At 33.6% G+C, this 57,671-nt stretch carries 55 protein-coding genes and 2 rRNA genes (2 of these 57 cut by a window edge); 32 read left to right on the plus strand and 25 right to left on the minus strand.

Annotation, left to right across the window (positions count from 1 at the left end; translation table 11 throughout):
- From K7G76_RS05715 to K7G76_RS05725, 3 genes are all read left to right on the plus strand, one after another.
- Positions 1–499, plus strand: a 23S ribosomal RNA gene (locus tag K7G76_RS05715) (it extends 2,322 nt beyond the left edge of the window).
- Between the two features lie 86 nt (positions 500–585).
- Positions 586–693 (plus strand): 5S ribosomal RNA (gene rrf / locus K7G76_RS05720).
- A 133-nt stretch (positions 694–826) separates the two neighbouring features.
- Positions 827–1,327: a hypothetical protein gene (locus tag K7G76_RS05725; RefSeq protein ID WP_223033208.1), complete on the plus strand. Its 501-nt coding sequence runs from the start codon at positions 827–829 to the stop codon at positions 1,325–1,327.
- Here the strand turns inward: K7G76_RS05725 and K7G76_RS05730 are convergent.
- The 11 genes from K7G76_RS05730 to K7G76_RS05780 form a co-directional block, all read right to left on the minus strand.
- The gene (locus tag K7G76_RS05730) at positions 1,314–1,547 is read right to left on the minus strand and encodes a DUF6095 family protein (protein ID WP_223033209.1); all 234 of its coding nucleotides are present in this window, start codon (positions 1,545–1,547) and stop codon (positions 1,314–1,316) included. The two genes, K7G76_RS05725 and K7G76_RS05730, sit on opposite strands and share 14 nt — an antisense overlap.
- Positions 1,537–2,355, minus strand: coding sequence for an N-acetylmuramic acid 6-phosphate etherase (gene murQ / locus K7G76_RS05735; RefSeq protein WP_223033210.1), 819 nt, complete (start codon positions 2,353–2,355; stop codon positions 1,537–1,539). Before murQ ends, K7G76_RS05730 begins: the two co-directional genes overlap by 11 nt.
- 28 nt (positions 2,356–2,383) lie before the next feature.
- Positions 2,384–3,202: a DUF4249 domain-containing protein gene (locus tag K7G76_RS05740; protein WP_223033211.1), complete on the minus strand. Its 819-nt coding sequence runs from the start codon at positions 3,200–3,202 to the stop codon at positions 2,384–2,386.
- 5 nt (positions 3,203–3,207) lie between these two features.
- Complete coding sequence (locus tag K7G76_RS05745; protein ID WP_223033212.1) at positions 3,208–5,583, minus strand: TonB-dependent receptor; 2,376 nt, start codon at positions 5,581–5,583, stop codon at positions 3,208–3,210.
- A 70-nt stretch (positions 5,584–5,653) separates the two neighbouring features.
- The gene (locus tag K7G76_RS05750) at positions 5,654–7,882 is read right to left on the minus strand and encodes an NADP-dependent isocitrate dehydrogenase (protein ID WP_223033213.1); all 2,229 of its coding nucleotides are present in this window, start codon (positions 7,880–7,882) and stop codon (positions 5,654–5,656) included.
- A 147-nt stretch (positions 7,883–8,029) separates the two neighbouring features.
- Positions 8,030–8,602, minus strand: a complete 573-nt coding sequence (locus tag K7G76_RS05755) for a pentapeptide repeat-containing protein (RefSeq protein WP_223033214.1) — start codon at positions 8,600–8,602, stop codon at positions 8,030–8,032.
- A 702-nt stretch (positions 8,603–9,304) separates the two neighbouring features.
- A complete protein-coding gene (gene rplS, locus K7G76_RS05760) occupies positions 9,305–9,658 on the minus strand; it encodes a 50S ribosomal protein L19 (protein WP_223033215.1) in 354 nt (117 codons plus the stop codon).
- A 183-nt stretch (positions 9,659–9,841) separates the two neighbouring features.
- A complete protein-coding gene (gene trmD / locus K7G76_RS05765) occupies positions 9,842–10,519 on the minus strand; it encodes a tRNA (guanosine(37)-N1)-methyltransferase TrmD (RefSeq protein ID WP_223033216.1) in 678 nt (225 codons plus the stop codon).
- A 204-nt stretch (positions 10,520–10,723) separates the two neighbouring features.
- A complete protein-coding gene (locus tag K7G76_RS05770) occupies positions 10,724–11,299 on the minus strand; it encodes a helix-turn-helix domain-containing protein (RefSeq protein WP_223033217.1) in 576 nt (191 codons plus the stop codon).
- Positions 11,292–11,762 (minus strand): hypothetical protein, encoded by a 471-nt coding sequence (locus K7G76_RS05775; protein WP_223033218.1) that lies wholly within the window; start codon positions 11,760–11,762, stop codon positions 11,292–11,294. Before K7G76_RS05775 ends, K7G76_RS05770 begins: the two co-directional genes overlap by 8 nt.
- Before the next feature lies 1 nt (position 11,763).
- Entirely contained in the window at positions 11,764–13,149 is a 1,386-nt protein-coding gene (locus tag K7G76_RS05780) for a serine hydrolase (protein ID WP_223033219.1), read from the minus strand.
- Positions 13,150–13,563: 414 nt separating this feature from the next.
- Between K7G76_RS05780 and K7G76_RS05785 the strand changes: the two genes are divergently transcribed.
- A complete protein-coding gene (locus K7G76_RS05785) occupies positions 13,564–13,935 on the plus strand; it encodes a hypothetical protein (protein ID WP_223033220.1) in 372 nt (123 codons plus the stop codon).
- Positions 13,932–14,870: a DUF6624 domain-containing protein gene (locus K7G76_RS05790; RefSeq protein WP_223033221.1), complete on the plus strand. Its 939-nt coding sequence runs from the start codon at positions 13,932–13,934 to the stop codon at positions 14,868–14,870. Before K7G76_RS05785 ends, K7G76_RS05790 begins: the two co-directional genes overlap by 4 nt.
- 39 nt (positions 14,871–14,909) lie before the next feature.
- Here the strand turns inward: K7G76_RS05790 and K7G76_RS05795 are convergent, their stop codons facing one another.
- The 3 genes from K7G76_RS05795 to K7G76_RS05805 all read right to left on the minus strand — a co-directional run bounded on the left by K7G76_RS05795 (position 14,910) and on the right by K7G76_RS05805 (position 18,675).
- On the minus strand, positions 14,910–15,539 hold the full coding sequence (locus tag K7G76_RS05795; RefSeq protein WP_223033222.1) for a tRNA (guanine-N1)-methyltransferase: 630 nt from the start codon (positions 15,537–15,539) through the stop codon (positions 14,910–14,912).
- Between the two features lie 133 nt (positions 15,540–15,672).
- Entirely contained in the window at positions 15,673–17,121 is a 1,449-nt protein-coding gene (locus K7G76_RS05800) for a glyceraldehyde-3-phosphate dehydrogenase (protein ID WP_223033223.1), read from the minus strand.
- Between the two features lie 138 nt (positions 17,122–17,259).
- A complete protein-coding gene (locus tag K7G76_RS05805) occupies positions 17,260–18,675 on the minus strand; it encodes a trypsin-like peptidase domain-containing protein (protein WP_223033224.1) in 1,416 nt (471 codons plus the stop codon).
- Positions 18,676–18,821: 146 nt separating this feature from the next.
- On the opposite strand from K7G76_RS05805, the gene dapF reads away from it, so the two are divergent.
- The 5 genes from dapF (at position 18,822) to K7G76_RS05830 (ending at position 22,846) form a co-directional block, all read left to right on the plus strand.
- Positions 18,822–19,598 carry a diaminopimelate epimerase gene (gene dapF, locus K7G76_RS05810; protein WP_223033225.1) on the plus strand — a complete coding sequence of 259 codons (777 nt, stop codon included), beginning with the start codon at positions 18,822–18,824 and terminating at the stop codon, positions 19,596–19,598.
- Positions 19,595–20,119 (plus strand): GNAT family N-acetyltransferase, encoded by a 525-nt coding sequence (locus tag K7G76_RS05815; protein WP_223033226.1) that lies wholly within the window; start codon positions 19,595–19,597, stop codon positions 20,117–20,119. Before dapF ends, K7G76_RS05815 begins: the two co-directional genes overlap by 4 nt.
- Positions 20,119–21,162, plus strand: a complete 1,044-nt coding sequence (gene mltG / locus K7G76_RS05820; protein ID WP_223033227.1) for an endolytic transglycosylase MltG — start codon at positions 20,119–20,121, stop codon at positions 21,160–21,162. The genes K7G76_RS05815 and mltG overlap by 1 nt, the downstream gene beginning before the upstream one ends.
- A gap of 2 nt (positions 21,163–21,164) precedes the next feature.
- Positions 21,165–22,073 carry a DUF2279 domain-containing protein gene (locus K7G76_RS05825; protein ID WP_369412183.1) on the plus strand — a complete coding sequence of 303 codons (909 nt, stop codon included), beginning with the start codon at positions 21,165–21,167 and terminating at the stop codon, positions 22,071–22,073.
- 107 nt (positions 22,074–22,180) lie between these two features.
- Entirely contained in the window at positions 22,181–22,846 is a 666-nt protein-coding gene (locus K7G76_RS05830) for a peptidoglycan-binding protein LysM (protein WP_223033228.1), read from the plus strand.
- A 5-nt stretch (positions 22,847–22,851) separates the two neighbouring features.
- Here the strand turns inward: K7G76_RS05830 and K7G76_RS05835 are convergent, their stop codons facing one another.
- From K7G76_RS05835 to dnaA, 4 genes are all read right to left on the minus strand, one after another.
- Positions 22,852–23,568 (minus strand): SAM-dependent methyltransferase, encoded by a 717-nt coding sequence (locus K7G76_RS05835; protein ID WP_223033229.1) that lies wholly within the window; start codon positions 23,566–23,568, stop codon positions 22,852–22,854.
- Positions 23,568–24,968 (minus strand): PQQ-dependent sugar dehydrogenase, encoded by a 1,401-nt coding sequence (locus tag K7G76_RS05840; RefSeq protein WP_223033230.1) that lies wholly within the window; start codon positions 24,966–24,968, stop codon positions 23,568–23,570. The genes K7G76_RS05835 and K7G76_RS05840 overlap by 1 nt, the downstream gene beginning before the upstream one ends.
- Before the next feature lie 64 nt (positions 24,969–25,032).
- A complete protein-coding gene (locus K7G76_RS05845) occupies positions 25,033–25,494 on the minus strand; it encodes a low molecular weight protein-tyrosine-phosphatase (RefSeq protein ID WP_223033231.1) in 462 nt (153 codons plus the stop codon).
- A gap of 13 nt (positions 25,495–25,507) precedes the next feature.
- Positions 25,508–26,935: a chromosomal replication initiator protein DnaA gene (gene dnaA / locus K7G76_RS05850; protein ID WP_223033232.1), complete on the minus strand. Its 1,428-nt coding sequence runs from the start codon at positions 26,933–26,935 to the stop codon at positions 25,508–25,510.
- A 183-nt stretch (positions 26,936–27,118) separates the two neighbouring features.
- Here dnaA and K7G76_RS05855 point away from each other — a divergent pair, with 183 nt between their 5' ends.
- Positions 27,119–27,517 carry an acyl-CoA thioesterase gene (locus K7G76_RS05855; protein WP_223033233.1) on the plus strand — a complete coding sequence of 133 codons (399 nt, stop codon included), beginning with the start codon at positions 27,119–27,121 and terminating at the stop codon, positions 27,515–27,517.
- On the opposite strand, the gene K7G76_RS05860 is transcribed toward K7G76_RS05855, so the two are convergent.
- Genes K7G76_RS05860 through ribD form a run of 4 tightly spaced genes read right to left on the minus strand, consistent with a single transcriptional unit; the run spans position 27,506 to position 30,627 of the window.
- Positions 27,506–28,126 (minus strand): IMPACT family protein, encoded by a 621-nt coding sequence (locus K7G76_RS05860; protein ID WP_223033234.1) that lies wholly within the window; start codon positions 28,124–28,126, stop codon positions 27,506–27,508. The two genes, K7G76_RS05855 and K7G76_RS05860, sit on opposite strands and share 12 nt — an antisense overlap.
- Before the next feature lies 1 nt (position 28,127).
- Positions 28,128–28,991: a DMT family transporter gene (locus tag K7G76_RS05865; protein ID WP_223033235.1), complete on the minus strand. Its 864-nt coding sequence runs from the start codon at positions 28,989–28,991 to the stop codon at positions 28,128–28,130.
- Positions 28,988–29,605 carry an HAD family hydrolase gene (locus tag K7G76_RS05870; protein ID WP_223033236.1) on the minus strand — a complete coding sequence of 206 codons (618 nt, stop codon included), beginning with the start codon at positions 29,603–29,605 and terminating at the stop codon, positions 28,988–28,990. The genes K7G76_RS05865 and K7G76_RS05870 overlap by 4 nt, the downstream gene beginning before the upstream one ends.
- 11 nt (positions 29,606–29,616) lie before the next feature.
- Positions 29,617–30,627, minus strand: a complete 1,011-nt coding sequence (gene ribD / locus K7G76_RS05875) for a bifunctional diaminohydroxyphosphoribosylaminopyrimidine deaminase/5-amino-6-(5-phosphoribosylamino)uracil reductase RibD (RefSeq protein WP_223033613.1) — start codon at positions 30,625–30,627, stop codon at positions 29,617–29,619.
- 35 nt (positions 30,628–30,662) lie between these two features.
- Here ribD and K7G76_RS05880 point away from each other — a divergent pair, with 35 nt between their 5' ends.
- The 4 genes from K7G76_RS05880 to K7G76_RS05895 all read left to right on the plus strand — a co-directional run bounded on the left by K7G76_RS05880 (position 30,663) and on the right by K7G76_RS05895 (position 34,869).
- On the plus strand, positions 30,663–31,157 hold the full coding sequence (locus K7G76_RS05880) for a GNAT family N-acetyltransferase (protein ID WP_223033237.1): 495 nt from the start codon (positions 30,663–30,665) through the stop codon (positions 31,155–31,157).
- 9 nt (positions 31,158–31,166) lie between these two features.
- Entirely contained in the window at positions 31,167–32,036 is an 870-nt protein-coding gene (prmC, locus tag K7G76_RS05885; protein WP_223033238.1) for a peptide chain release factor N(5)-glutamine methyltransferase, read from the plus strand.
- Between the two features lies 1 nt (position 32,037).
- Positions 32,038–34,032, plus strand: coding sequence for an NAD-dependent DNA ligase LigA (gene ligA / locus K7G76_RS05890; RefSeq protein ID WP_223033239.1), 1,995 nt, complete (start codon positions 32,038–32,040; stop codon positions 34,030–34,032).
- A gap of 99 nt (positions 34,033–34,131) precedes the next feature.
- A complete protein-coding gene (locus K7G76_RS05895; protein WP_223033240.1) occupies positions 34,132–34,869 on the plus strand; it encodes a hypothetical protein in 738 nt (245 codons plus the stop codon).
- Position 34,870: 1 nt separating this feature from the next.
- On the opposite strand, the gene K7G76_RS05900 is transcribed toward K7G76_RS05895, so the two are convergent.
- The gene (locus K7G76_RS05900; protein WP_255572929.1) at positions 34,871–35,269 is read right to left on the minus strand and encodes a DoxX family protein; all 399 of its coding nucleotides are present in this window, start codon (positions 35,267–35,269) and stop codon (positions 34,871–34,873) included.
- A gap of 155 nt (positions 35,270–35,424) precedes the next feature.
- On the opposite strand from K7G76_RS05900, the gene K7G76_RS05905 reads away from it, so the two are divergent.
- Complete coding sequence (locus K7G76_RS05905) at positions 35,425–36,174, plus strand: hypothetical protein (RefSeq protein WP_223033241.1); 750 nt, start codon at positions 35,425–35,427, stop codon at positions 36,172–36,174.
- On the opposite strand, the gene K7G76_RS05910 is transcribed toward K7G76_RS05905, so the two are convergent.
- Entirely contained in the window at positions 36,171–37,085 is a 915-nt protein-coding gene (locus tag K7G76_RS05910) for a bifunctional metallophosphatase/5'-nucleotidase (protein WP_223033242.1), read from the minus strand. The two genes, K7G76_RS05905 and K7G76_RS05910, sit on opposite strands and share 4 nt — an antisense overlap.
- Positions 37,082–37,849, minus strand: coding sequence for a 5'-nucleotidase C-terminal domain-containing protein (locus K7G76_RS05915; protein WP_223033243.1), 768 nt, complete (start codon positions 37,847–37,849; stop codon positions 37,082–37,084). The genes K7G76_RS05910 and K7G76_RS05915 overlap by 4 nt, the downstream gene beginning before the upstream one ends.
- A gap of 70 nt (positions 37,850–37,919) precedes the next feature.
- On the opposite strand from K7G76_RS05915, the gene K7G76_RS05920 reads away from it, so the two are divergent.
- The 16 genes from K7G76_RS05920 to K7G76_RS05995 form a co-directional block, all read left to right on the plus strand.
- Positions 37,920–38,438 (plus strand): DUF6913 domain-containing protein, encoded by a 519-nt coding sequence (locus tag K7G76_RS05920; RefSeq protein ID WP_223033244.1) that lies wholly within the window; start codon positions 37,920–37,922, stop codon positions 38,436–38,438.
- 2 nt (positions 38,439–38,440) lie between these two features.
- Positions 38,441–39,322, plus strand: coding sequence for a 4-hydroxy-tetrahydrodipicolinate synthase (gene dapA / locus K7G76_RS05925; protein WP_223033245.1), 882 nt, complete (start codon positions 38,441–38,443; stop codon positions 39,320–39,322).
- Between the two features lie 114 nt (positions 39,323–39,436).
- Positions 39,437–40,249 carry an outer membrane protein assembly factor BamD gene (locus K7G76_RS05930; RefSeq protein WP_223033246.1) on the plus strand — a complete coding sequence of 271 codons (813 nt, stop codon included), beginning with the start codon at positions 39,437–39,439 and terminating at the stop codon, positions 40,247–40,249.
- Positions 40,250–40,261: 12 nt separating this feature from the next.
- Entirely contained in the window at positions 40,262–40,591 is a 330-nt protein-coding gene (locus K7G76_RS05935) for a DNA-directed RNA polymerase subunit omega (RefSeq protein WP_223033247.1), read from the plus strand.
- A 9-nt stretch (positions 40,592–40,600) separates the two neighbouring features.
- Positions 40,601–41,812 (plus strand): bifunctional phosphopantothenoylcysteine decarboxylase/phosphopantothenate--cysteine ligase CoaBC, encoded by a 1,212-nt coding sequence (gene coaBC / locus K7G76_RS05940; protein ID WP_223033248.1) that lies wholly within the window; start codon positions 40,601–40,603, stop codon positions 41,810–41,812.
- Positions 41,805–42,692 carry a type IX secretion system protein PorD gene (porD, locus tag K7G76_RS05945; protein ID WP_223033249.1) on the plus strand — a complete coding sequence of 296 codons (888 nt, stop codon included), beginning with the start codon at positions 41,805–41,807 and terminating at the stop codon, positions 42,690–42,692. Before coaBC ends, porD begins: the two co-directional genes overlap by 8 nt.
- A gap of 58 nt (positions 42,693–42,750) precedes the next feature.
- Positions 42,751–44,403: a DNA repair protein RecN gene (recN, locus tag K7G76_RS05950; RefSeq protein WP_223033250.1), complete on the plus strand. Its 1,653-nt coding sequence runs from the start codon at positions 42,751–42,753 to the stop codon at positions 44,401–44,403.
- A 39-nt stretch (positions 44,404–44,442) separates the two neighbouring features.
- The gene (locus K7G76_RS05955) at positions 44,443–45,258 is read left to right on the plus strand and encodes an enoyl-ACP reductase FabI (protein WP_223033251.1); all 816 of its coding nucleotides are present in this window, start codon (positions 44,443–44,445) and stop codon (positions 45,256–45,258) included.
- A 109-nt stretch (positions 45,259–45,367) separates the two neighbouring features.
- Positions 45,368–47,101 (plus strand): FG-GAP-like repeat-containing protein, encoded by a 1,734-nt coding sequence (locus K7G76_RS05960; RefSeq protein WP_223033252.1) that lies wholly within the window; start codon positions 45,368–45,370, stop codon positions 47,099–47,101.
- A gap of 122 nt (positions 47,102–47,223) precedes the next feature.
- On the plus strand, positions 47,224–48,963 hold the full coding sequence (locus K7G76_RS05965; RefSeq protein WP_223033253.1) for a T9SS type A sorting domain-containing protein: 1,740 nt from the start codon (positions 47,224–47,226) through the stop codon (positions 48,961–48,963).
- Positions 48,964–49,244: 281 nt separating this feature from the next.
- Positions 49,245–50,969 (plus strand): T9SS type A sorting domain-containing protein, encoded by a 1,725-nt coding sequence (locus K7G76_RS05970; protein WP_223033254.1) that lies wholly within the window; start codon positions 49,245–49,247, stop codon positions 50,967–50,969.
- A gap of 179 nt (positions 50,970–51,148) precedes the next feature.
- Complete coding sequence (locus K7G76_RS05975) at positions 51,149–53,446, plus strand: T9SS type A sorting domain-containing protein (protein ID WP_223033255.1); 2,298 nt, start codon at positions 51,149–51,151, stop codon at positions 53,444–53,446.
- A gap of 73 nt (positions 53,447–53,519) precedes the next feature.
- Positions 53,520–54,527, plus strand: coding sequence for a glycosyltransferase (locus K7G76_RS05980; RefSeq protein ID WP_223033256.1), 1,008 nt, complete (start codon positions 53,520–53,522; stop codon positions 54,525–54,527).
- A complete protein-coding gene (locus tag K7G76_RS05985) occupies positions 54,524–55,489 on the plus strand; it encodes a CdaR family protein (protein WP_223033257.1) in 966 nt (321 codons plus the stop codon). Before K7G76_RS05980 ends, K7G76_RS05985 begins: the two co-directional genes overlap by 4 nt.
- The gene (coaE, locus tag K7G76_RS05990) at positions 55,486–56,073 is read left to right on the plus strand and encodes a dephospho-CoA kinase (RefSeq protein WP_223033258.1); all 588 of its coding nucleotides are present in this window, start codon (positions 55,486–55,488) and stop codon (positions 56,071–56,073) included. Before K7G76_RS05985 ends, coaE begins: the two co-directional genes overlap by 4 nt.
- Before the next feature lie 79 nt (positions 56,074–56,152).
- Positions 56,153–57,671 carry the 5' portion of a sensor histidine kinase gene (locus K7G76_RS05995; protein WP_223033259.1) on the plus strand. The gene runs 56 nt beyond the window's last position, so only the first 1,519 of its 1,575 coding nucleotides appear in the window; its start codon is at positions 56,153–56,155; the stop codon falls past the right edge of the window.

Below are 57,671 nucleotides of genomic sequence, written 5' to 3' on the forward strand. Positions count from 1 at the left end.
TAGTGATCCGGTGGTTCCGCATGGAAGGGCCATCGCTCAAAGGATAAAAGGTACTCCGGGGATAACAGGCTGATCTCCCCCAAGAGCTCACATCGACGGGGGGGTTTGGCACCTCGATGTCGGCTCGTCACATCCTGGGGCTGGAGAAGGTCCCAAGGGTTGGGCTGTTCGCCCATTAAAGTGGCACGCGAGCTGGGTTCAGAACGTCGTGAGACAGTTCGGTCTCTATCTACTGTGGGCGTTAGAAATTTGAGTGGATCTGACTCTAGTACGAGAGGACCGAGTTGGACGAACCTCTGGTGTACCAGTTGTTCCGCCAGGAGCATTGCTGGGTAGCTACGTTCGGAAGGGATAAGCGCTGAAAGCATATAAGCGCGAAACCCACCACAAGATGAGATTTCTTTAAAGGGTCGTGGGAGATGACCACGTTGATAGGCTACAGGTGTAAAGGCAGTAATGTCATAGCCGAGTAGTACTAATAACCCATAGGCTTATTGTACGGCCGTTCTTTTTATAGGTACAACAAACTAATCATGTAGACTTTTCAATATGTCAACAATATACGGACCGAGCGTCCGAAAGACTTAAGGTGGTTATAGCGACGGGGCTCACCTCTTACCATTCCGAACAGAGTAGTTAAGCCCGTTAGCGCCGATGGTACTGCACTCGTGGGAGAGTAGGTCGCCGCCTTTTTTGAAAACCCTTTCATTGCATAGATGAAAGGGTTTTTTGTTTTGGGGGTGTAAGGTTTATTGCTTTTAAAGACTAATTGAGGAAATTTAATTATATTACATACTTATAAATTTCTGTTTCATAAAATCTTTGCATGAATACACTAATTAAAGCTAATTTAAAAACTCTTCAGAAGGCTTCATTTTTATTGTCCAATTTATCCAATACCATATTAACCGATAAATCTATTTCCCCATATTATTCAAGTGTTGGCTCACATATTAGGCATGTACTTGATTTTTACGATTGTATTTTGAAGCCTATACAGGTTTTTGATTTGACTGCTAGATGTCGAAATATTGATGTGGAATCCAACTGTGAAGCAGCATTAACTTATTTAGAAGTCTTAAAAAATAAGCTTAAAAACCTTGAGAATGTTGATTTAAAAAAAGAGGTTGTAGTATTAGATGATTTGGGAATTGGTAAAGTAGAGATAGTTTATACGTATTCGGCTTTATTAGCTCAAGCAAATAGCCATGCAATTCATCACTACGCTATAATTAATTATATATTGGATGGGATGAAAATTACTATAAACGATGCAGATTTTGGATATAATCCCACAACACCTAAACAGTCAGTTAATTTGAATTAAACATACTGTCAAGTATTGTTTTAAGCCCTTTAAAAGCTATAATAATAGCCGATAAGCAAATTAATATACCTATAATTAATATTGGAATAAATAAAGGCTTTTCTTGATTGCTAAATGCTATATAAATTAATGTGGGACCAAAAAACATACATAATAGGGAAATAGCCATTTTTTTAAGGCCTTTAATCAAAACTTCTTTGTCTGTATGTTTAGTTTCCATTTTGATAATTTTCGATAGCTAAACGAACACTTCCAAATTTGTTTAATAATAAATTTGCATCTTTGTACGAGACATTCAGTTCTTTCATCAGCATTTTTGTGCCTCTATCTACCAATTTATTATTACTTAATTGCATATCAACCATTTTATTTCCTTTAACTTTTCCGAGTTGAATCATTACAGAGGTCGATATCATATTAAGAACCAATTTTTGAGCTGTTCCTGCTTTCATACGGGAACTTCCGGTTACGAACTCAGGACCTACAATGACTTCAATTGGAAATTTAGCCGTTTTAGATAAGGGACTGTTATGATTGCAAGTAATACAACCCGTAATAATATTATTGTTATTACACATTTTAAGCCCACCTATTACATAGGGTGTAGTACCGGAGGCAGCAATACCAATTACAACATCATTGGAATTTATATTATATTCTTTTAAGTCTTGCCAAGCTTGAGATTCGGAATCTTCGGCAAACTCTACAGCTTTTCTAATGGCATTGTCGCCACCAGCTATTAATCCAATAACAAGATTATAATCTACACCAAAAGTTGGAGGGCATTCTGAAGCATCAACTATACCCAAACGTCCACTAGTACCAGCACCAATGTAAAACAAGCGACCCCCATCTTGCATTTTTGCTACAACCTGAAAAACTAATTGCTCTATTTGTGGAATAGCTTTTTCAACAGCAAGTGGCACAGTTTTATCTTCATTATTGATGTTTATCAATAACTCGGAAACCGTCATGTTTTCCAGAAAGTCGTAATTAGAATCTTGTTCTGTGGTTTTTGTAAAATCCATATGTCCAAAAATACAGATTTTATAGTATTTACTCTTGAACTGTATAAATAATTTCTGATACTTCGGATAGTCTAAAATAACCAAGAGGATAATTGTCTGGATTTGTTGTATTTATGCAATTTCCTCTAACAGTAGCTGGCTGGGTTTCGAATGGCCCACCACCTCCACCAGTTTGTTGAAGCAAAAGAAACATAAACTCATAGAACCGTTCTGATACTCCATGATTCCTTATTATAACTTCATCATTTGGATTTAAATCTTCTTCAACATAGAAACCAAAAATTAAATTTCCATTGACAAATTCATCTTTAAATGTATCAAGTGTTGGCGTTACAGGAATACTTGGTATAAATTCAAAGAAATAGTAATTTTCTTCATTTACTGGATCGGTGAAAAAAGCTTTTATTTCTGTTTCCTCACCTGTAAACCCACCTTCTAAATTTTGCTCTACGTATTCCAATTCAGAAACTCCCAAAAGAGTTTCAGTGCCTGTATATGTTTCATTGTTGTATATTATGGTGAGCTCATACTCTTGATTAATTATAGGTACAAAATTTGAATTTTCATAAATACCGCTACTTCCATTTTCAATAAAATTGTAAACAGTATTACTCTCATCAGTAATATAAACTTGAGCATCATTGGCAGGAGGAACCGATTCGTTAAAAAAAGGAGCTGTTAAAGTTAATTTTATTGATTGATCGTTTCCAGAAGTACCTTTAAACCAATTTATCGAAGCGTCAATTACTAATCTTGGTTCAGATGTAGGTACATCAACATCAATCACATCTTCGCATGTAAATAAAGTTAAACTGAATACTAATAGGACAATATGTTTAATTTTCATAATAATTAGAATTTGAAATTATATGAAATAGAAGGCACTATGCCAAAAATAGATAATCTTACAGCTTCGTTTACACCAGTATCCCTATTTTCCTGAAATTGAATTGATGCTGCATTACGTCTGTTATAGACATTGTAAATTCCAAATACCCATTCGCCTTGCCAACCTTTGATTTTTTCAGGTTTAGGGACATAGGTAGCCGAAATATCCAATCGGTTATATGCTGGTAATCGGTTTTCATTTCTTAATCCATAATTGGGTATTGATATGCCATTATATTCATATTGGGCATTTGGATATGTTACAGGTTGACCCGTTTGGAAAATAAAATTGGCATTAAAGCGCCATTTTTTATTAAAATCATAACTGCCAGTAAAAGACAAATCATGGGTTTTATCATAAGGTGTACTATACCACTCACCATTGTTAATACCTGGTTCAACAGAAGTTCTTCCTGGTGTTCGCTGTTCAGATTTTGAAAGCGTATAAGCAATCCAACCTTTAAAGCGGCCTTCATTTTTTCTGAATAAGATTTCTAAACCATAAGCTCTAGCTTCACCATTTAATATAACTTGCTCTATGGCGTCATTGGCAATTAAATCAGCTCCATCTATATAATCAATTCTGTTTTCAACTTTTTTATAGAACGTTTCAAGTTCCAATGAATACATATTGTCTTTAAAATTCCTGAAATATCCTAAAGCAACTTGATCTAAAATTTGTGGCTCAATGTATTTACCACTGGGAGCCCAAACATCTAAAGGCGTTGGAGAGTTTGTATTAGATATAAGGCTTAAATATTGGCTTAAACGGTTGTAACTTGCTTTTATAGATGAATTATTGTTTAACTCATACGCTAAAGCGGCACGTGGCTCAAGGTTTCCAAATGATTTAATGATATCACTTCTACTGTAAGTTTCAGTTCCAATAGGTTCAGCTTTTTCATAAACTTGTAATTCCTGATTGAAATTTACGGCTTGATTGTTTTCATATATATTTAATTCATCTTGACCTAAACGCAAGAAAGAACTGTATCGTAAACCATAAGAAGCCATTAATCTATTGGTTAACTTATGTTCCACATCTAGATATATAGCGTTTTCAAAAGCATATTTGTCGATTAGTTTGTCCGCATTTATTCCAGAATCTGATGATGAAGGTGTAATTTCTCCAGGATTAAACTTATGGTATATACTATTTAAGCCGTACTGTAGTTTTATTTTATCACTTACATAGTGTTTAAAATCATATTTTACATTGAAATTACGAATTCCGGAATCCCAATTAAACCCTACAAAGTCAAGTCTTAAGCCATAATAGTAATCAGAGTATATAAGTGAAAGGTTTGAAAACAATTTATCAGAAAAAAGATGGTTCCATCTAAAATTTAACACAGTATTTCCATACGTATTTTTAAAACTTTCGTTCAGGCTGAATACATCACGCCCAAAATATCCAGACAGGTAAACATTATTATTCTGATTAAGCTTGTAACTTATTTTGGTGTTTAAATCGTAGAAGTAGGCTTTGTTTTCAACTTCAAAAAGTGGTAAAAATAAATGAGCGTATGTGGCTCTTCCTGCCAATAAAAAAGAGCCTTGTCCTTTATTTATTGGGCCTTCAGCCAAAAGTCTACTAGATATTAAGCCAATTCCGCCATTCATATGAAACTTATTGCTGTTTCCTTCTTTTTGGTAAATATCCAAAACCGAAGAAACACGACCGCCATATCGTGCAGGAATACCCCCTTTATAGAGTTTTAAATCTTTTATGGCATCGGGATTGAAAACCGAAAAGAAACCGAATAAATGTGATGAATTATAAATAGTTGCTTCATCCAGCAATATTAGATTTTGATCTGCAGCTCCACCACGAACATTAAATCCAGAAGCACCTTCACCAGCTGTAGTAACTCCAGGTAGAAGGGTAATGGCTTTAATAACATCAGCTTCTCCAAAAACTACAGGTATTTGCTTTATGGTATTAGCCGTTAGTGAATTGATGCTCATTTGTGGTTTTCTAATGTTGAGTTTTTCAACATTTTCTTTAATTATGACTTCATCAAGACTTTCAACAGATTCTGATAAGCTGAAATTTTTGGTAAGACTTTCATTTAGGTCTACAGTTTCTGAAAAATCTTGATAGCCTAAATAGCTAACAATTAATTTATACGAACCTTTTGGTAAGGTTATGGAGTAAAAGCCATATTCGTTTGTCGTAGCTCCAGTAGATAGTTCTGGGAATAAGATGTTGACTCCAATTAATGTTTCATTATTGTTAGAATCTGAAACTACACCACTTAATGTTACTTTTTCTTGAGCTAATACGAAATGGTTTGAAAACCAAAATAGGCAAAGTAGACCTAAAATACGTAGATTCATTCAGAACAATTTTGTACTAAAATTATAAAAAAAAGCTCCTGATTAGGAGCTTTTTTGATAAACTTTATATTTATTTTAAGGAATCTAGTATTTTGTTTAAAGTTTGGCTTGGACGCATGACATTATTTGCCAACTCGCCATTCGGTTCGTAATAACCACCAATATTGGCAGCATTGCCTTGAACACCATTCAATTCTGATATTATGGTTGATTCGTTAACTTTAAACAAATTAGAAATAGGCGCAAAACGTTTTTGTAAACCTTCATCTTTTGTCTGACTAGCTAAAGCTTCAGCCCAATGCATAGCTAAATAGAAATGACTTCCTCTGTTATCTAACTCTCCAACTTTTCGTTTAGGAGATTGGTTGTTTTGCAATAATTTTTCAGTAGCCTCATCTAGCGCTTCTCCTAAAACTTGAGCTTTAGGGTTATTGGTTACTTCACTTAAATGCTCAAATGAAACAGCTAGAGCTAAAAACTCTCCCAAAGAATCCCAACGCAAGTGATTTTCTTCAACTAATTGTTGAACGTGTTTTGGGGCAGAACCGCCAGCGCCAGTTTCAAATAATCCACCACCATTCATTAATGGTACAATAGAAAGCATTTTAGCACTAGTTCCCAATTCCAATATTGGGAATAAATCGGTTAAATAATCACGTAGTACATTTCCTGTAACCGATATGGTGTCTTGTCCTGCTTTTACACGCTCTAAAGTAAATTTAGTTGCTTCAATAGGTGAAAGAATACGAATATCCAACCCAGTTGTATCATGGTCTTTTAAGTAGGTATTCACTTTTTTGATTAACTCGGCGTCATGAGCTCTATTTTTATCAAGCCAGAATACAGCTGGTGTTTGTGAAGCTCTTGAACGATTTACGGCTAGTTTTACCCAATCTTGAATAGGTGCATCTTTTACTTGGCACATTCTCCAAATATCACCAGGTTCAACATGATGTTCCATTAAAGTATTGCCAGAAGCATCAATTACTGAGACTTTTCCTTTACTTGCTATTTCAAATGTTTTATCATGAGAACCGTATTCTTCTGCTTTTTGAGCCATTAAACCTACATTGGGTACAGTACCCATAGTTGTTGGATCAAAAGCACCATGCTCTTTACAAAAATTTATTGTAGCTGAATAGATTCCTGCATAACTACTATCTGGAATAACCGCTTTAGTATCTTGTTGTTTACCTTCTTTGTTCCACATTTGCCCAGACGTACGAATCATGGCAGGCATAGAAGCATCAATAATAACATCGCTAGGTACGTGTAAGTTTGTAATACCTTTGTCACTATTAACCATAGCCAAATCAGGTTGGTTATTAAAAGTGGCCTCAATATCGGCTTTAATAGCATTACGTTTGTCTTCTGGTAATTCTGCAAGTTTGCTAACTAAATTTCCGAAACCATTGTTGACATCAACCCCTAATTCTTCAAAATCGTGTCCATATTTTTCAAATAAATCTTTGAAGTATACGCGAACTGCATGACCAAAGATAATTGGGTCACTAACTTTCATCATGGTTGCTTTCATGTGCAATGAAAATAACACGCCTTGTTCCTTTGCATCAGCAACTTCACGCTCTAAAAAGCTTAATAAAGCTTTTTTGCTCATTACTGTGGCATCAATAATTTCGCCAGTAAGTAAAGGGAATGCTGATTTTAAAACTGTTTCATTTCCAGCTTCATCAGTATGCACTATTTTTATTGAAGTAGCTTCAGATATTGTTGTCGATTTTTCATTATGAGCAAAATCACCAGCACTCATGGTTGCTACATGTGTTTTGGAATCTTTACTCCAAGCTCCCATAGAATGTGGATTCTTTTTAGCGTAATTTTTAACAGCTTTTGGTGCACGACGATCAGAATTTCCTTCTCGTAATACAGGGTTTACTGCACTTCCTTTAATTTTGTCGTAACGATTTTTAATGTCTTTTTCTTTATCGTTTTCTGGACTTTCAGGATAATCAGGAAGAGGGTAACCTTTATCTTGTAATTCTTTTATAGCTGCTTTTAATTGTGGAATTGAAGCACTAATATTTGGCAATTTAATAATATTGGCTTCAGGTTTTTTAACCAATTCACCTAAAATCCCTAGGGCATCTTCTACTTGTTGTTCTGCATTTAAGAAATCTGGAAAAACAGCTAAAATTCTAGCAGCTAAAGAGATGTCTTTCGTTTCAACATTAATTCCAGATGAATTAGCAAATGCTTTTACTATAGGAAGAAACGAATAGGTTGCTAATGCTGGAGCTTCATCTGTTTTAGTGTAAATTATTGTAGAAGATTTTGTCATAATTATTAAAGTTTTATTGGCGTGAATGCTTTGTTTTTAAGAATTGCAAATATAGCAAATAATTGAGGATTTTTGTAAATGAGATATTGATTTGAGGTCTTATATTATTTTTTTAAATGGAAATTTTTTGAGAAAAATGTGATATAATTACTCAATGACAATTTTGAATGTGTTCAACAGCGACAAAGCACCTTCCTTTGAGAATTTTGCGCATTTCACATTGTTGGTTTCTGGATTTATGTCAAAATTGGAAGCTTTTGTCAAATCGGCTTTTTCTAGATTAGTATTGTCAAATGTAGCCTGCTTTAAATCGGTATGATCAAAACATGATTTTGATAAGTTGGCATTGGTAAAATCCACTTTTTCTAAAATACAATGGCTAAAGCGTGTTTGATTTAGGTTTTTATTATAAAATGAAGAAAAACTAAATATAGAATGATGGGCCTCAAAAGAAAAAAGAAAATCACTAAACTCGTAGAAATTAATTCCTAAAAGCTTACAATGTGAAAACAGAACATCTTTAAAAGTGGCGTCCTTAACTTTAATGCCACTTAAGTTACAGTCCTTAAATTGACAATCGGTAAAAGATACGGCAGATAGATATGAATCTGTGAAATCACAATTAATAAAGATGCAGTTGTCATATTCAGCTTTGGTAAGGTTTTCTTTCCGATAGTCTTTTTTATCAAATGTCTTATCGGCAATAAAAGGGATGGACATGTTTTGTTTTTTGTAAACGATAAAGATACAAAACCAATAATTAGAAAAAACAAAAGCCATATCACTTCAGATGTACACCTGATATTGATATGGCTTTCTTTGAAATTAGTTTTGCGTGATCTAGATACTATTGCTACTATCTGGGTTAAATTGCTTCAACCTTTTCAATTCAAGCTAAACTAACTCAAATGAAACATTTTGTTAACTGCAACTTTCAAAATGTATTGACCTGTTGCTAAAATGTTCCGTTTAATTGCTTTTCTTGATGTTTTGTCTGTTTACCCGCCAGTTTTCATGGTTTGCAACTTTCAAAACATTGTCTCGTCAACAGGCTATCACTTTCGGTCTCACCTATATTTAGAAACTTTCCACTTAAACGGCTACCATCTGCCTAAACATACAGTACGTTTTTAAGCTTCATGATTTTTTAGTTAAACATGCTTACACATGCTACCTCAAAACCTCAAAAAACAATTTATGATAAAGAACGTTACTTTACTGGAATTAAAGACTAATTTGTTATTTTCAAACGAAAACCAACCGAAGTTGTTCCTTAATCCTTCTGCTAATATAGGACAGCTTTTTAAAATTCCAAATTTTTTAAGCTATTAGATATCAACTGTTTATAAACTTAAGTTATTAACTTTTGTTAATAAAAAAAGCCCTGTAAAAGCAGGGCTTTCCAACGTTATCAACTAATTATTAACGTTTCATGCTTTCTTTAATTCTTGCTTTCTTACCAGTCAAGCCTCTGAAGTAATAGATACGTGCTCTACGTACGCTACCACGTTTGTTAACTTCAACTTTTTGCAATGCTGGCATGTTTACTGGGAAAATACGTTCAACTCCAATAGTTCCAGACATTTTTCTAATGGTAAATGTTTCAGAAGATCCTGTACCTCTTCTTTGAATTACAACACCTCTAAAAAACTGTGTACGGGTTTTATTACCTTCCTTAATTTCGTAATAAACCGTAATTGTATCTCCAGCGCTAAACTCTGGAAAATCTTTTCTTGTTACAAACTCGTCTTGTACAAATTTTACTAAAGATTCCATATCTTTAAATTTAAATAGAATTAATTCGAAACAACATTCACGATTCTCGCCAGAGGTTAACCCGAAATTGGGTGCAAAGATAATTAAAAAGTTGCAAGTTAAAAGTGAAAAGTCAAAAAGTTTTGTCCTCGTTACTTACCGACGGTTAACACTGGTAGACTTGAACTGACGCCATAATTTAGTTTATTCATCCAATAAATCAGGACGTCTTTCATGGGTTCTCTTGTAGGCCTGATCTTCCCGCCATTTTTCAATTTCTGGAAAATTACCGCTAAACAACACTTCTGGAACGTCCCAACCATTGTAACTGCGTGGTCTGGTATAAATAGGTGGCGCCAATAAATTATCTTGAAACGAATCGGTAAGGGCAGAGGTTTCATTGCCCAAAACCCCTGGAATTAATCTAATAACGGCATCGCACAATACGGCCGCGCCCAATTCGCCTCCTGAAAGCACAAAATCGCCAATGGAGATTTCACGGGTAATAAAATGGTCGCGAACACGTTGGTCAACGCCTTTATAATGGCCACATAAAATTATGATATTTTCTTTAAGTGATAACTGATTGGCTATGCCTTGATTTAGAGTTTCGCCATCAGGTGTCATGTAGATAATCTCATCATAGTCACGTTCGGCTTTTAAACCAGAAATACATTTGTCTATAGGCTCAATCATCATGACCATGCCTGCACCACCACCAAACTGGTAATCGTCTACCGATTTATAATTGTCCGTAGTATAATCCCGAAGGTTATGAAAATGCACTTCTACCAAGTTGGCCTCAATGGCGCGTTTCAAAATAGAAGCCTCAAACGGACTTTGTAATAGTTCGGGTAAAACGGTAATAATATCTATGCGCATAGGCTTGCTTTAGACTGCAAATATACTTGAAATGTTTTTGGAATGGTAAGTTTTGTTTTTGGAGTTTCGTTGACGTGTTCGTGATGATTCCGTTACGGGAAATTCCGCAGAAATTTCTGCTTAAGAATCAATATAAATGTAAGATTATTTTACCAATTAATATTTAGCTAGCTATGGATTATACACGTTGTTGTACGCTGGCTTTCATCTTAAAAATTTAATTTTCGGATTGTAGATTATATCATTTTCATTACTGATTCTTATTGAATTTAGTAATATTAAGATCAAATTGATAAAGTACATAACTCCAATAATAATGAAAACTATGTTTAGAGTAAGACTTGCTAAAACTCCTATTTTTGACATGAGAAACCAGAAAAAAGGAATAAAAAACAAAAGTAATGTCCAAGTTATCTCAAAATTGATTAGATCTTTCCCTAATTTGTTGATATTTTTAATCTTACCTTTTTTCGATGTCCAAAGTATAAATGGAATTAAAATCCCAAGTAATGGAAAGAACAGAAATGTTAGAGCTGATAGATTCATAAACGTTAAATACTTTTTGTCTTCTTTTATAGACCAATCAATTAATTCATCAGGATTTACATTTAAAGCATTTGCTAATCGCTTCAATGATTCACCTGTAGGGTTTGATTCACCCTTTTCAATTCGTTGAATAGTTCGTAAACTTAAACCAGATTCTTCTGCTAGAAATTCTTGAGACATTCCTTTCTGGTTTCTCAATTCTTTTACTCTTAAAGCCAAATAGTTGTTATCCATTTTCTAAAGATTTCTTTTTAGTTAGAGTTTTTCTGTACCTCATTATTATGATGGTTAATATTCCTAATAAAAATCCAGGAATCAATTGAACTAACGACCCGTATATAACATGATTTAATAGCGCTTGCCCAAAATTATCAAAATATAGTCCATAATGAGTACCAATTTCCCATTTTGTATCTACCCACCAAAGTATGGCGACTGGAATTCTTGAAATAGGCGAGTAAATAAGTAAACTAAAAAAAAGAATCTGGAATGCTTTTTTATGTTTAGCTATTTTAATACCTAAATATATTGCAAATCCTAACGTAAGCCAAAGTAACCCAATAATAAAAATAGAATATTCAGGCAATCCCAATAATTCCAAACAATATCTAACAGGTGTTAAGATTAATGCAATTATTATGGGTGCTTTAGCATAATGCTTGGCTTGCTGTATAGTAGTTTTTTCGTTGTTTTTCATACTAGTTCTTTTTAGCGATAATTTTACGACCAGATTGATTCATCGTTAAGCTAATAACTTTGTTCATTTCATTTTTATTAAACGTGATTTCTGCATCTACAATTTTTACAAAAAAATGATTTTGAGTTTCAGCAAAAAGTTCAACCTTTTTAGTTTGACCTGGTGCTAATAGGTATAATTGATTTGTGTTATCTAAACCGACTGTGAGGTTTACGTTTGGTTTAACCTCATAAGTACCCGTATAATTATTCAATATCTCAGCGGGAACTGCAATAGGCTTCCTTTCTTGTTTAGTGGTTTTAATTATTGCAGAAACTTTGTTTGTGTCTGGGCTAGTAACAAATAATTCTGCAACTTGTTTTGCAACGTTGTTTACATTTTTACAATTGCAATTCGTTAATGCAGTTATATATATGTTTTCTTTAGGTAAAAACAGAGCAATACTGGTAAAACCCTTTGTGCTTCCTGTGTGAGCAATTACAGGAGAATTTTCCAATCTTGAAAACCGAAAAGCATATCCATAAGGTATTCTTTTTCCAGTGTTTAATAGGGTTGGTGTCATTGCTTGCTTTATACTAGATTCTTTTAATAGCGTGTTTGAAAGTAATGCGTTTTGCCATTTTAAAAGATCCTCTGTAGTAGATAATAAAGCTCCAGCTGAATATGCTAATGACAAGCTCATATAATCTGCGTTTATAAAATCATTTTGTTCAACTATATAACCTGTAGTTCGGTTTGGAATAATATGTTTCATATTACCATAATATGATGATGTCATTCCTATTTTATCAAAAATATTTTCTTGAATAAATTGTCCATAAGATTGCTTGGAAATTGTTTCAATAATTTGTCCCAATAAAATATATCCTGCATTACTGTATTTAAATTTTTCACCAGGAATAAATTCCAATGGTTCATCTTTAAAATAGGTAATGAGTTCTTTTGGAGACCTATCCATTCTTGAAGTATAATTCTTTTCACTTAAAAGCGTTTTGTTTTTTATTCCGGAAGTATGATTTAATAAATGATGAATGGTAATATCTTTTCCAACCTCTGCATATTCGGGAATATATTTTCCTATTTTATCTTCGATATTGAGCTTACCTTGCTCTACAAGCATTAAAATTGAAATCGCAGTGAATTGTTTTGTGATGGAACCAATCTGAAATACACTGTTAATCTCCAAAGGTGTATTTAATTCTAAATTTGATTTTCCTAAAGCTTTTTTATAAATGGCTTTACCGTCTTTAGCTACCAAAATTGCAATGCCAGGATCATTAGCATTATATTGTTGGGAAACTATAGAGTCAATTTTTGATTCATAGCTTTGGCTAAAGTTAAAATATGTAATGAAAAGAAAAGTGAGTGTTGTAAAAAAATTATTCATTGATTTGTATTTAATGATCAGTGAACAAAATTAAATACAATGGGGAGATGACACTTGCGCCAAGCTTATGACATCTTTATGACATCTGGGGCAGTCCTTTGAATACTGATAGATATGGATTAGTTGTTATTAGATTTTAAGTATTACGTATCCTTTATTTAGTTGAGTCAAGCTTACGCACAACTTATTGATATGATATCGTTTTATTATTTAGACAAGCTCAATACAAGTTATATTCCTTGTCTATAAACAGAGATCAATAACCTTATTAATAAGGAATTTGACACAGTATGCAATAAACACTATAAAACTTTAGAAACGCTTGTTTAAAACGTTATCTATCGCAAAAGAAGAAAACAGATGGCTTATACATTTAGATTTGACTCATAATTTAAAATTTATATAATTATGAGAATGCCTTTTACAGAATTTATAACAAGTGGAGATTTAAAATTTATTATTGTGTTTGTCATTTTTATTGGAATGGCTTCATACCATTTTGCAAAAAAAATACAATCGAAAAGCAAAAGAAAAGCCACGCAGATTGAGTATCATAATAAACGAATTGATAACGCTGCTTTTTGGATTATTATATCGACAGTTTTATCATTACTATTGGGTTTAATGCATAGTTTCTACTTTATCGGAAAATCTGGTGGTGGAGCTCCAAACCTCATATTCCAAGGTGTTTCGTATACACTAATTACACCAGTTTTGGGGGTTATTCTTTTTATGATTTGCAAAATGCTTAAAGGAATTTCTAATTCCATAAATATGCCCTCATGATTTCATTGAAATATGTTATTGGTATGGTTGCCTTAGTTGTAATTAATCATACGAGCTTGTCACAAGTTGCCGTTTCTAATGGTGATCACTTAAGGCAAGAGGGCAAATTGGAAGCGGCTATTGCTGCTTATAAAGAATCATTTATAAAAACAACTGAAGACTCAATAAACACTTATAACTTGGCATGTGCTTTTGCTTTAACGTATCAAAAAGATAGTGCCTTTTACTATTTGAACTTAGCGCTTAAAAACAATCATTCGTTAAGACCATTAACAGATTCCGATTTATATGCCTTGATTGATGATGACCGTTGGGAATATATCGAAAACAAACAATTTGAAAAATTTCAAAAACATAATGGAAATCTTATTCAACCAGAGTATACTAAAAAGCTTTTGCAAGTTATAATAAAAGACCAAGCGTTGGATTACTATATAAAACAAGCGAGACGCTTTTATGTATCAGAGCAATATATACCACAATGGTACTATCCTTTGGGAGAACTTAAGCAACAATTAGTTTCAGAAAATTTTAAAGAAATTCGGCGATTGATTGATGTTTATGGTTGGCCAAAATACTCTACAGTTGGTACATTAGCAGCAGATGCTCCTTTATTATGTATTAACCATCATGAAGATGATTCCATTCGAAAAAAATATATTGATAGAATTAAGGAGTCTTGTTTAAAGGGAGAAGGTAGTTGTACGGAATTTGCTAAAATACAAGACAGGATACTTGTTAATGATGGAAAATTACAATTATATGGTATGCAATTTCGATATAGTCAAGATAAGACTCTCGAACCGTTTCCAATTAAAGATCCTGAATTTGTGGATAGGCGAAGAAAAACCATAGGATTAGAGCCTTTAAAAGATTATTTAAAACGAAAGATAAATTACGATTTTGATGTTGAACAAAAAAAATCTGCAGACTAGCGTTTGCAGATTTTTTTGTATTCTTAAACAGAGGTTTAATTACCCGTTTTTTTGCTTGTTAATTTCGTCTTGTAATTGGCGTCTTACCTTTTGTTCGCGTTCTAAAGCCGTTCGTCTATGCTCTTCAAACTCTTCTTCAATTTCAGCCAAGTTATTTCTGGCTTCTTTTGTTACGGCATTACTGTTATTAAATTTATAGATAAACAATAGTAATAAGGCTAATAAAATACCTAACATAGACCACATTAAAACATTGTAATTGGTTTTGCTCATTTGCATACCAAATAGCGACATACTGTCTTTTTCTTTGTTTGTTGAATCTAGCGTGGATTGGGTATTGGTTAAATTAGTCTTTAACTCGTCAATTTCTTTAGCCTGTGTGTTTACAATAGCTTGTGTGTCAACCAAATCTTTACGAATGGTTTCTAACGAATCGATGGTATGTGCCTTTAAAGTCAAAAACATACCTCTATTAACCGCTTCATACATTTGCCCATTTGTACCTCTAAAATTTCCAGATTTTTTTAACACGTATTCAAATTGATTGTCAATTGTGCTGGTATTTAAAGACAGTCCGTCGTCATCTTCTGCGGTTTCGGTTTGGGCTTGAATGGCATTAAAACTAAATAGGCTTAAAGCTATAATTGCTAAAAATTTAAACGTATTCATCAGGTTTGTTAAGTTTTTGTTGTTTACGAAAATAATAAATTAAGTTTAGTATCGATGGATATTAATAAAAAGCCTCACAAATGTGAGGCTTTTTGATATATACGATGTAAATTATTATTTAGATGTTTTTCTACTAATAATATGTAAAACGTCTTACTTTGGCAATGTATTTAGCTAATCTAATTACCTGATGGCTATAGCCATATTCGTTATCGTACCAAATATAAAGTATGGCGTTTTTACCATCTTCACGAACTATGGTTGCCTTACTGTCGTAAATTGCAGGAGCAGAGCTTCCCACAATATCACTAGAAACTAACTCGTCACTTAATTCGTATTTAATTTGTTCGACTAAATTACCTTCTAAAGCATATTTTTTAAGGATAGTATTAATACCATCAACCGAAGTTTCCTTATCTAATTCTAAATTTAAAATAGCTAAAGATCCATTAGGTACAGGAACACGAATGGCATTAGATGTTAATTTGCCTTCTAATTCTGGTAAGGCTTTAGCAACTGCACTACCTGCTCCAGTTTCAGTAATTACCATGTTTAAAGCTGCGGCACGACCACGACGGTATTTTTTGTGAAAATTATCTACCAAGTTTTGATCGTTAGTATAGGCATGTATGGTTTCTAAATGTCCGCTTTTTACACCAAAAGAATCTTCAATAGCTTTTAAGACTGGCGTAATGGCATTGGTTGTACAAGAAGCGGCTGAAAATATATCAACAGTATCAGGGTTGTGGTCTAATTGGTTAACACCATGAACAATATTTGGAACACCTTTTCCAGGAGCTGTTAATAATACTTTATCGACACCTTTAGATTTTAAATGTCTACTTAAGGCTTCTTTATCTCTAAAGGCACCAGTGTTATCTATAACCAAAGCATGATCTATACCATAAGTTGTATAGTCAATATCCTCTGGAGCATTGGCAGAAATAATATTAACCGTTGTGCCGTTAATTATTAAGGCACTGTTTTTTAAATCGGCAACAACAGTTCCTGGAAAATCACCATGAACAGAATCGTTGCGTAATAACGAGGCACGTTTTTCTAAAACAGTTTGGTCAATAGCACCACGTGTTACAATGGCTCTTAATCGCAACTGACTACCTTTACCTGTTTTTGTCATTAACTCTCTTGCAACTAAACGACCAATTCTACCAAATCCATAAAGAACAACGTCTTTTGGTTTTATGGCTTTTTCAGTTTTAGCATCACTTAATTTATCAGCAACAAAAGCTAATGCATTATCAAATTTCTTCTCTTCTAAATGGTACTCATAGGTTAACTTGCCAATGTCTAATTTAGCAGGAGGTAAGTCCAACGTTTTTATGGCTTGCGCAATTTCAACAGAGTCGAAAATAGAAATAGGCTTCTGCACAAACTCACAAGCGTATTCGTGCAAATTTAAAATTTCACTCACATTTCTATCGATTAGTTGATTTCTAAAAAGTACCAATTCAATAGATTTGTCGTACCATAGGTCGCTAACAATCTTAATAAACTCTACGGTAGCTTTGCGTCTGTCTGCTTGAAACGCTAATTCGTTCTCATAAGTTTCGTTAAAACTCATTGTTTTAAATATTTAGTGTGTTGTTAAATTTTTTGCAAAAGTAAGTTATTTCAAACGTTTTCGTTTAGATTTTTTTGAAAATAAAAATCCCTTTAACGTTAATATTTGTTAAAGGGACTTTTTTAATATGTCTGGCTATTATCTAAATATGTAACTCTGCTTTTGGCCACGCCTGTTTATAAGCTCTAGGGTTTCAATTTTATCGACAAGCTTATCACCATATTTATTTTTAAGTTTGGCAATATCTTCAACGGTATTGATTTTCTGACCGTTAATTTCTGTAATAATATAACCTCTATTAAGACCGATTTTTTGATATAACCAATAGTTGTCATTTTTGGTTACCAATACACCATTTTCAATTTTGTATTCATCTTTAATCTCTTGTGACAGGTTTCTAACGTGAATGTCTAAAAACTCGGTTGTCATTATTTCAATATTAGACAAGGTAACTGGAAGAATTGTCGAATTATTTTCGCGAATAATGGAAACATTAACAACATCGCCAGGGCGTTTAGTATTCAGGTAACCCGTTAAATCTGAAAATTTAGAAATCTTAACATCGTCAATTTTGGTAATAATGTCGCCTTTTATGATACCAGCTTCTTTGGCACCAGATTTTTCATCAACAGAGCCAACATAGAATCCTTCGGTATAGTTAACTTCTAATTTTTCTGAAGTTTCTCCGTTTAAACTCCAACCGTTTACACCTAATATACCATTTTGAACATTGCCAAACTCCATAATATCCTCAACAACTTTTCTGGCAATATTACTAGGTACAGCAAACGAATACCCAATGTAGGATCCTGTTTGCGAACTTATGGCAGTGTTAATTCCTACCAATTCACCATTAGCATTTACCAAAGCACCACCAGAATTACCTGGATTTACAGCAGCATCAGTTTGAATAAATGATTGGTGATTCTGACCGGTTAGGTCTCTTGATTTAGCACTAATAATTCCTGCAGTCACTGTTGATGTCAAGTTGAATGGGTTACCAACGGCTAATACCCATTCACCAATTTTAGCATCATCTGAATCCCCAAAAATTATATAAGGTAAATCCTCGTCAGCTTCAATTTTTAATAAGGCAATATCTGTTTTTGGGTCAGTGCCAATAAGTTTAGCCTCGTAAATTTTGTTGTCATTGGTAGTAATAGATATGTCGCGTGCACCAGCAATAACATGATTGTTGGTTATTATATATCCATTTTTATCTATAATGACTCCGCTTCCTGTGCCCACTTGTGCACGTTGCGAACGCCTTCCAAAAAAGAAATCTTCAAGAGTGGCAGGGCTGGAAACTACGGCTGTATTTTTAACATGCACCACAGCGTGCAATGTCTTTTCAGCGGCATCAACAAAATTTGGAGCCACTGGTAATACATTTAGATTCGAATTGCCGTAATTAGTTTGAACAAATGAAGGGCTTTCTTCAGTGTGTTCTGCCACTTTAATGGTTGCGTTTTCTTCAATAAAAAGTTTGTAGGCAGACAAGGTTATAAGGCCACCTAAAACGGAAACAAATAATAAGGTTGCGATTTTTTTCATCTGTTAATTGTTTTTAATATTTGAACAACGATTAAAATTAATTGTTTATTGATTTAGTTATTAAGTTTTAACTTTTTTTAACGTCGTATTTAACGCCTGTTTAACATGGTAATTTGCCCTATAATATTCATATATTTGCTGCATCTATGAGTCTTACTTTTTATAAATATCAAGGAACAGGTAATGATTTTGTAATCATTGATAATCGACAGTTAGTTTTTGACAAAAACAATACCAAACTTGTCAAATACTTATGCGACAGACGTTTTGGCATTGGGGCAGATGGATTAATTCTGTTGGAAAATGACAAGACTTCAGATTTTAAAATGGTGTATTACAATGCCGATGGCAATGAAAGTACAATGTGTGGCAATGGTGGACGATGCATTGTAGCTTTTGCCCAATTTTTGGGTATTATAGAAAAGCAAACCACTTTTCTGGCTATTGATGGATTACACGAGGCCTATATTGAAGGTGATGTTGTAAAACTTAAAATGCAGGATGTTGCTGAAATTAAAACGTATAACAATTATGTGTTTTTAGATACAGGCTCGCCCCATCATGTTCAAATGGAATCAGATTTGGAGCATTTAGATGTTAAAGTAGTAGGGTGTGAAATTCGATATGGTAACCCATACAATGAGGAGGGTGCTAATGTGAATTTTGTATCAAAAATTTCTAACGAAGAGTTTGCAGTCAGAACTTATGAACGAGGCGTCGAAGATGAAACGCTATCGTGCGGAACTGGAGTAACTGCAGTAGCTTTAGCTATGCATGAAATTGGAGAAACCCAAAATACTGTGATAACTTTAAACACCGAAGGAGGACAATTGCAGGTTTCATTTAAAAAGAACGATTTGGGCTATCATGATATTTGGTTGATAGGTCCGGCAAAAAGGGTCTTTAAAGGCAATTTGGCATGATTACACTAAAAGGCAAAAATCTCTACTTAAGAGCATTAGAACCCGAAGATTTAGAATTTGTTTTCAGTATTGAAAACGATGAAGATCTGTGGGAATTAAGTGCTACCCAAACACCGTATTCCAGATTTCTTATAAAACAATATTTGGATAATGCGCACCAAGATATTTTTGAAGCCAAGCAATTACGATTGGTTATCTGCAATTACGATAACAAAACACTCGGATTGATTGACTTGTTTGATTTCGATTTTAAAAATAAGAGAGCTGGAGTGGGGATTTTAATAAAACGGCAAGAAGATAGAGCTCAAGGTCACGGAAGGGAAGCTCTTGATCTGTTGGTGAATTATAGTTTCGACACCTTGCATTTACACCAGTTATACTGTAATATTTCTGAAGATAATGAAGTTAGCCTTTCGTTATTTGAAAAAAAAGGATTTAAAAGAGTGGGCTTAAAAAACGACTGGAATTTTAATGGTAAAACCTATAAAAACGAATTTTTATTACAATTAATTAATAACTAATGTACATTAAGAAAATACTTTGGGCAATTGCCTTGTTGGGGCTTGTAGTGGCAGCCTACTTTGCATATTACGTTTACAGTGCTATGTTTAAACCCAATACTGCTTTTAACAATGAAGCGGCATATATTTATGTCCCAACTCATGCAGATTATGATGATGTTCGTCAGCAGTTAGTGCCCTTATTAAAAGATATCGATAAGTTTGATGCGCTTGCAGAGCGCAAACAATACACTACAAATATTAGAGCTGGACGTTATGCCATTAAAAAAGGTATGAGTAATAACGATATTATTAACTCAATCCGCAGTAAAAACTTACCTATTCAAATAGCATTTAATAATCAAGAGTCTTTGGAAAAACTTGCTGGCAGGATATCCACACAGATAGAGGCAGATAGTTTGTCTTTAATTACGGCAATGAGCGATGAGGCTTTTTTGAATGAGCATGGGTTTTCTAAAGCCACGGCATTAGGTATGTACATTCCAAACAGCTATGAGTTTTTCTGGAACACCTCTGCTGAAAAGTTTCGAGAGCGTATGCTAACAGAGTATCAACGCTTTTGGACAGATGGGAGAAGAGCCAAGGCAAAACAGTTAAATATGTCAATACATGATGTTATGGCACTAGCTTCTATTGTTTATGAGGAATCTAAAAAGAAAGATGAACAACCAAGAGTGGCTGGAGTTTATATTAATCGGTTAAAGTTAGGGATGCCTCTTCAGGCTGATCCAACTTTAAAGTTTGCTGCTTACCAATTGCCTGAATATCAAAATACAGTTATTAAACGAGTGCTCAATAAACATAAAGAAATTGAATCGCCTTATAACACCTACAAATACGCTGGATTGCCACCTGGGTTAATTACAATGCCTGATATTTCTGCAATAGATGCGGTTTTAAATTATGAAAAACATAATTACTTGTATTTTGCAGCCGATGCCAAAAGAATAGGCTATCATAAATTTGCAAAAACCTTAAGTCAGCATAATGCCAATGCAAGAGAATATCAACGTTATCTATCGTCTCAAGGTATATATAAATAAAGGTGAAACGCTTTTTAATACATAGTGTTTTTATTTTTATTTCGATTGCGTCGTTCTCTCAATCTAAAATCAATCTGTTTTTAAAACCCAGTGATACATTACATCCTACTAGGCGTAATGCTGTAATTATAGCTGAAGCATCATTAGCAACCTTGTCACTTGTTGCTTTGGATCAATTGTGGTATAAAGATTATCCAAGGTCAAAGTTTCATACCATAAATGATAATAATGAATGGCTTCAGGTTGATAAGTTCGGACATGCCTATTCGTCTTATCAATTAGGTAAATTTGGTGCTCATGCTTTAAATTGGAGTGGTGTAAGTGAAAAAAATCAGTTAATCTATGGTGCCACTTTAGGTTTTGTTTTTCTGGGAGTTGTTGAGGTTTTTGACGGCTTTTCGGAAGAATGGGGATTTTCTTGGGGTGATATTGGAGCTAATGCTTTAGGTACAGGATTGTATGTTGGTCAGGAGTTGTTATGGAACGAACAGCGTATCATAATGAAATATTCGTTTCACCAAACACATTACGCGCAGCAAAGTTCGGATGTTTTGGGTAATGGACTGTCTCAAGAATTTTTAAAAGATTATAATGGACAAACTTATTGGTTGAGTGTTAATTTACATTCTTTTTTTAAAAATTCTAAAATCCCAAAATGGCTTAATCTGGCATTTGGCTATGGAGCAGAAGGTATGGTTTCCGATTCTTCTGACACTGTAACAAACCCTTTTCATGTTGATGAGCCTTACAGGCAATTCTATTTTAGCCTAGATATTGACTTGAGTAGAATTCAAACAAATTCTCATGTTTTAAGGACATTATTTGACGTTTTTAACATGATTAAGGTGCCATTTCCTGCTGTGGAGTTCACCGATAAAAATGGCATAACCCTACACGGAATCTATTTTTAGAACACTTAAACGATTAATTTTCAGGGTTTAAAAAAAAGTCATACCTTTGCAAGCTGAAATTTCAAAGCAATTTTCCCTCAAGAAATGCGTTGAAGAAATTGAAAACTATGAGAAAAAATATTGGAAGTTTTTTAGCCCTATCGCTTACAATATGTGTTTTAGTATTTAGTTCGTTTAAAACGAACAAAGCGATTACAGAAGACGTGTATTCTCAAAATGATGTTGCTTTAAATGAAGTTGAAACATCAAACGAAGAAGTGTTAAATGTGTTTCCTGCACATAACCCTCACAAACCTTTTTCCCCAACTTTAGGTAAATCTTACATTGGATTCAAAGAAGCTTTAGGTTTTAAAGAGTCAAGAGGAGATTACTCAACAGTGAATACTTTTGGGTATTTAGGTAAATATCAGTTTGGCAAGGAAACCTTAAAACTTATTGGAATTTATAATCCAGTATTGTTTTTAAATACACCTGAATTACAAGAAAAAGCTTTTTTAGCAAACGCAGAGCGTAATAAGTGGATATTAAGAAAGGATATCAATCGTTTTGTTGGCAAAGTAATAAATGGTATTGAGATTACTGAATCTGGAATTTTAGCTGCAGCTCATTTAGCGGGTCCTGGAAACGTTAAAAAGTTTTTAAGAAGCTATGGAGCTAATGGTTTTTCGGATGCTTATGGAACTTCAATTTCATATTATATGAAAAAGTTTTCGGGTTATGATACATCGTTTATCAAACCTAATAGAAAAGCAAAGGTTAAAATGAAAGCGTAACAGGTTTAGTTTTTATAAATAATAAATAGTGCAGGTCGTTTATGGAGGTCTGCACTATTTTTTTTCCATTCACTTACCGTTTTTGTTTTAATGTATTCTGTTGACAAAGTAATGTCACAGGCTACACATACTTGTGTTTCATCTTGTAAAAATTTACAAATATCTTCAAGCATAGCGTTGTTTCGGTAAGGTGTTTCTATAAATAATTGCGATTGATTCTGCTGCTGCGATAAGCGTTCTAATCGTATTAATTCCCTTTTTCTGTCCTGCTTATCTATTGGAAGATAGCCGTTGAATGCAAAGCTTTGCCCTGTCATTCCTGAACTCATAACGGCCATAAGTATAGACGATGGACCAACTAAAGGGACTACTTGAATATTTTTGTCATGGGCAAATTTAACAACTTCAGCACCAGGATCTGCTACTGCCGGACAACCAGCTTCAGAAATTAAACCAACATCTTCACCTTTTAAACACGGTTCCAAAAAAGTAGGGATTTCTTGTGGGTCGGTATGTTTGTTTAGTGTAAAAAGTTTTAAACTTGGTTGGCTTTTTTCTGGAGCAATAGATTTTATGAAGCGTCGTGTTGTTTTTTCATTTTCTACTATATATGTGTCCATTTGCTCAATAATTCGTTTTATGGTTACAGGTAATACGTCTAACGGATTGCTTTCGCCAAGTGTTGTTGGTATAAGGTAAAGTTTGCCTTGTATAATGGTCATTAGTTTACAACAAGTTTTTTTGTAATAGAATTTGAATTAGAGTTTGTGATTTTTATCATGTAAATACCCCTAGCAATATCATGGGTAGAAATGTTTATGGTTTTTCCAGATAGTTCGGTTAACGATTTTATTTGTTTGCCTTGCAAATCAAAAATTGTAACATCTTTAATTTCACCAGTTGAAACGGAAACGGTCAGGTTGGATTCAGTAGGGTTTGGATATAATTTTATTTTGTTTCTATTGAATTCTTCAATACTTAAATTGGAATCGATAATATGGTATATATTTCCTGAATCACGACCAGAAATATACAGCTCACCATTAAAGGCTTCCCCAAAAGAAGTCCAACCATTACCAGAAAATTGTTGAGAAAATGCCATTTCCCAAGTGCTGCCATTATAGCTTAAAACACCTATTTCGTCACTACAATAATCGGCAAAAAGATACTTGCCCGTCAAGTTGGAATAGATTGAGCCGCGATATACATAGCCTCCGGTAATTGAACATTTAAAGGCGCCACTTGACGAGTGGGTGTATTGAGCAACAGGAAACGTCATTGTACTCATGCTTGGACAACCAGAATTATTATAAACAGAATTTCCTTCATAACAGCGCCATCCATAATTTAAACCATCCTCGGTAATGGCAACACTATTTATTTCTTCAATGTCAAACTGACCAACATCTGCTATCCAAAGGTCGTTAGTTTGACTATCAAACGAGAAGCGCCACGGGTTTCGTAAACCATAAGCCCAAATTTCATCTAAAGCACTTGCATTCCCGACAAAAGGATTATCGTTTGGTATGGCGTAATTATTTCCGCCTTGAGCGTTGTTGACATCTATCCGCAACATTTTACCCAATAAAGTTGTTAAATTTTGAGAGCGATTTTCCGGGTCGCCTCCAGAACCACCATCACCAGTTGCAATATATAAATAGCCATCGCTTCCAAAAGCCATATCGCCACCATTATGGTTTGAATAGGGTTGTGAAATGGTTAGCAGATTAACTTCTGTATTAGGATCTGCGGTATTGCCATTAGGAGGGTTAGCAACAAATCTGGAAACTACGGTGTTACCACTATTGTTAATATAATTAACAAACACATAGCCGTTTGACAGATAATTGGGATGAAAAGCTAAACCTAACAAACCGCGTTCATTTCCACTATTTATTACACGGTCATCAATATTGAGATAAGGTGTGCCATTTACTGATCCATCTGGATTTACTATTTTGATAATACCATCTTGTTCTACAACAAACAGCCTGTCATCTCCAGCATTTTTAATGCCAATTGGACTATTAAATCCAGAGGCAAATAGTTCAATGTCTATAACTTGAGAAATTATTAAAGAGGGTAATAATAGTAAAGTAAATAAAAGGGTTAAGTTTTTCATGGCTATAATTTTTATACAACCAAAATACAAAAAAATCAAAGAATGATATGTATTGTTTTGAAACCTATTTGTTGTTTTTAAGCTTTAAGGCTATCTCGCTACAGGCCTCGTCAAGCATCTTAAATGTGTTTTCAAAGCCTTGTATGCCACCCGTGTAGGGGTCTGGAACACTATGGTTTTGTTCTGGATAAATCTCATTTAGAATAAAATAGACTTTGTCAACATCATCTTGATTTCGTGCCAGCTTTATGACGTTTTTATAATTGGATTCGTCCATGACATAAATTAAATCGAAATTATCAAAATCTAAAACAGTAAATTGTCTGCCTCTTTGGTTGGTAATATCCAATCCGTATTTTTTAGCTATTTGAATAGAGCGTTTGTCAGGCAAATCACCAACATGATAGTTTCCAGTTCCGGCCGAATCTACAATAAAACCTGGTTGAGGTAATTTTGATTTTAGAATACCTTCAGCTAATGGTGAACGGCAGATATTGCCTAAACAAACCATAAGGATTTTGGTCATATTGACAGGATTTTTAAACGGACAGTTTCTTCGTTAAATCTTCAACGTATTTTCTGAATTGCTTATCTGTTGATGATAAATTGTCAACAGTTTTGCAAGCGTGTAAAACCGTCGCATGATCACGTTTACCTATTTGAGAGCCAATACTAGCCAAAGATGCCTTTGTGAATTTCTTGGCGAAAAACATAGCTAATTGCCTTGCTTGAACAATATGGCGTTTACGTGTTTTAGATTGTAGTGTGTCCACATCCATTTGGAAGTAGTCTGAAACGATTTTTTGTATATAGTCTATAGAAACTTCGCGTTTTGTGTTCTTTACAAACTTTTCAACAACTTGTTTGGCTAAATCGGTAGTGATTTCTTTTTTATTGAACGACGATTGCGCAATTAGCGATATAATGGCACCTTCTAACTCACGAATGTTTGTTTTGATATGTTTGGCTACATACTCAATAATTTCTTCAGGCATTTCAACACCATCACGATATAGCTTGTTTTTCAAAATAGAAACACGTGTTTCAAAATCTGGGCTTTGCAATTCAGCCGAAAGTCCCCATTTAAAGCGCGATAACAAACGTTGCTCGATATCTTGCATGTCCACAGGAGCTTTGTCGCTTGTTAAAATTACCTGTTTGCCATTTTGGTGCAAGTGGTTGAAAATATGAAAGAAAACGTCTTGAGTTCCAGATTTTCCTGAAAGGAACTGAACGTCATCAATAATAAGTATGTCAATTATTTGATAGAAATGAATAAAATCATTTCTATTATTTTTCTTTACCGAGTCAATATATTGCTGGGTAAATTTTTCAGCTGAAATATATAAAACGGTTTTTTCAGGGTATTTATCTTTAATATCAACACCAATAGCATGTGCTAAATGTGTTTTTCCTAAACCAACACCACCAAAAATCAATAATGGGTTAAATGATGTACCGCCTGGTTTTGATGCCACAGCCAATCCGGCATTTCTGGCTAAACGATTAGAATCACCTTCCAAGAAATTTTCAAAATTATAGTTTGGGTTTAATTGCGATTCGATTTTAACATTTCGAATACCAGGAATGATAAACGGATTTCGCAATTCAGGACTTTTGTTGTTTAAAGGAATGTCTACATCCTGTGCTTTAACAGCAGTGCGGTTGGAGCTAGGGATTTTTTCAGTAAAAGGCTGCTTATTGCCATAGGTGTTTTCCATTTTTATAATGTACACCAATTTTGCAGTCTCGCCAAGCTCTTTATTTAAAGCAACTTTTAGAATTTTCACATAGTGTTCTTCCAACCACTCATAGAAAAATTTACTAGGAACTTGAATGCTTAAGGCGTTATCGTCTAACTTAACTGCTACTATTGGTTCAAACCATGTTTTATATGCTTGCGGTTGTATATTATCCTTAATAAATTCAAGACAATTTCCCCATACCGATTGCGCAGTTCTACTCATTCTTAAAGTTAAAATTTACTAGTTAGTTAGTTGAAGAGAAGTGGAATTCCCTTGTTGATCTTTAGCATGGCAAATATGTGAACAAAATTCTAAAAAAAAAAATGAATAGCTATTGAATTTTTAGATTTTTTTTCGCATGTTTAAATCCATGCCTAAACTACAAAAAAATATTTAATAAGCATTATGAATTTCGATGAAATCCCAATAAGAGTGAGATATGGTGAAACTGACCAAATGGGAGTTGTGCATCATGGCAACTATGCATTATATATGGAAATGGGACGAACAGAGTGGTTACGGAAAAAAGGAATTTCATATAAGCAAATGGAAGATGATGGTGTAATGTTACCCGTGATTTCTATGAGTTTAAAATTCAAAAAATCAGCCCTTTATGACGAGGTAATTAAAGTAAAAACTAGCCTCTCTAAACGACCTTCCGTTAAGATAGAATTTGACTATGAAATTTATAACGAATTGGGTGAGCTTTTGGTGACTGCAAACACCGTTTTGGCATTTATAAATATGGAAACAAAAAGGCCGATGAAATGCCCAGACTATATTTTAGAGAAACTAGATACCTAGTTCTTCTATTTCAACCTCATAAAGGTTTTTAAACGTTTCGTAAATAGATTTTGACTCTTTAAGTCTAACAGAAATGGTTATTTCACAAGTGAGTTCCAGTTTTTGATTTACAACAGTAAGATTGCGTTCTTTTATAATACGCATAACCTTGTTCATGTTTTTGTAGTCAAAAGCAACTACATATTGAACATTAATGGTTTTGGTAATTATGTTAGACTTTTCTAAAGCCATTTGGGCAGCTGTTCTGTAAGCATTTATTAATCCGCCAACGCCCAATTTAACACCTCCAAAATATCTGACTACAACAATTAGGATATTGGTGACGTCAAACGATTGTATTTGTCCATATATAGGCATTCCAGCACTGTTATTGGGTTCGCCATCATCATTTGCTCTAAATTGTATGTTTTTTTCAGTTACTCCCAATTGATAAGCATAACACCAATGTCTTGCCGTATGGTGTTCTTTTTTCAATTGTTCAAGGTGTATTTTAATTGTGTCTTCAGATTCAACAGGAAATGCATAGCCGTAAAATTTACTGTTTTTGTCTTTGAATAAGACTTCTGTAGGAGCGGCCTTTATGGTTTTGTATGTGTCTTTTAATTTCAAACTATGCTAATGTAACTAATAGAATTGAAAGAATAGCAACTCCAACACCAAGCCAGTTTTTTGTCGATAGTTTTTCTTTAAATAAGATTAAACCTATTAAGCCGGATAGCATTACAATGGCCACATTGTTAACAGTGAAAATAGTTGAGCTTTCTAATGATTCGTGATCTAATGCTTTTAATAAATAATAGATAGAAGCATAATTTACAAAGCCTAAAACAAAGCCACCTATAAAACTTAATTTGTTGAATTTTAAGTGCCCTTTAAGTTTTTTAACAATCAAAACAAATAATCCGGTAATGGCCGCGAAGCCAAAAATAGTTGCTGAAAATAAAGGGATGCCATTAACTTCAATAAAATAGGTTTCAATGTATTTAATTGAAGTATCGATAATTCCAGAACCTAAAAACAACAAAAACGGTAAAAGTAGTTTGTTTTTCAAGCGAACATTGGATTTAGGTTTGATCGAAACCAAAACCACTGCAGCCAAGGCTAAAATAATGCCCAATAGTTTTTGTAGACTAGTGCTTTCTCCATAAATATATATTCCAAAAATTACGGGAATAACAACACTCATTTTCGTAGCTACAGAAGCGACCGATAATCCGTTACGTTGCGAGACAATGGCCATAATGTTGAAAATAAAAATAAATAACATGCCCAATCCAAAGGCTCCAAAAAACCAATCGGATTCTAATGTTTCAGATATATTAAAAGGTTTGGAGCTTAAAGTTAAACCTAAAATAGATGCCGTAACATAATTTACAACTATAGCTTGAAGTGTGTTAATTCGGTATTTATCAAATAATTTGAATAATACAAAAATAGCAGTAGACGATAATATGCTAAATAGTAGATAAATCAAAATAGTTCTTTTTTTATTGAGAATAAATCCGTGATATCTTCTGAGGTTTCGTCAATATTCCAGGTTTGAAAACCCATTTTATCAGCTGTATCAGTATTGTCCTTGGTGTCATCAATAAACAAGCATTCACTAGCTTTTAGTTGGTTTTCATGCAAAACAAATTGAAAAATATTTGAGTTGGGTTTTCTTAGTCCTATTTCATGGGATAGGTAAAATTTATCAAAACAACTTTTAAAGTCTTCGTAAAATATAACCTGCTCTTTAATCCAATCAATATGTAATTCATTGGTGTTGCTCAAAAGAATAAGTTGATATTGTTTGTCTTGAGCGAGATTTTGAATAAATTCCAAACGATGATTTGGGAAATCCCTTAAAATCTCATTCCATGCACTTAAAATAGTTCCCTTTGATAATTTAGGAAAGCTATCCTGATAAAATTCTAAAAATTCTTCTGTGGAAATAAGTCCTTGTTCGTAAAGACTGTTAATGGCTATTATTTCTTGGGTAAAAGCATCAAGTTCAAATAAGTTTAGGGCATGTTGCATCGCGCCTTGCTTATCCAAATTAATAAAGACGTCACCAAAATCGAAAATCAAAGTTTTTATTTCACTCATTAGTATTGAAATCAGCTTTTGGTGTTAAAATAGGTTTTTAAAGTATCGTCTAAAATTTTATGCTCTGTATCAGGTGTTGTGCTTAAAACAGGTGCTTTAATTCCCGATTTAAACATGTTTTGGCCTCTAAACACACGTGCTTCATCCCAGATGTTTTCGTCAATAAATGTTTGTAGTGTTTTACTGCCACCTTCAATTATTACAGATTGTATATCTTCATTATGTAAATATTCACAGATGTTTTTGGCTAAATGCTTATCAAAATCAACCTCTTTTTCAGATAAACAGATGGTCATAGCATCATCATTAAAAACCGCTAATTTCTTTGGTAGCTTATTGTTTCTATCTAAAACAATGCGAATAGGATTTTTGCCAGTCCAGCTTCTTACGGTTAAGCTTGGATTGTCCTCCATAACCGTATTTGTTCCAACTAAAATGGCTTGTTCTTCAGCTCGCCATTTATGAACCAATTGTCTTGAATAGGAATTGGTGATCCAAACTGGCCTTTGTTCAGATTTGGTTTTGGGAGCTATAAAACCATCAGAAGTTTCCGCCCATTTCAAAATTACGTATGGTCTCTTTTTATTATGAAAAGTAAAAAACCGTTTGTGATGTTCTTTACAGGCATCCTCCAATATGCCAACAATAACATTACAGCCAGCAGCTTCTAGCTTTTTAATGCCTTCGCCAGCTACTTTACTGTGCGTATCTATGGTTCCAATAACAACGTTGGGGATTTTTTTTTTGATTATAAGATCGCTACATGGAGGTGTTTTACCATAGTGGCTGCATGGTTCCAAAGTAACGTATAGTGTTGCCTTTTCTAAAAGGGTTTTGTTGCTAACAGATTGAATGGCATTGACCTCGGCATGAGATCCGCCATAGGAACTTGTGAATCCTTCACCAATAATCTTATTTTCATGAACAATAACACAGCCAACCATAGGATTTGGGGCTGTTGTTCCCAATCCATTTTTGGCAATTTCAATACAGCGTTTTATATATTTTTCATGTATCTTCATCCCGAATTTTGAAGCCATAAAAATAGTATAATAAAGTGAGCAATAATAATATTGTCATTAGAGAAATAAGGAAAGCAGATGATGGGCAAATTGCTGAAGTTATCCGTAAAGTCCTTATAGAATTTGGTGTGCCGAAAGTTGGTACGGCTTATGCTGACGAATCGTTGGATAAAATGACCGAAACTTATAGTGGTGATAAAGCCGTTTATTTCGTAATTGATGACGATGGAAAGATAATTGGAGGTGCTGGTATTTCGCAGTTGGACAATTTTGAAGGTAATGTATGCGAACTGCAAAAAATGTATTTTTTACCAGAGGCGCGAGGTGTTGGTTTAGGAACCCAAATGATGGATGTCTGTTTAGCGAAAGCCAGGGAATTTGGATTTGAAAAATGTTATCTAGAAACCATGCCTTATATGGAAGATGCCAGAAAGCTTTATAAAAAAGTTGGCTTCAAGATGCTGGAGAAACCTTTGGGTGATACGGGTCACTATTCCTGTAATGTTTGGATGATAAAGAACTTTGAATAATTTCAAAATATGCTGCTAAAGGATATCCAAACCATTTTTCATAACGAATTAGATACTGAAAATGGAGCCAATGAAGTGAATAGCTTTTTCAATATTCTAATAAAACACTATTTGAGTTTAAACCGAATTACCCTTGTTCTAGAACCCAATTTAACACTAACTAAAAAGGAAGAAGAACCACTTTTTGAAGCTTTAACCAGATTAAAAAACAAGGAACCCATTCAATATATTGTTGGCGAAACAGAGTTTTATGGATTGCAATTTAAGGTCAATGAACATACCCTTATTCCACGACCAGAAACGGAAGAACTGGTAGAGGAGATTATTAATACTATTATTTTAGGAGGCGAGATAAAACCACTAAAAATTTTGGATATAGGAACAGGAACGGGTTGTATTGCCATTTCACTAGCTAAAACCTTAAAAAATGCTGAAGTTATTGCTATGGATGTTTCTGAAGAAGCTTTGAAGATAGCTAAAGAAAATGCTCGATTAAATGATGTAAACATTACATGTATTCAAGATAATATATTAAACCCGAACAATTCCTTGGCAGAAATTGAATTTAAATTTGATGTCATAGTTTCCAATCCGCCTTATGTTCGAGAAGTGGAAAAACTGGAGATAAAGGATAATGTATTGAAACACGAGCCGCATTTGGCATTATTTGTGCCAGATGATGATCCATTAAAATTTTATAAAGCCATTACAGCGTTCGCTGTTGATAATTTGAATGATGAGGGGTATTTATTTTTTGAAATTAATCAATATCTTGGTGGTGAAATGAAACAACTTCTAGCTGATTTCAATTTTAAGAACATAAAAGTAATTAAAGATGTTTTTGGAAACGATAGAATCACAAAAGCCTTGAAACCATAATATGACAATTGAAGAACAGATAAGGACTTTGCAAGACGAATTGCGTCAACATAATTACAATTATTACGTTTTAGATAACCCTACCATCAGCGATTATGAGTTTGATATGAAACTCAAACGACTACAAGATTTGGAGGCAAAAAATCCCGAGTTTGCTGATGCCAATTCACCAACACAACGTGTAGGCGGTACTGTTACCAAAAATTTTGAAACGGTCAAGCATGAGTATCGTATGTATTCTTTAGATAATTCGTATTCAAAAGACGATTTATTGGATTGGGAAACACGTATAAAAAAGATGATTGATGGACCAGTTCATTACACTTGTGAACTAAAATACGATGGTGCGTCCATAAGTCTGACCTATGAAAATGGTAGTTTGTTACGTGCTGTAACGAGAGGTGATGGTGTTCAAGGTGATGATGTTACGGCAAACGTAAAAACCATTAAATCTGTTCCGTTGCAATTAAAAGGCAATTATCCGCCAAAATTCGATATCAGAGGAGAAATTGTTTTGCCTTTTGAAGGTTTCAACAAAATGAATGAAGAGCGCGTGGAAATAGGTGAGGAGCCTTATAGAAACCCGCGAAACACGGCTTCTGGAAGTTTGAAATTACAAGATAGTGCAGAAGTTGCCAAGCGACCCTTGGAGTGTTTGCTGTATAATATTACAGGTGGTAATTTAAATATAAACACACAATTTGAAAGCTTGGAAAAGGCAAGGGCTTGGGGATTTAAAGTACCTGATGCTGCTAAATTGGCCAATTCTATTGATGAGGTCTTAGAATTTATTGCCTATTGGGATTTACATAGGCATAATTTACCCTATGAAACCGATGGTGTGGTTATCAAGGTTAATAATTTACAGCACCAAGACGAATTGGGTTATACAGCCAAAGCACCTCGTTGGGCTATGGCTTATAAATTTAAAGCTGAACAGGTTTCAACAAAATTATTGGAAATAACCTATCAAGTGGGGCGTACAGGCGCCATAACACCTGTTGCCAATTTGGAGCCAGTTGAATTAGCTGGAACAACCGTAAAACGTGCGTCCTTACATAATGCTGATCAGATTGAAAAATTGGATATTAGAGTAGGTGATACCGTTTTTGTGGAAAAAGGTGGTGAAATCATACCAAAAATAATTGCTGTAGATTTATCACAAAGACCTACAGGTTCTGAACCAACACAATATATCACCCATTGTCCAGAATGTGATACCGAGTTGGTAAGGCAAGAAGGCGAAGCTCAGCATTATTGTCCCAATTACAATGGTTGTAAACCACAAATTATTGGACGTATTCAGCATTTTATTAGTAGGAAAGCTATGGATATTGATGGTTTAGGAGGTGAAACTGTAGCACTTTTGGTAAACGCAGGACTAATCTCTAATTATTCTGATCTATACGATTTAAAGAAAGAAGATGTTTTACCATTGGAGCGTATGGCTGATAAAAGTGCCGAAAACTTGATTAAAGGTATTGAATTATCTAAATCAGTTCACTTTGAGCGCGTTTTATTTGCTTTAGGTATTCGATATGTTGGAGAAACCGTCGCCAAGAAATTGGCAAAGCATTACAAAACAATTGATTCCCTAATGCTTGCAACATCTGAAGAGTTAGTTAATGTTGATGAAATAGGAGAACGAATTGCTGCGAGTGTGACATCATTTTTTGTTTCAGGAGAAAATTTGGAAATTATAAGTAGACTCAAGCATTTTGGATTGCAAATGTCACTTTCAGAAGAGCAACTGGCCAATCAAACCGATAAACTAAGTGGACAAACCTTTGTAGTTTCAGGTGTATTTCAAACAGTTTCCAGAAATGAGCTTAAAAAGTTAATTGAGGATAATGGTGGGAAAGTCTCATCTTCCATATCCTCTAAAACGAATTATGTTGTAGCTGGAGATAATATGGGACCAAGTAAAAAGGAAAAAGCTGAAAAACTTGAAATTCCTATAATTTCTGAACAAGAGTTTTTAAATTTAGTTATTTAGAAATAATATAAATAACGGTATTTATCGTTAAAGTGTATAATTTTATCGATTAATTGTAATTTTTATATATATTTGTTTAAGTTATCAAGGGATTGATCTATGGGAAAATCAAATATATTAATTGGTTGTATAGTAATGCTGTTTATTGCATTTGCTGTATTTGAGTTCAATCAATTGTATACTTGTTCAGAGCTTTCAAAAGCTTTGATAGTTCCTGTTTTTACATTGCTCTACTTTATAAGTGTTCCTAGGAAATCACCTTTCTTTACATGGTTTTTAGTATTATTTTCAATTTCTGAATTATTGGCATTCAGTGAGTTGTGCTTTGATTTTGATTCCATGACCGATGCTGAACTTTTAAGGTTTGATGATACGTATTACTTGGTTGGTAATACATTGTACATTATTGCCTATGCTTTGTTGGTTTATGATGTTAGTAGAACACTTGATTTTAAAAAGATTTTTAAGAATTTTGGTATTCATTTGCTTGTGCTCACTATTTTGAACATTTATATAGTATACGTATTGTTAACTATTGTAAATCCGTATGTTTCAGGTTCATTTTTGTTTGTCATTGAGCTAGTTTACAACATAGTTATGTTGATATTGCTAACATTGTCTTTGGTTGGGTATTTTTATAATGATAACAAAAAGTCGTTATTATTATTCTTTGGGTCGATTTGTATCGTCTTTTCTGAAGTTATCCAAGTAGCTTATTTTTATATTTCAGATAAAGATTTATTAAATATATCACAAACATTGCTTTTTGTGTTAGCCTTTTGTTTCTTCTATTTTCAATCTAAAATCCAGAATAAGAAAGTTCAGTTTTTTGGATGATTTATACTTGTTTAGAATCCCCTATAAATGGTATAGTATTCTTATATTTATAAAGTGTAATTGACGCTAATGCCAATGTAATTAACGCAGTAATAAATAATGTACCGCCGTCATTGTTTACTTCAATCCCAATTTTAGTTAAATGCATAAAAATAGCTCCAAGCATTAATCCTATAGTAAGGCTTGATCCGAACCAAACGGTTTTAGGTATTAATAATAAAATACCAGCAAAAAGTTCTATTACACCAATACCTATTCTGCCGTAAGGTTCTAATCCAGCTTGAGTAAATATATATACACTATCTGGATGTGCGCTAAACTTGAATCGTAATGTTTGAATTAATATAACTGCAATTACAATTCGTATAAATAATAAGATCCGTTTTTTCAAGGTTGTCATACTTTTAATGTTAAATTATGGTCTTGGTCTTCTTTTTATAGTATTACCGACGAACAGCTTAAAAATTTAACATTAAAATCGATGAAGTGCACTAAAACAACGCTGTACGTCATAATTTTTCTTATATTTGTAATAACCTACTTATACTTACTAACTTGAAAAACTGGCTCCAAATAGGCTATAACAAAATATTTCTATGTGTTTTGTTAATCTTAATTGCTTTTAATGTAATTGCTACCTTAAGCGAAAATGAAGCATTATTGCAATTGTCAAAACCGTTATTTATTCCCGTTTTTGTAATGTATTACTACGTAAAGAATAAATACATTAGCGCTGTTTTTATTTTATGTCTTGTTTTTTCTTTTTTAGGTGATTTCTCTTCAGTGTTTTTCTCGGATGAGCAATTGCTTCAAATATCAAGTTTATTTTACTGTATAAGCTACCTCTGTTTGGTATATGCTGCTTTATCAAATATTAAGAGTTTAAATTTTGATGCTATAGTTGGAGGATATTTAATAGTTGTGTTTGCCATAAACACATATTTAATGTATGAACTATTTGCTGTATTAAAATTGCAAATACCTAACGGAATGGAAGTTGCTTTGTTTGGTGTAAAGAGTATGGCATTAATAGTATTGTGTTTTGTGGCTTTTATAGGGTATTTGAATTCAGACACGAAACCTTCTATTTTGTTTTTGGCAATGGCATTGTGCTTCGCGTTTTCTGATGTACTTTACTACATAAGTAATTATTACATATACAATTGGAGTTTTGTTATGCTAGACCGAATTTTGCATATTTTTGGTTTATTCTTTTTATTCAATTATATAATTGAACTAAATAGAAAACGAAAAAAGAGTCTCGTGGAATTGCGCGTTTCTAGCTCAGATAATGCTTTAGCTTAAACAATAATGGAAGTGCCATTAGCGGTTTTATTTTTGTCCTTGTCTAAATAAAAGTCAATTTTACCCAAATTAATTCCGTAACAACCAACTTGGTTTACAAGCATGTTATTGCCAATTTTATTTTTTACTACTGTAGGCTTCGGTAAAAATGTATGGGTATGGCCGCCAATAATTAGGTCTATATTTGTCGAATTTTCAGCCAGTTTTAAATCGCCAATTTTTTCAGAATTGCTATAGTTATAGCCAAGATGTGATAAACAAATAATTAAATCGCATCCTTCGTCTTCTTTTAAAATCCTGGACATGTCTTGAGAGATTTCAATAGGATTTAAGTATTCGGTTTCTTTATATAGGTTCTTTAAAACCAATCCTTCTAATCGAATTCCAATACCAAAAACTCCAATTTTAATACCGTCTTTTATAAAAACCTTGAAGGGTTTAACACTGCCATCAAGAATCGTATTCGAAAAATCGTAGTTTGCTGATAGGAACTGGAATTCAGCATGTGGTAACTGTGCAAACAAACCATCAATTCCGTTGTCAAAATCATGATTTCCAATAGTGGCAGCATCATATTTGAGCTTACTCATTAGCTTAAATTCCAATTCGCCACCATAATAGTTAAAATATGGCGTACCTTGAAAAATATCACCGGCATCCAATAATAATGTGTTTGGGTTGTCTTGTCTGATACTGTCTATTAAGCTAGCACGTCTTGCCACACCACCTTGGTTGGGGTTTTTACCATCTTCAGGGCCAAAAGGGTCTATATGACTATGTACGTCATTAGTATGTAGAATTGTTATTTTTTTTGGTTGAGCACTGGAGGTCATTGATGAAAGACCTAAACCGCCTAAAGTGATAAATGCTGAAGTAGCTGCAGTTTGTTGTATAAAGTCGCGACGTTTCATGGTTGAGGTGTAATTTGAATGAATCGGTTGTCAATTACTGGTCTAATTGTATCGGTTTTAATAAAGTAATCCAACAGGGCATTACGAATTTTATAGTTTAAAATTTCTAGGCTTTCATTGGGTTGGAAAAAGGTCATGTGGTCGCCACCATTGTACAAATAATCATTAGTTGCTACATAATAAATTTTGTTGGGATCAATAGGTTCACCTTTAATAGTTGCTTCAACTACACTGAATTCGTCGTCTACAGTTAATCTTAATCCGGAAATAGGGTGCGCACGTTTAGCATGAGTCAAGTAACTAATAAGTTCGTTAATGCTTTCTCCCTTTAAGCCTACTACAACAATGCTATTCTCAAAAGGCATAATTTCATAAGCCGTTCTAATTGTTATATTGCCTTTTGATATTATGGATCTAATACCTCCGTGGTTTACCATTACCATATCAATCTCATTGCCTGTTCGAGATTTAAAAACGGGGTTGGATTGTTCGTAAATTACATCGGCAAATAAATTTCCTATTGCGGTGTTGAGTTCACCATCTTTTTTGGAATAGGTATCAATAGAATAGGATAAAACGCTATCCAATTCGGCATTAACATGCTCGCGATAGGGCTTGATAAATTCATCAATTTCTTTCTTTGTGTCTAACTTATCATTTATGTTTAGTTGTTTGCCTTCAATCTTTTTTACATGCCAAGAGTCATTCTTGCAGCTTGAAAAAACCATTGCGAAAAGAAGAATTAACACGTATTGAAATCTCATATAATGACTATTAAATTTAATGCTCTTATCAAGGTACTTTTATTACCTTTGTCTAAAGTATAAATATAGTATGATTTTAAAGGGATTTAAAGAAAAATCTATTAAAAAAAAATTTAATACGATTTTAAAAACGCAAAGCGTTACTGATAAAGATCATACGGTTAAGAATGTGGGTGTAATTTTCAACATTGAAGAGGTTAATGATTTTGAAATGTTTAAATCACTTGCAGATAGCTTGAAACTTTTACCTAATGCTATTCAAGTTATAGCTTATGCAAATGATGAAAAGGATGCTGCTTTTTCTTGGAATACATGTTTTCATAGTAAGGATTTTGGTTGGCATGGAAAAATAAACAGTGTTGAATTGGAGACATTTTTAAATACCGAATTTGATTTGTTGATTAGTTATTACTGTGAAGATATATTAAGGTTAAAATTGCTAACCGCCTATTCTAAAGCTAAATTTAAGGCTAGCATTTTTCAGTTAGATAAGCGTTTGAACGATTTAATTATCGAAACAAAAGTTAATGAATTTGGTGCTTTTAAAAGTGAATTGGTTAAGTATTTAAAAGTTTTTAATAAAATATAATAATGAATAATTTATTTACGGGAGTTGGAATTGCTATTGTTACCCCTTTTAAGAAAGATTTAAGTGTAGATTATGATGCACTAATTAATATTGTTAATTATAATATTGAAAATGGTACGGATTATATTGTTATTTCTGGTACTACCGGAGAAAGTGTAACAGTTACTTCTGAAGAAAAGGTTAAAATCATTAGTACTATAAAAGAAGTTAATAATAATCGAGTGCCTTTGGTTTTGGGTATAGGAGGAAATAATACGGCGCAGGTTATCAATGAAATTAATCAAACAGATTTTAATGGTATTTCTGCTATTCTATCTGTTTCGCCATACTATAGTAAACCTACACAGGAAGGAATAATAGCCCATTATAAAGCTATATCTGAAATCTCTCCAGTACCTATTATTATGTATAATGTTCCTGGTAGAACAGGGTCGAACATGTTGCCAAGTACAACGTTAAAACTAGCAAGAGAATGCGATAATATTATAGCGGTTAAAGAAGCTGCTGGAAATATGGCGCAATATTTATGGTTGTTAAAAGATAAGCCAAGTGATTTTTTGGTTATTTCCGGGGATGATGATTTGGCACTACCGGTAACTTTAGCTGGTGGTTCGGGAGTTATTTCAGTAATTGCACAAGCATTTCCAATAAACTTCTCTCAAATGATTCATTTCGGACTTGAGCGAAAAGCTGATGAAGCTTATAAGTTGCATTTTGAGTTGATGGAAATAATAAGTTTAATTTTTTCAGAAAACAATCCAGCTGGTATTAAAGCACTATTGAATGAGTTGGGATTATGTGACAATACAGTAAGGTTGCCACTTGTTGAAGCTTCAACAAATCTACAAGAGGAATTAGCCCAATTTGTAAAGGCTTACAACTAAAAGTTAAATTATACTTAAACCTATTAAAAACCTGAATTCATCAGTTATTTTAGCAGAATAAAATATTTTTAAATTCCATAATAATAACTTAATTTTGCATTCTGTTTTAAAACTATGAGGAAATTTTTATACATAATTCTAACTTGCACATTTTTAAGTTCTTGTAGCGAATATCAAAAAGCATTAAAAACTACTGATATAGGTACAAAGTTTAAAGAGGGTGAAAAACAATATGACGCTGGAAAGTTCGAAAAAGCGAATAAACTTTTTGCCGCCATTGTTCCTTCTTACAGAGGGAAACCTCAAGCGGAAAAGTTAATGTATTTATACTCCAAAACGTTCTACGAAATGGAAGAGTGGTATTTAGCTTCTTATCAGTTTGAACGTTTTGTTGGCGCATATCCTAATAGTGAGAAGTTGGAAGAAGCCTCTTTTTTAGGTGCTAAAAGCGCATACAATTTAGCTCCTGTTTATACAAAAGAACAGCATGAAACGCGTGATGCCTTAGATAAGTTGCAAGCGTTTATAAATGCTTATCCGCAGTCTGAATATTTACCAGAAGCCAACCAGTTGGTTAAAGAGTTAGATTTTAAGTTAGAGAGAAAAGCTTTTGAAATTGCAAAGCAATACAATGCCATTGCAGGTTATACAGGGGATTATACTGCCCCTATTAAGGCAATGGAAGATTTTATTTTTAATTTCCCTGCTTCGAAATATAGAGAAGAAGCATTTTTTATAAAATTCGATTCAGCTTATAATTTAGCCATAAATAGTGTTTTATATAAGCGTCAAGAACGCTTGGAAGAAGCTATAACACATTATCTGACTTTCAAGAAATCGTATTCAGGTTCTGAATATATGGAAGAAGCTAATCAAATGTACGAGGAAATACAGAGTGAATTACAAAATTATACGACTAAAAGTTAATACAACTATATAATGGATTTAAAGAAAATCAACGCTCCAGTAAACACAACAACTTATAATAGAAATAAGCTAGATGAGCCTACAGAAAATATTTATGAGGCTATTTCAATTATTTCAAGAAGAGCGGAGCAAATTAATTCAGAAATTAAAAAAGAACTTATTGAAAAGTTAGAAGAATTTGCGACTTACAATGATAGTTTAGAAGAAATTTTTGAAAATAAAGAACAAATAGAAGTTTCTAAATTCTATGAAAAATTACCAAAACCACATGCATTAGCTGTACAAGAATGGTTAGATGGTAAAATTTACCATAGAAATACAGAGGAAGATACTCAAGAATAATATTTTTAGATGTCAATATTAAGCGGCAAGAATATACTTTTAGGCATTAGTGCTGGTATTGCTGCTTACAAAACGGCATCATTAGTTAGACTTTTTATAAAGGCAGGCGCAAACATTAAAGTAGTGTTAACACCTGCCTCTAAAGATTTTATAACACCCTTAACCTTATCTACGCTTTCCAAAAACCCAGTCTATTCAACCTTTGTTAATGAAGATGATGACAATGCGGTTTGGAACAACCATGTGGAATTGGGGCTTTGGGCAGATTATTTTATTATTGCACCAGCAACAGCCAACACACTTTCAAAAATGGCTAACGGTGTTTGCGACAATTTACTTTTAGCTACATATCTTTCAGCAAAGTGTCCTGTTTATTTTGCTCCTGCTATGGATTTAGATATGTATAAACATCCTTCAACATTACGATCATTAGATGTTCTTAAACGCTATGGAAATGTAGTAATTCCTGCTACAAGTGGCGAATTAGCTAGTGGATTAATTGGAGAAGGTCGAATGGCTGAACCTGAAGATATTATTGCCTTTATTGAAAATGACATTTTAAGCAAACTGCCATTGCGTGACAAAAAGGTGCTCATTACAGCAGGACCAACTTATGAAGCTATTGACCCAGTTCGTTTTATAGGTAATCATTCCAGTGGTAAAATGGGCTTTGAGATTGCTAAAGTCGCAGCCAACAAAGGTGCTCAAGTTTATTTAGTGCATGGACCCACCCATCAAAAAGTTAGCCATAGCTTAATTGAAACAATCGCTGTGACTAGTGCTGAAGAGATGTACCAAGCTTGTCATGAGTATTACAATAGTGTAGATATTGCTATTCTTTCCGCCGCTGTAGCAGATTATAGACCAAAAGAGGTGGCCCGTCAAAAAATAAAAAAGGAAAATGCAACGTTATCTATTGAGTTAGAAAAAACAAATGATATATTAGCTTCTTTAGGTAGGATTAAGAAAAAACAGTATTTAGTGGGTTTTGCATTAGAGACTAACAATGAGCTGGAAAATGCAAAAGCTAAACTAAAAAAGAAGAATTTAGATTTAATTGTGTTAAATTCGTTAAACGATAAAGGCGCAGGATTCAAAACAGAAACCAACAAAGTAACCTTTATTGACAAAGCTAATACGGTTACTGAATATAATTTGAAACCTAAAAATGAAGTCGCTATCGACCTTTTAAACGAAATAATTAAACAACTTGATGTATAGATTATTAATTGCTTTTTTAGTTGGTTTTACGTTAACAACAAACGCTCAAGAGTTAAGGTGTAATGTGGTAGTTAACACTGAATTGTCAGGAAATCAGAACTTACCTGTTTTTAATACACTTCAAAAACAATTACGAGAGTTTGTTAATAATACCAAATGGACCAATAGAGTTTATGGTCCTCAAGAAACCGTAGAGTGTAATTTTTATATCAATGTAACCGAGTATTCTGGAGATGCCTTTAAAGCCTCACTTCAAGTACAATCATCTAGACCTGTTTACGGTTCAACATATTACTCGCCAGTTTATAATTTTAACGATAAAGATTTTACATTTAGATATGTTGAGTTTCAGAACTTAATTTATAACGAGAATCAATATGAATCTAACCTAATCTCTGTTATAGCATTTCATGTGTACATGGTTTTAGGGTTGGATGCAGATACTTTTGAGCTTAATGGCGGTGATGAATTTTTGAAACAAGCACAAACCATTTTAAATTATTCGCAACAAGGCGGTGCAAAAGGATGGAAGATAGAAGATGGTAACCAATCCCGCTTTGTTTTAATTGATAATTTAATGTCTCCTACGTTTAAGGAATACCGATCAGTTTTGTATGATTATCATCGCAACGGTTTAGATTTAATGCAGGAAAACGTTACTAAATCTAAAGAAAATATAGCCAAAGCTATTGAAGAGTTTGCTGCCATGAATAGAAGAAGACCCAATTCATTCTTATTACGAACCTTTTTTGATGCTAAAAGCGATGAAATAGAGCAGATTTTTTCAGACGGGCCTAATGTGGAAATTACCGATTTGGTCTCTACTTTAAACCGTGTAGCTCCTACTTACTCTAGCAAGTGGCGAAACATTAAGTTTTAGTAATTTGGTTTTTTGCTAAATTGAATTCGTATTTTTAACCAAACTTAAACTTATAGTCTTGTTAGTTTCACTTTCAATAAAAAATTACGCTTTAATTGAAAATCTTCAAGTTGATTTTAATCAAGGATTAACCATTATAACAGGTGAAACTGGTGCTGGGAAATCGATACTTCTAGGAGGATTGTCTCTCATTTTAGGAAAACGGGCAGATCTAAATGCTTTAAAAAATCCAAACAATAAGTGTGTTATTGAAGCTGTATTTAATGTGTCTGATTACAATTTAGAAGCCTTATTTAAAAAATTGGATTTCGATTTCGATAGACAGACCATAATTAGAAGAGAAATTTTACCTTCTGGTAAATCAAGAGCTTTTGTAAACGATTCTCCAGTGAATTTAAGTGATTTACAGAAGTTGGGAGAACGATTAATTGATATTCATTCGCAGCATCAAACGCTTCAATTGGTAGATAATTTATATCAGTTCCAAGTTATAGATGCTTTGGCAAATAATAAAAAGCATCTTATTGCTTACAAGGAAACGCTTTTAAATTTAAAAAGGGCTCAACATGAATACGATGAACTTTTAAAATACAAATCTGAATCGTTAAAGGAACATGACTATAACATGTTTTTGCTACAGGAACTACAAGAGATAAAACTTGAAGAAAACAATTTGCAAACTCTTGAAGAGGAGTACGAAACTTTAAGTAATGTTGAGGACATTAAAGAAAGTTTGGCTCATGCTAACGCTATTTTTAATGAAGATGAGATAGGCGTTTCTGCTGCTATGTTTAATTTAAAAGCTTTGACCCTAAAGCTATCAAAATTTGCGACTAAGTATCAAAATGTTCATACACGTATAGAAAGTGTTTCAATTGAGCTAGATGATATTTTTACAGATTTAGAAAACCTACAAGAGGCTTTAGAACTAGATCCAGAGCAATTAGAGGTTGTATCTCATAAACTTCAAGTAATTAATAATTTATTGAAAAAACACTTGGTTAATGAAGTGTCAGAATTAATTGAGGTTAGAGATAATTTAGAACAAAAAGTAAGTTTTACTGAAAGCCTTGACGATTCCATTCAAGAAAAACTAATAGAAGTTAACAGTACAAAAACTAAACTGAACGAAATTGCTAATCTTATAAATGCAAGTAGAATTCAAGTTATTCCAAACCTGACAAACCAATTAGAGTCTATTTTAGAACAGTTGGGAATACCAAATGCCAAATTTAAAATTACAGTAAACTCAACAGATGAATACTTTGGAAATGGTAAAGATGATTTAGCTTTTCTGTTTTCCGCCAACAAAGGTGGAACATTTAATGAATTAAAAAAGGCTGCATCAGGAGGAGAACTTTCAAGAATCATGTTGGCTATAAAGTCTATTTTGGCCAATTATATTCAATTGCCTGCAATAATGTTTGATGAAATTGATTCTGGGGTTTCAGGAGAGGTTTCGAATAAAATGGCGAATATTATGTTGCAGATGAGTGAGAAAATGCAAGTATTTACGATAACACATCTACCACAAATAGCTGCAAAGGGTCATACTCATTTTAAAGTATTTAAGGAGGATATAGGTAATGTAACGCAATCTGGATTGAGAAAATTAAACCATGACGAGCGCATTGTTGAAATAGCCCAAATGCTTGGAGGAAAAGAAATTTCAACTTCTGCTGTCGCTCATGCTAAACAATTATTGAATTAATACTATCTTTGAAAAACGAAACAACTAACGATCATAACTATGTCATATAATTTATTAAAAGGTAAGAGAGGAATTATTTTTGGAGCTTTAGATGAGAATTCAATAGCTTGGAAAACTGCCGAACGTGTGCATGAAGAAGGAGGAACTTTTGTTCTTACAAACGCTCCAGTTGCCATGAGAATGGGACAAATTAATGCTTTAGCTGAAAAAACAGGTTCTCAAGTTATTCCTGCTGATGCTACTTCACTTGAAGATTTAGAAAACCTTGTTGAAAAATCTATGGAGATTTTAGGAGGTAAAATCGATTTTGTTTTACATTCCATAGGAATGTCAATAAATGTTAGAAAAGGAAATCATTATACAGGCCAAAATTACGATTGGACTCAAAAGGGTACAGATGTATCCGCAACTTCTTTCCATAAAGTTATGCAAACGCTTTACCAAAAAGATGCCATGAACGAATGGGGAAGTATAGTAGCTTTGACTTATATGGCAGCCCAACGTGTTTTTCCAGATTATAATGATATGGCAGATAATAAGGCACTTTTAGAAAGTATAGCAAGAAGTTTTGGTTATTTCTTTGGGCGCGATAAAAAGGTTCGTGTTAATACCATTTCTCAATCACCAACACCAACAACTGCGGGTAGTGGTGTAAAAGGATTTGATGGTTTTATTTCTTACGCAGAAAAAATGTCACCTTTAGGAAATGCATCAGCTTTAGATTGTGCAAACTATACGGTTTCTTTATTTAGTGATTTAACACGAAAAGTTACACTTCAAAATTTATTCCATGATGGTGGATTTAGCAATATGGGAGTTAGCGATGCAGTTATGGAGGCTTTCACTAAAGAATAGTATACAATTAATAAGGTTTATAAAAGCGAGAGTTCTTTATTGGACTCTCGCTTTTTTTTACAATTGACTAAATTAAAATTTATATATATTAGTAGTATAGATGTTAATTATGAAATATAGGATTTTATTATGTGTTTTCTTGGTAGTGGGTTTGATTCATAATCTTAAAGCACAAATTAATTTTGAAGATCAAGCTGTTGCACTTGGAGTGGCTATGTCAGCAGGAGATTTAGAATATGGTTCAGGAGTTTCTTTTGTCGATTTTAATAATGATGGTTGGGATGATATATCATTGGCTACTGAATCAGGGAGTCAATCAGAGTTTTTTTTAAACAATCAAGATGGAACTTTTACACGTCAAAATTTTGCTCTTACTTCTAATAATGTACAAGGCAGACAAATTGTGTGGGCAGATTATGACAATGATGGAGATAAAGATTTAATGGTAGTCAGTAATACAGATGGTAATCACCTATACAATAATAATGGTTCTTTAATATTTACAGAAGTAACTACTTTAGCAGGGTTGCCTACAACAAATATTGAAACCTGGGGTGCATCATTTGGGGATATTAATAATGATGGATTTTTAGATTTGTTCTTAAGCAACAGAGATGATAATTTCGTGCAGCCCAATCGTTTATTTTTAAATAATCAAGATGGAACATTTTCAGATATAAGTATATCGGCAGGAATACATTCATCGAGCCATCTTTCGTTTTGTTCAGCTTTTTTCGATTATAATAATGATGGTTGGCAGGATATTTATGTTATAAATGATAAGGATTTTAACGAAAATTTTCTTTACGAAAATAATGGGGATAATACGTTTACAAATGTTGCGGCAGCAGCAGGTGTAAATATTGCTATAGATGCCATGACCTCTACCATTGGCGATTATAATAATGATGGCTGGTTTGATATTTATGTAACTAACACGCCAATTGGAGGAAACGTATTTTTCAAAAATAATGGTGATGGAACGTTTACTAATGTCACGACTACAACAGGAACAGCATTAAATAGTTTTGCTTGGGGAAGTGTTTTTTTAGATGCAGATAATGATAGGGATATAGATATGTATGTGAGCTGCTCAATGGATGGTAGTGTTCCATCTTTAGCATCAGCACAATTTTATACAAACAATGGTGATGAAACATTTAGTACACCGTCTGCAGGTTTTTCTGGAGATACAGGGATTAGTCACTCAAATGCAATAGGAGATGTTGATAATGATGGTTATCCTGAAATTTTGGTAAGTAATTCAAATGACGAGAATGTTTTTTTATGGAAGAATATAGCTGCCCAAGCTAATAATTGGTTAAAGGTAAAACTGCAAGGCGTAGTGAGTAATAAAGATGGTATAGGTACCAAAATTGAAATATCTATAAACGGGAACAAACAGTACCGGTACACCTTGTGTGGTGAAGGCTATATTTCTCAAAACTCTAGCTCAGAATTTTTTGGACTTGGTTCTAATACGGAAGTTGACTATATAAAGGTTACTTGGTTGAGTGGTATGGTAGATTATTTAGAAAATATTTCGGCTAATCAAATGCTTAACATTGTAGAAGGTTCTAACCCTTTGTCATTGGAATCCTTACAAGAAACACCCCAAGAATTATTGGTTTTTCCAAATCCTACTTCAGATAAAGTTGCCATAAAATCAAGTTCTTTTATAAAGAGGGTTTCAGTATACGATTGTTTTGGAAAAGAGATAATAAAAACGTATTCAGATACAAAAGAATACAGCTTGAATTTGGATAAGTTTTCAAGTGGTATTTATTACATAAAAGTATACAATGGTGAAAATAATATTGTTAGAAAAATAGTCAAATTATAGCATGTATTTCATCGGTAAAAACCACCCTTTTGTCGATTTGATAGGTGTCATACTTTAATAGCTAGATTATTTACATATTTTTAAGAATTATTAACTTATATTTTTAATCAAATCAATTAAATATGAAAAAAATTACTTTATTATTTATTTTGTTAGCCTTTAGTTTTAGCTTTGCTCAAGAAAATTGTGCATCGGTAATAGATTTAGGGGCTTTAACTAGTCCTTATTCGGGCGATACAACAGGTGCTGCCAATGATTTTGATCAAGATTGTCTTACCAATGCAGGCGCACCAGATCAAGTATTTTCAATTGTAGTACCAAATGGGTCTACCATCAGTATTGGCCAAACTGTTAATGCTTACGATTCAAAACATAGGGTAGCTTATGGAGGAGCATGTCCAGGAGCGACTTTAATTACTTGTGTGGATGATCCAGATACTGGAAATGTAGTTTGGATAAATGATACTGGTTCAGATCAAACAGTTTATTGGGTGCAATCGGCTTATTCAACTGGATCTGGTACTTTTGAATTAGCGTGGCAGATTTTTAATTGTGCACCTCCATCAGCTACTGTTGCTGTTGTAGAAGACTGCGCGAATAATCAATTCTCTGTAGATGTTGATATTACCGATTTAGGAAGCAATGGAACATTATCTATTACTAATTCAGTTAATGGCGATGTGGTAAACGTTGATTCAGGAGTAGGTATTTACACAGCTGGTCCTTTCCCAGCAGGAGGTGGATTAACAATTTCAATTGAGGGAGATAATGCTGATTGCAATGTTACTTCTGGAACATTAACAGATTCTTGCCCGCCTACTAACGATGAATGTGATAATGCCATTCCTGTGGTATGTGATGGTAATTATTTAGGTTCTACATCTGCTGCAACTGATAGTGGCGGAAATCTAGCTAACGATGTATGGTTTTCGTATACAGGTTCTGGAGTAGCTGAAGATGTTACTTTAGAATTTTGTGATTCAGGTTATGATACATTGGTTAGAGTGTATTCAGATTGTCCTGCCACTAACCAAATAGCTCAAAACGATGATGCATGTGGTACGCGATCTACCTTAACATTTTCTTCAGATGGAACTTCAACGTATTATATTATGGTTGAGGGTTATAGTTCAAATTCAGGTACTTTTGACATGAATGTAACTTGCGCAGCTAATGTACCTGCGCCAGCTAATGATTTATGCGTTAACGCTGAAGCTCTTACATTGGATGTTCAGGCAGCAGGTACTACAGCTGGTGCTACCGATGATTCAACTGGTAATGTTGACGATACTACTTGTGATAGCTTTACTTTTAAGTCAGATGTTTGGTATTCGTTTGTTGCCCCTGCTGATGGAGATGTAGGTATCATGACAGCTATTACTGGAACTTCTGATCAAGCTAATGTTGCTGTTTATCCAGATTGTAACCAATTAGATGCGGATTCTTTAGGCTGTTCTGATGGCAATGGAGGGGAAATGTTAGATGTTACTGGTTTAACAGCAGGCAATACATATTATGTTAGAGTATGGAGTGATGGTGTTGCAGCTAGACAAGGTAATTTTAGAACTGAAGGAACATTTACCATTACGGTTTCTGATGCTACTTTATCTACTGAAGACTTTACAGTTAGCAGTGACCTATTTACTTACTATCCTAACCCAGTAAATAGTAATTTAACATTAAATGCTCAAAGAGATATAACGAATGTTGTTGTTTACAATATGTTAGGTCAGCAAGTTATGCGTTCTACACCTAACACAGTTAATAGCGAAGTTAATATGACTACTTTAAATCCTGGAGCTTATTTTGTTCAAGTAACTGTAGATAATAAAACAGAAACTATTCGAATTATTAAAAATTAGTAAACTAAAAGTATCATCCTTTAACCGATGATGCTTTTTAGAAGTTCTAGAAAACCAGAGAAGAATTCTTCTCTGGTTTTTTTATAAAATATATTATGTGTTTTAAGCTATAAGATTTAATTTTTTTAAGCAGTTGATATATTAAAAAACTTTCTAAATTGTTTAATTTTAGCAGTTTAACTATTAATGAATTCGTTTATCGATTAATAGTAAGATTGTAACTACTACTTACTGTAAATTATTAACTTTAATGATATTAATTAATATAAATTCCAAAGAACATGAAAAAAATTACTTTGTTTTTAACGTTATTAAGCTTTTCCTTTGGTTTTGCTCAAACTTTCACAGATAATGGTGGACCCTATGACATGCAAAATGGAAATGGAGGCACTGCTGCAACATGTGGCACTGCTGATGAGCTAACTCTACCTTTAGCAGTTTCAGGAGTAGGTGTTTTGGGTACTACTAATGTTTTAGGAAGTGTTACCTTAAACATTACACATACATGGTCAGATGATGTGGTGATTAGTTTACAAGATCCAACAGGAGGAACAACAGTTTTATTATTAGATGATAATGGTGGTCAAGCAAATGGCTTCGCAGTTGTTTTAGATGATGCCGCCGCCGATCCTATTCCTGCTGATGGCCCTGATGGTCCTGCAATTACAGGGACTTATAGACCTATGCAAGCACTTTCTGGCTTTACAGGTGTAAATGCTGATGGGACATGGAATTTGTTAGTTTGTGATGATGCTGGAGGCGATGTTGGATCTGTTGATGATTGGTCACTTACTTTTGTGCCAGCACCTTCATGTGTACCAGCTGTTTTTACTTTAAGTCAAGGAGGAAACAATTGTCCAGCAGATGAATTTTTTATTAATGTTGATATTACTGGATTAGGAACCGCTACTTCTGTTAATGTATTAAATGATGGAGGAGCTGCAGCAATAAATGGAGTTGATGGTTCAGCTTCACCGTATTCTGTTGGCCCTTTCCCGGGAGGTACAAATGTTACTATTACAGTTGAAGATGCTGCAGATTCAGCATGCAATGGATCTGATAATTTGGCGACTTTAGACTCGTGTCCTCCTAACTGTGCTACAGCACCTATTACGCCAGCTGATGGAGCAACAGGACTTAGTGCTACAGCACCTATTACTTTTTCTTGGACAGCACCTGCATCTGGTCCGGTTCCAGATTCTTATGATTTTTATATTGGTTTTAATTCGGATGGGAGTGATCAAACCTATTTTGATAATACTGCAGATACATTTTATGATGTTGCATTTGGAGAATACGGTTTAACAGTGTATTGGTCAGTTGTGCCCAAAGTTGGTGCTGTTGATGCAATTGGACCATGCGCGCTTTGGTCTGCTTCTAGTCAAACACCACCTGGTGATGAATGTTTAACTGCTCCTTTTGGGCAATGGCCGTCATCAACTTACGATGTAGCTGCTTCTGCAACTTGTGATGGTTCGACAGTTAATGAAATTACAGATTGTGGGTACAACGGAGAGTATTCTTTAGTTACAGTAGTAGCTGGAGAGAATTACAGATTCGAGAGTTCAGTAGCTACAGACTTTGTGACCTTAGGGAATGAAGATGGGACTTCAGCATATATTGGAAGTTATGGTTATGTAATATGGACCTCAACTGTAACAGGTAATATTCGTTTTTACACCCACAGTGATAATAATTGTGGTAGTATAGATGATTGCCGTGTGAGATCTGTTGTTTGTGGTGCAACACTATCAACTGAAGACTTCGCCACTAATAATGATTTATTTTCTTTTTATCCTAACCCAGTTACAAGTACATTAACGTTAAATGCTCAAAATGATATCCAAAATGTAATTGTGTATAATATGTTGGGTCAGGTGGTTATGCGTTCTGCTCCCAATGCAGTTAATAGTGAAGTAGATATGGTAAACCTAAATCCTGGAGCTTATTTTGTTCAGGTTACGGTTGAAAATGTAACAGATACAATTAGAATTATTAAAAACTAATTAGTTTAAGTAAAATTTTTTGAAGCCGCTCAATTGAGCGGCTTTTTTATTATTTAAACGACTCATTTACAGATGGTCTATGGAAAACAGCGTTTAATCGATTAAGTATTTATTTCCAATTCACTCAAAACAAATAATGTGTAACTTTAAAGAACTACCAACATTTAATTAGATACAATATGAAAAAAACTACCTATTGTTTGTCTTTTTTATTGTTTTTGTTTGTTTCATGGCAAGGAATCAGTCAAACATTAAATCAGAATGCGGGATGGCCAAACGCTTCTTGGTCTGTAACAGGAACTTATAATACTGACCCGACGGCTTTTGAAGCCGATCCAAGAACCACATCTAATTTTGCTTTTGATGATGATGATGCTGGAAATGGTAATGACGATGATATAGCAGCTGAATCACCTGTAATAGATATTACTGCAGCTTTTAATGCTGGAGAAACATGGCTGACAGTTGCTGTTGACTTTACCTATAATGATTTAGCGGATACATTAACATTGGAATATTGGGATGCGGATGCTGGAATATGGGTGATTTGGGAGACATTTGTAGGAACTTCAGATCAGCCTCAAGATAACTTTTGCTCTGGTACTAGAGATTCATTTATCAGTATTCCATTGAATATAGCAGGCTTTACGGCCAATCAGCAATCTAATTTTCAATATAGAATTAATTTTCTTGATGATGGAGGAGCTGGAGGAGCTGCTTGGGAATGGGGATTTTGCTTTGAATCTCCAACAATAACTTCTGCTGTACCTCCGTCGTGTTTTGTGCCTGGAAATCTTATGGCTGCAGCTACAGATGTTACTGCAGACTTATCTTGGGATGATGATGCTGGAGCTACATTAGGATATGAGTGGGTAGTTTTAGCTACTGATGGAGATCCAGATACAGATACTGCAATAGATTCGGGTTCAACAGGTGCAGGTATAGTTATGGATACAGCAACAGGGTTAAGTATTTCAACTACATACTATGCTTTTGTAAGAGCTAATTGTGATGCTAATGGTTATAGTGACTGGAGTCCTTCAACAAGTTTTACAACGCTTGCGGCACCACCACCGTCTAATGATTTATGTGCTAATGCTACTGTATTAACATGCAATACACCATTAACCGGGCAAACTACGGTTGCTGCTTCAGGTGGAAGTGCGACATCTTGTGTTGGTACAATTGGAGATGACGTTTGGTATCAGCTAACAGGAACAGATATGGATGTGGTTTTAACTGTTACAGCATCTGTTGAAGAGCCACAAGTTGAAGTTTACGAAAGTACAGATGGTACTTGTGCTGGTATAACACCAGGTACATGTTTTGCAGCGGGTGGTTCTGGAGAAAACCCAGTTGAAGTGAGCTTTACTGCTTTGGCAGGAAATGAATATTTTATTCGTGTTGGAAATTGGATTAATGGTGACCCAGGTGTCGAGTTTGAAATTGAAGCAGCTTGTACACCAATACAGCCTGCTCCAGATTGTGCTATGGAACCGATAATGCCTACAAATGGTGAAACTGATGTTTCGGCTTTTGGTACAATTTCATTAACATGGACGGCACCTGCCTCTGGACCTACGCCAACATCTTATGATGTATATGCTGGTTTAATGTCCGATGGTAGTGATCTAGCTTTAGTTGCTAATACTACGGATACATTTTTAGATGGAAATGTAGGAGCTTATGATACTACAATTTATTGGATGGTTGTACCTCTAAATGCAACCACTCCTGCTACTGGATGTCCATTATGGAGTTTTACATCTGAATCGGCACCACCACCGCCTGGTAACGATGATTGCGCAGGTGCAGTTGCTTTAACACCAGGTGTGGCATTTGCAGATAACGCAATTAATGGTAATAACGAGAGTGCTACTGCTTCTGAGGTAGGGGATCCAACAATACCAGCACCAGGGTGTTCTTCATATTTAGGAGGAGACGTTTGGTATTCGGTAGTTGTTCCTGCAGATGGAAATTTAACTATTGAAACAAATGGTAATCCTGTAGGAAACGGTGGAGATACTGGAATGGCCGTATATTCGGGAGCTTGTGGTTCACTTGCTTTAGTGGCTTGTGATGATGATGCTAGTGATGATGGTTTTTATTCCTTAATTTCAATTTCTGATACTAATTTAGCAGGGCAGACACTTTATGTGAGAATTTTTGAATATGGAAATAATGATATAGTATTTTTCCAGATTTCTGCATATAGTGCTACTTTAAGTGTTGACGATTTTGAGAATACTTCAATATTTACATATTATCCAAACCCTGTCTCAAATACATTAACGTTAAATGCGCAAAAAGATATTCAAAATATCGTTGTGTATAATATGTTGGGTCAACAGGTTATGAAAGCTACCCCTGATGCGGTGAGTAGTGAAGTAGATATGTCTTCTTTGAAAACGGGATCGTATTTTGTTCAAGTAACAATTGATGATACTGTAGAAACGATAAGGATAATTAAAAATTAACTTCCTTAAACTAACGACTAAAAAGCCACTTGTTTTAAGTGGCTTTTTTTATGGGTTTAATTACATTTGTTGCATGCAACTGAAATACTCCTTTATTATACCTGTTTATAATCGCCCTGACGAAGTAGATGAGTTGTTATTAAGCTTTAAAAACTTAACTACTAATATTCCTTTTGAAATAGTTATTGTAGAAGATGGTTCTAATTTGAGTTCAGAAGCTGTTGTAAATACATATAAAAAGGATTTAGATATTCAATATCTGTATAAAGACAATTCGGGTCCAGGCGATTCTCGTAATTATGGTATGAAAGCAGCTAAAGGCAATTATTATATTGTTTTAGATTCTGATTGTATTCTGCCTTCAAACTATTTATACAAAGTTCAGGAAAGTTTATTGGAGAATTATGTGGATTGTTTTGGCGGACCAGATGCAGCCCATAGTAGCTTCTCTAATATTCAAAAGGCAATAAATTTTTCTATGACTTCAGTATTGACTACCGGTGGTATTCGTGGTAACAAAGCTAGTATTGATAAATTTCAGCCAAGAAGTTTTAATATGGGAATTTCCAAAGAAGCTTTTTTAAAAACAGGAGGATTTGGAAGAATTCACCCTGGAGAAGACCCAGATTTGTCCATACGCCTTTGGAAAAATGGTTTTCAAACAAAGTTGATCAATGAGGCTTTTGTATATCATAAACGTCGTATTTCGTGGTCTAAATTTTATATACAAGTTAAAAAATTTGGACTAGTACGACCAATTTTAAACACATGGCATCCAGAAACTAGAAAGGTTACCTATTGGTTCCCTACTATATTTGTATTAGGATTTTTAATATCGATATTATTACTTTTTTTTAAGATTAATTGGCCTATTTTTTTGTATGCTTTCTATTTTTTTGTGCTTTTTATTTCAGCATTATTTTCTTCAAAAAGTCTTACCGTATCTATCTTGGCTTTACTTGCGGTTTGTATACAGTTTTGGGGTTATGGATTGGGATTTTTAAAGTCTATCTTTGTAATTAAGGTGTTAAATAAAAATCCAGAGGAACAATTCCCTGATTTATTTTTTAAAGCAAAATGACCAATAAGCTAAAAGACAAATTAATTAAATCTATAAGAAGTAAACGGATTAATATTTTTTTTATGTTTTTGCTGTTGTCGTTTGTTATTTTAATTCTAACAAAACTGTCAAAAACCTATACCAACACTATAGCATTTGAAGTTGTGGAGATGAATGTTCCAGAAACTGATGTGATTATTAACGATTCAACACCGATTTTAAATATTAGTTTAAAAACAAAAGGATTTAACTTTTTAAAGTTTTATTTCAATAAACCCAAGATAGGTTTAGATTTTTCTGAAAACATAACTAAAACCAATGAGATGTATGTTTGGAATAACCACACAGCTTTTTCAAATATCATAGCTCAATTTGATAAGGATGTAGAAATTGTAAATCTAAACCCTGATACGTTATGGTTTAAGTATGATGAAAATGATATAAAGAAAGTTCCCATTGTCTTAAATGCAGATGTTAATTTTAAATTGGGTTATGATATATTGAATAGCTTTAAGTTGTCACCAGATTCTGTAAAGCTTGTTGGTCCTAAATCTGTTTTGTCTGAAATTCATAATATAGAAACAGATACTCTACAATTAAACCAAGTATTTTCAAATATTGAATCAGCAGTACAATTGAAGCTTTCAGTAAACAATGAAGAAATAGAATATACGCCAAAGGAAGTTTTGGTTTCTGCAAATGTTGAAAAATTCACCGAAGGAAAATTAAAAGTCCCAATACAAGTAGTAAATGTTCCCGATAGTATTAAGATTAAATACTTTCCTAAAACGGTTACGGTTTCATATTATACTAGTTTGACTAATTTTAAATCTGTCAAGAGCGAAAACTTTATTGTTGAATGTGATTTTAGTGAGGTTGATAATAATCAATCGTATTTGTTGCCTAAAATTGTAAAAAAACCTGAAGGCGTTAGAAATTTAAAAGTAAATCTCAAACAAATAGAATTTATAATTACAGAATGAAAATTGTAGGTATTACAGGAGGTATTGGTAGTGGGAAAACTACAGTAGCAAAAATGTTTGAAGAGTTAGGAGTACCTATCTATAATTCAGATATTGAAGCTAAAGCATTAATGAATCGCTCTAAAGTAATTAAACGAAAACTTATAGATTTATTTGGTGAAAAAGCTTACCGGGACAATATTCTTAATAGACCTTACATCGCCAAAATAATTTTTAATAATAAAGAACTTTTGGAAAAAATGAATGGCATAGTACATCCAAAAGTCGGACTGCACTTTAAACGATGGTTAAAGAAACATAATGAAAAGCCTTATGTGTTAAAAGAGTCTGCTATTTTATTTGAGACTGGAGAATATAAGAAATGTGATTTTATAATACTGGTAACAGCACCTATTAATGACCGTATTAATAGGGTTATTAAACGTGATAATTCAACTCAAGAAAAAGTCCAAGCCATTATTAATAATCAATCAAAAGACGATGATAATAAGGTTAAAGCAGATTTCATTATAAATAATTTAAAGCTTGAAGATACACAGCAACAAGTACTTGAAATCCATGAAGCATTGCTGAAATCTTACTGAAAACTTCAAATTTTAACATTTTTGTTAATGTAAGGTTAAATGCTAAGAACACTAAATGTTAAAATGTTAATTTTGATTGATGGGCAAAAAGTTATTCATCATACTGGTGCTATTAATGAGTTTATCGCTTATCGGCATTATTTTCGTACAAGCATATTACATTAATAACTCCATTAAAAATGAAGAAGAGCAATTTAATTTTAATGTAAAAAAGGCATTAAGTTTTACGGCAAGGCAGATTGAAGAAGATGAAATTGAACGGTATTATGATAAGTATCAAAGTTTGGTTGACCAAGAGAAGCAAGCTGATACTGTGGCGATTTCAAATATATTTTTATATCAGCAAAATGAAAATACCAACGAGACAATCATTTCCAGAAGTGGTATCCTAGAAGAAAATTACAAATTGCCTTCATCGTTCTTTGACATAGGTTTAGATAGTATAAACATTAAACGGATTTTAAATAAATCTGAAACCAAAATTTATAGTAATAGAGGAACATTGGATAATGAACTGCAAAGTAACCCTATTTACAGTATGTCTAAAATTGCTCGATTAACAGAAGCTGAAAAAATTGCTTTGGCAGAGTTATTAAAGGTAGCTGGTAGTCGAGTTCCAATTCATAAGCGAATAGATAATGCTGTCATTGATTCTTTGTTGTCTAGCAAACTAAAAGAGGACAATGTAGAATTAGCTTACGAATTTGCTATTTATAGTAATGATTTGGCAACCAAAGTGCAGAGTGAAGGTTTTGAACTGGAAAAATCAGCAACGTATAGTATACCAATTTTCGATTCGGGAACAGATAGAAATAATTATAGGTTGTTGGTGAATTTTCCAAAACGGAATAAATTTATTCAGTCGTCTATAATTCGTATGACGTTATTGTCAATTATTTTCACATCAATTATTATTATAGCGTATTCTAGTGCACTTTTGCAGCTTTTTAAACAGCGTAAGATTTCTGAAATCAAAACCGATTTCATTAATAATATGACCCATGAGTTTAAAACACCAATAGCAACCATAAATTTAGCTTTAGATGCCATTAAAAATCCAAAAGTAATTGAAGACAAAGAACGTGTAATGCGCTACCTTCAGATGATAAAAGATGAAAACAAGCGTATGCATGCGCAAGTTGAAAATGTGTTGCGAATATCTAAACTTGAAAAAAACGAACTTAACATTAGTAAAGACCGTGTGAAATTACACGATTTAATTGAAGATGCCCTAACCCATGTAGAATTGATAGTTGAAGACAGGAAAGGTTTTATTAAAACGCATTTAGACGCCGATAAATCATCGGTTTTGGCAAATGAAACACACTTTACAAATGTTATTGTAAACATTTTGGATAATGCTATAAAGTATTCTCCAAATGCGCCAAAAATTGATGTTTATACCGAAAATGTTGGTACAAACATTATTTTAAAAATAAAAGATCAGGGTAGTGGTATGAGTAAAGCTGCCCAAAAGCGTGTGTTTGAAAAGTTTTACAGAGAGCACACAGGAAATATACATAATGTAAAAGGACATGGTCTGGGATTAGCCTACGTTAAACGAATAGTAGATGATCATCAAGGACACATTTCTGTAG

It is taken from the genome of Hanstruepera marina, from assembly GCF_019880635.1.
Taxonomy (GTDB): Bacteria; Bacteroidota; Bacteroidia; order Flavobacteriales; family Flavobacteriaceae; genus Hanstruepera; species Hanstruepera marina.

Excerpts from the sequence above, each read along its gene's own strand:
- K7G76_RS05725 (WP_223033208.1), top strand. The coding sequence starts at position 827 with ATGAATACACTAATTAAAGCTAATTTAAAAACTCTTCAGAAGGCTTCA.
- K7G76_RS05730 (WP_223033209.1), bottom strand. The coding sequence starts at position 1,547 with ATGGAAACTAAACATACAGACAAAGAAGTTTTGATTAAAGGCCTTAAA.
- murQ (WP_223033210.1), bottom strand. The coding sequence starts at position 2,355 with ATGGATTTTACAAAAACCACAGAACAAGATTCTAATTACGACTTTCTG.
- K7G76_RS05740 (WP_223033211.1), bottom strand. The coding sequence starts at position 3,202 with ATGAAAATTAAACATATTGTCCTATTAGTATTCAGTTTAACTTTATTT.
- K7G76_RS05745 (WP_223033212.1), bottom strand. The coding sequence starts at position 5,583 with ATGAATCTACGTATTTTAGGTCTACTTTGCCTATTTTGGTTTTCAAAC.
- K7G76_RS05750 (WP_223033213.1), bottom strand. The coding sequence starts at position 7,882 with ATGACAAAATCTTCTACAATAATTTACACTAAAACAGATGAAGCTCCA.
- K7G76_RS05755 (WP_223033214.1), bottom strand. The coding sequence starts at position 8,602 with ATGTCCATCCCTTTTATTGCCGATAAGACATTTGATAAAAAAGACTAT.
- rplS (WP_223033215.1), bottom strand. The coding sequence starts at position 9,658 with ATGGAATCTTTAGTAAAATTTGTACAAGACGAGTTTGTAACAAGAAAA.
- trmD (WP_223033216.1), bottom strand. The coding sequence starts at position 10,519 with ATGCGCATAGATATTATTACCGTTTTACCCGAACTATTACAAAGTCCG.
- K7G76_RS05770 (WP_223033217.1), bottom strand. The coding sequence starts at position 11,299 with ATGGATAACAACTATTTGGCTTTAAGAGTAAAAGAATTGAGAAACCAG.
- K7G76_RS05775 (WP_223033218.1), bottom strand. The coding sequence starts at position 11,762 with ATGAAAAACAACGAAAAAACTACTATACAGCAAGCCAAGCATTATGCT.
- K7G76_RS05780 (WP_223033219.1), bottom strand. The coding sequence starts at position 13,149 with ATGAATAATTTTTTTACAACACTCACTTTTCTTTTCATTACATATTTT.
- K7G76_RS05785 (WP_223033220.1), top strand. The coding sequence starts at position 13,564 with ATGCCTTTTACAGAATTTATAACAAGTGGAGATTTAAAATTTATTATT.
- K7G76_RS05790 (WP_223033221.1), top strand. The coding sequence starts at position 13,932 with ATGATTTCATTGAAATATGTTATTGGTATGGTTGCCTTAGTTGTAATT.
- K7G76_RS05795 (WP_223033222.1), bottom strand. The coding sequence starts at position 15,539 with ATGAATACGTTTAAATTTTTAGCAATTATAGCTTTAAGCCTATTTAGT.
- K7G76_RS05800 (WP_223033223.1), bottom strand. The coding sequence starts at position 17,121 with ATGAGTTTTAACGAAACTTATGAGAACGAATTAGCGTTTCAAGCAGAC.
- K7G76_RS05805 (WP_223033224.1), bottom strand. The coding sequence starts at position 18,675 with ATGAAAAAAATCGCAACCTTATTATTTGTTTCCGTTTTAGGTGGCCTT.
- dapF (WP_223033225.1), top strand. The coding sequence starts at position 18,822 with ATGAGTCTTACTTTTTATAAATATCAAGGAACAGGTAATGATTTTGTA.
- K7G76_RS05815 (WP_223033226.1), top strand. The coding sequence starts at position 19,595 with ATGATTACACTAAAAGGCAAAAATCTCTACTTAAGAGCATTAGAACCC.
- mltG (WP_223033227.1), top strand. The coding sequence starts at position 20,119 with ATGTACATTAAGAAAATACTTTGGGCAATTGCCTTGTTGGGGCTTGTA.
- K7G76_RS05830 (WP_223033228.1), top strand. The coding sequence starts at position 22,181 with ATGAGAAAAAATATTGGAAGTTTTTTAGCCCTATCGCTTACAATATGT.
- K7G76_RS05835 (WP_223033229.1), bottom strand. The coding sequence starts at position 23,568 with ATGACCATTATACAAGGCAAACTTTACCTTATACCAACAACACTTGGC.
- K7G76_RS05840 (WP_223033230.1), bottom strand. The coding sequence starts at position 24,968 with ATGAAAAACTTAACCCTTTTATTTACTTTACTATTATTACCCTCTTTA.
- K7G76_RS05845 (WP_223033231.1), bottom strand. The coding sequence starts at position 25,494 with ATGACCAAAATCCTTATGGTTTGTTTAGGCAATATCTGCCGTTCACCA.
- dnaA (WP_223033232.1), bottom strand. The coding sequence starts at position 26,935 with ATGAGTAGAACTGCGCAATCGGTATGGGGAAATTGTCTTGAATTTATT.
- K7G76_RS05855 (WP_223033233.1), top strand. The coding sequence starts at position 27,119 with ATGAATTTCGATGAAATCCCAATAAGAGTGAGATATGGTGAAACTGAC.
- K7G76_RS05870 (WP_223033236.1), bottom strand. The coding sequence starts at position 29,605 with ATGAGTGAAATAAAAACTTTGATTTTCGATTTTGGTGACGTCTTTATT.
- ribD (WP_223033613.1), bottom strand. The coding sequence starts at position 30,627 with ATGAAGATACATGAAAAATATATAAAACGCTGTATTGAAATTGCCAAA.
- prmC (WP_223033238.1), top strand. The coding sequence starts at position 31,167 with ATGCTGCTAAAGGATATCCAAACCATTTTTCATAACGAATTAGATACT.
- ligA (WP_223033239.1), top strand. The coding sequence starts at position 32,038 with ATGACAATTGAAGAACAGATAAGGACTTTGCAAGACGAATTGCGTCAA.
- K7G76_RS05895 (WP_223033240.1), top strand. The coding sequence starts at position 34,132 with ATGGGAAAATCAAATATATTAATTGGTTGTATAGTAATGCTGTTTATT.
- K7G76_RS05900 (WP_255572929.1), bottom strand. The coding sequence starts at position 35,269 with ATGACAACCTTGAAAAAACGGATCTTATTATTTATACGAATTGTAATT.
- K7G76_RS05910 (WP_223033242.1), bottom strand. The coding sequence starts at position 37,085 with ATGAAACGTCGCGACTTTATACAACAAACTGCAGCTACTTCAGCATTT.
- K7G76_RS05915 (WP_223033243.1), bottom strand. The coding sequence starts at position 37,849 with ATGAGATTTCAATACGTGTTAATTCTTCTTTTCGCAATGGTTTTTTCA.
- K7G76_RS05920 (WP_223033244.1), top strand. The coding sequence starts at position 37,920 with ATGATTTTAAAGGGATTTAAAGAAAAATCTATTAAAAAAAAATTTAAT.
- dapA (WP_223033245.1), top strand. The coding sequence starts at position 38,441 with ATGAATAATTTATTTACGGGAGTTGGAATTGCTATTGTTACCCCTTTT.
- K7G76_RS05930 (WP_223033246.1), top strand. The coding sequence starts at position 39,437 with ATGAGGAAATTTTTATACATAATTCTAACTTGCACATTTTTAAGTTCT.
- K7G76_RS05935 (WP_223033247.1), top strand. The coding sequence starts at position 40,262 with ATGGATTTAAAGAAAATCAACGCTCCAGTAAACACAACAACTTATAAT.
- coaBC (WP_223033248.1), top strand. The coding sequence starts at position 40,601 with ATGTCAATATTAAGCGGCAAGAATATACTTTTAGGCATTAGTGCTGGT.
- porD (WP_223033249.1), top strand. The coding sequence starts at position 41,805 with ATGTATAGATTATTAATTGCTTTTTTAGTTGGTTTTACGTTAACAACA.
- K7G76_RS05955 (WP_223033251.1), top strand. The coding sequence starts at position 44,443 with ATGTCATATAATTTATTAAAAGGTAAGAGAGGAATTATTTTTGGAGCT.
- K7G76_RS05960 (WP_223033252.1), top strand. The coding sequence starts at position 45,368 with ATGAAATATAGGATTTTATTATGTGTTTTCTTGGTAGTGGGTTTGATT.
- K7G76_RS05965 (WP_223033253.1), top strand. The coding sequence starts at position 47,224 with ATGAAAAAAATTACTTTATTATTTATTTTGTTAGCCTTTAGTTTTAGC.
- K7G76_RS05970 (WP_223033254.1), top strand. The coding sequence starts at position 49,245 with ATGAAAAAAATTACTTTGTTTTTAACGTTATTAAGCTTTTCCTTTGGT.
- K7G76_RS05975 (WP_223033255.1), top strand. The coding sequence starts at position 51,149 with ATGAAAAAAACTACCTATTGTTTGTCTTTTTTATTGTTTTTGTTTGTT.
- K7G76_RS05980 (WP_223033256.1), top strand. The coding sequence starts at position 53,520 with ATGCAACTGAAATACTCCTTTATTATACCTGTTTATAATCGCCCTGAC.
- K7G76_RS05985 (WP_223033257.1), top strand. The coding sequence starts at position 54,524 with ATGACCAATAAGCTAAAAGACAAATTAATTAAATCTATAAGAAGTAAA.
- coaE (WP_223033258.1), top strand. The coding sequence starts at position 55,486 with ATGAAAATTGTAGGTATTACAGGAGGTATTGGTAGTGGGAAAACTACA.